Source organism: Acinetobacter sp. ANC 3903, assembly GCF_002135315.1.
Taxonomy (GTDB): Bacteria; Pseudomonadota; Gammaproteobacteria; order Pseudomonadales; family Moraxellaceae; genus Acinetobacter.
The window spans coordinates 57,128-114,798 of sequence record NZ_NEGA01000004.1; the positions used below are offsets into that span (position 1 = coordinate 57,128).

46 protein-coding genes, 3 pseudogenes and 1 riboswitch (2 of these 50 running past the window's edge) are annotated in these 57,671 nt (G+C 42.7%); of the genes and pseudogenes, 20 read left to right on the plus strand and 29 right to left on the minus strand.

Annotation, left to right across the window (positions count from 1 at the left end; all coding sequences use genetic code 11):
- Positions 1–773, minus strand: the 5' portion of a protein-coding gene (locus B9T29_RS03850) for an FAD-dependent oxidoreductase (RefSeq protein WP_213033295.1). Its footprint begins 526 nt before the window's first position; only the first 773 of its 1,299 coding nucleotides appear in the window; its start codon is at positions 771–773; its stop codon lies off the left edge, out of view.
- A gap of 428 nt (positions 774–1,201) precedes the next feature.
- Positions 1,202–2,089, minus strand: coding sequence for a pirin family protein (locus tag B9T29_RS03855; RefSeq protein WP_086174655.1), 888 nt, complete (start codon positions 2,087–2,089; stop codon positions 1,202–1,204).
- A gap of 313 nt (positions 2,090–2,402) precedes the next feature.
- Between B9T29_RS03855 and ycaC the strand changes: the two genes are divergently transcribed.
- Together ycaC and B9T29_RS03865 are read left to right on the plus strand one after the other, a co-directional pair.
- Positions 2,403–3,029 (plus strand): isochorismate family cysteine hydrolase YcaC, encoded by a 627-nt coding sequence (ycaC, locus tag B9T29_RS03860; protein ID WP_086174656.1) that lies wholly within the window; start codon positions 2,403–2,405, stop codon positions 3,027–3,029.
- Positions 3,030–3,153: 124 nt separating this feature from the next.
- Positions 3,154–4,077 carry a LysR substrate-binding domain-containing protein gene (locus B9T29_RS03865; protein WP_086174657.1) on the plus strand — a complete coding sequence of 308 codons (924 nt, stop codon included), beginning with the start codon at positions 3,154–3,156 and terminating at the stop codon, positions 4,075–4,077.
- Between the two features lie 75 nt (positions 4,078–4,152).
- On the opposite strand, the gene ahpC is transcribed toward B9T29_RS03865, so the two are convergent.
- Entirely contained in the window at positions 4,153–4,716 is a 564-nt protein-coding gene (ahpC, locus tag B9T29_RS03870) for an alkyl hydroperoxide reductase subunit C (RefSeq protein ID WP_086174658.1), read from the minus strand.
- Positions 4,717–4,964: 248 nt separating this feature from the next.
- Here ahpC and B9T29_RS03875 point away from each other — a divergent pair.
- Positions 4,965–5,428, plus strand: a pseudogene (locus B9T29_RS03875) (hotdog fold domain-containing protein).
- 78 nt (positions 5,429–5,506) lie between these two features.
- Here the strand turns inward: B9T29_RS03875 and ssb are convergent.
- From ssb to B9T29_RS03890, 3 genes are all read right to left on the minus strand, one after another.
- Positions 5,507–6,100, minus strand: a complete 594-nt coding sequence (ssb, locus tag B9T29_RS03880) for a single-stranded DNA-binding protein (protein ID WP_086174659.1) — start codon at positions 6,098–6,100, stop codon at positions 5,507–5,509.
- Between the two features lie 51 nt (positions 6,101–6,151).
- Positions 6,152–7,516 carry an MFS transporter gene (locus B9T29_RS03885; protein ID WP_086174660.1) on the minus strand — a complete coding sequence of 455 codons (1,365 nt, stop codon included), beginning with the start codon at positions 7,514–7,516 and terminating at the stop codon, positions 6,152–6,154.
- A 151-nt stretch (positions 7,517–7,667) separates the two neighbouring features.
- Entirely contained in the window at positions 7,668–8,753 is a 1,086-nt protein-coding gene (locus B9T29_RS03890; RefSeq protein WP_086174661.1) for a DUF475 domain-containing protein, read from the minus strand.
- 237 nt (positions 8,754–8,990) lie between these two features.
- On the opposite strand from B9T29_RS03890, the gene tenA reads away from it, so the two are divergent.
- The gene (gene tenA / locus B9T29_RS03895; RefSeq protein WP_086174662.1) at positions 8,991–9,665 is read left to right on the plus strand and encodes a thiaminase II; all 675 of its coding nucleotides are present in this window, start codon (positions 8,991–8,993) and stop codon (positions 9,663–9,665) included.
- 148 nt (positions 9,666–9,813) lie between these two features.
- Here the strand turns inward: tenA and B9T29_RS03900 are convergent.
- Both B9T29_RS03900 and B9T29_RS03905 read right to left on the minus strand, forming a co-directional pair.
- Positions 9,814–10,155: pseudogene (locus tag B9T29_RS03900) on the minus strand (GlpM family protein).
- Between the two features lie 60 nt (positions 10,156–10,215).
- A complete protein-coding gene (locus B9T29_RS03905; RefSeq protein ID WP_086174780.1) occupies positions 10,216–10,569 on the minus strand; it encodes a DUF1304 domain-containing protein in 354 nt (117 codons plus the stop codon).
- A gap of 246 nt (positions 10,570–10,815) precedes the next feature.
- Here B9T29_RS03905 and uvrA point away from each other — a divergent pair, with 246 nt between their 5' ends.
- Entirely contained in the window at positions 10,816–13,647 is a 2,832-nt protein-coding gene (gene uvrA, locus B9T29_RS03910) for an excinuclease ABC subunit UvrA (protein WP_086174663.1), read from the plus strand.
- Between the two features lie 111 nt (positions 13,648–13,758).
- Positions 13,759–14,603, plus strand: a pseudogene (locus B9T29_RS03915) (AbiJ-NTD4 domain-containing protein).
- A gap of 18 nt (positions 14,604–14,621) precedes the next feature.
- Here the strand turns inward: B9T29_RS03915 and B9T29_RS03920 are convergent.
- Positions 14,622–16,322, minus strand: a complete 1,701-nt coding sequence (locus B9T29_RS03920; protein ID WP_086174664.1) for a GGDEF domain-containing protein — start codon at positions 16,320–16,322, stop codon at positions 14,622–14,624.
- Between the two features lie 1,372 nt (positions 16,323–17,694).
- Here B9T29_RS03920 and omp33-36 point away from each other — a divergent pair.
- On the plus strand, positions 17,695–18,570 hold the full coding sequence (omp33-36, locus tag B9T29_RS03925; RefSeq protein WP_086174665.1) for a porin Omp33-36: 876 nt from the start codon (positions 17,695–17,697) through the stop codon (positions 18,568–18,570).
- Positions 18,571–18,762: 192 nt separating this feature from the next.
- On the opposite strand, the gene B9T29_RS03930 is transcribed toward omp33-36, so the two are convergent.
- The 3 genes from B9T29_RS03930 to B9T29_RS03940 all read right to left on the minus strand — a co-directional run bounded on the left by B9T29_RS03930 (position 18,763) and on the right by B9T29_RS03940 (position 21,698).
- Positions 18,763–19,455, minus strand: coding sequence for an ion channel (locus B9T29_RS03930; protein ID WP_086174666.1), 693 nt, complete (start codon positions 19,453–19,455; stop codon positions 18,763–18,765).
- A 193-nt stretch (positions 19,456–19,648) separates the two neighbouring features.
- Entirely contained in the window at positions 19,649–21,364 is a 1,716-nt protein-coding gene (locus B9T29_RS03935; RefSeq protein ID WP_086174781.1) for a cation acetate symporter, read from the minus strand.
- Between the two features lie 4 nt (positions 21,365–21,368).
- Positions 21,369–21,698 (minus strand): DUF485 domain-containing protein, encoded by a 330-nt coding sequence (locus tag B9T29_RS03940; RefSeq protein ID WP_086174667.1) that lies wholly within the window; start codon positions 21,696–21,698, stop codon positions 21,369–21,371.
- Positions 21,699–21,882: 184 nt separating this feature from the next.
- On the opposite strand from B9T29_RS03940, the gene B9T29_RS03945 reads away from it, so the two are divergent.
- Both B9T29_RS03945 and B9T29_RS03950 read left to right on the plus strand, forming a co-directional pair.
- A complete protein-coding gene (locus B9T29_RS03945) occupies positions 21,883–25,374 on the plus strand; it encodes a PAS domain-containing hybrid sensor histidine kinase/response regulator (RefSeq protein ID WP_086174668.1) in 3,492 nt (1,163 codons plus the stop codon).
- Positions 25,375–25,790: 416 nt separating this feature from the next.
- Positions 25,791–26,558 (plus strand): hypothetical protein, encoded by a 768-nt coding sequence (locus B9T29_RS03950; RefSeq protein WP_086174669.1) that lies wholly within the window; start codon positions 25,791–25,793, stop codon positions 26,556–26,558.
- 139 nt (positions 26,559–26,697) lie between these two features.
- Here B9T29_RS03950 and B9T29_RS03955 read toward each other — a convergent pair whose 3' ends face one another.
- Positions 26,698–27,348 (minus strand): response regulator, encoded by a 651-nt coding sequence (locus tag B9T29_RS03955; protein ID WP_086174782.1) that lies wholly within the window; start codon positions 27,346–27,348, stop codon positions 26,698–26,700.
- A 378-nt stretch (positions 27,349–27,726) separates the two neighbouring features.
- Here B9T29_RS03955 and msuE point away from each other — a divergent pair, with 378 nt between their 5' ends.
- From msuE to B9T29_RS03985, 6 genes are all read left to right on the plus strand, one after another.
- Positions 27,727–28,461 carry an FMN reductase gene (msuE, locus tag B9T29_RS03960; protein ID WP_086174670.1) on the plus strand — a complete coding sequence of 245 codons (735 nt, stop codon included), beginning with the start codon at positions 27,727–27,729 and terminating at the stop codon, positions 28,459–28,461.
- Positions 28,462–28,496: 35 nt separating this feature from the next.
- Positions 28,497–29,603, plus strand: a complete 1,107-nt coding sequence (gene sfnG, locus B9T29_RS03965; RefSeq protein WP_086174671.1) for a dimethylsulfone monooxygenase SfnG — start codon at positions 28,497–28,499, stop codon at positions 29,601–29,603.
- A 346-nt stretch (positions 29,604–29,949) separates the two neighbouring features.
- Entirely contained in the window at positions 29,950–31,365 is a 1,416-nt protein-coding gene (locus B9T29_RS03970; protein WP_086174672.1) for a PQQ-dependent sugar dehydrogenase, read from the plus strand.
- A 1,093-nt stretch (positions 31,366–32,458) separates the two neighbouring features.
- Complete coding sequence (locus B9T29_RS03975; RefSeq protein ID WP_086174673.1) at positions 32,459–32,674, plus strand: cold-shock protein; 216 nt, start codon at positions 32,459–32,461, stop codon at positions 32,672–32,674.
- A gap of 102 nt (positions 32,675–32,776) precedes the next feature.
- Entirely contained in the window at positions 32,777–33,004 is a 228-nt protein-coding gene (locus tag B9T29_RS03980; protein ID WP_086174674.1) for a hypothetical protein, read from the plus strand.
- 63 nt (positions 33,005–33,067) lie between these two features.
- Entirely contained in the window at positions 33,068–33,265 is a 198-nt protein-coding gene (locus tag B9T29_RS03985; RefSeq protein WP_086174675.1) for a hypothetical protein, read from the plus strand.
- Positions 33,266–33,675: 410 nt separating this feature from the next.
- Here the strand turns inward: B9T29_RS03985 and B9T29_RS03990 are convergent, their stop codons facing one another.
- Together B9T29_RS03990 and acs are read right to left on the minus strand one after the other, a co-directional pair.
- The gene (locus B9T29_RS03990; RefSeq protein WP_086174676.1) at positions 33,676–34,857 is read right to left on the minus strand and encodes an acyl-CoA dehydrogenase family protein; all 1,182 of its coding nucleotides are present in this window, start codon (positions 34,855–34,857) and stop codon (positions 33,676–33,678) included.
- 130 nt (positions 34,858–34,987) lie between these two features.
- Positions 34,988–36,931: an acetate--CoA ligase gene (acs, locus tag B9T29_RS03995; RefSeq protein WP_086174677.1), complete on the minus strand. Its 1,944-nt coding sequence runs from the start codon at positions 36,929–36,931 to the stop codon at positions 34,988–34,990.
- A 294-nt stretch (positions 36,932–37,225) separates the two neighbouring features.
- On the opposite strand from acs, the gene B9T29_RS04000 reads away from it, so the two are divergent.
- On the plus strand, positions 37,226–37,807 hold the full coding sequence (locus tag B9T29_RS04000; RefSeq protein ID WP_086174678.1) for a DUF805 domain-containing protein: 582 nt from the start codon (positions 37,226–37,228) through the stop codon (positions 37,805–37,807).
- Positions 37,808–37,917: 110 nt separating this feature from the next.
- A complete protein-coding gene (locus tag B9T29_RS04005; RefSeq protein ID WP_086174679.1) occupies positions 37,918–38,895 on the plus strand; it encodes a mechanosensitive ion channel family protein in 978 nt (325 codons plus the stop codon).
- Here the strand turns inward: B9T29_RS04005 and B9T29_RS04010 are convergent.
- The 5 genes from B9T29_RS04010 to prfB all read right to left on the minus strand — a co-directional run bounded on the left by B9T29_RS04010 (position 38,878) and on the right by prfB (position 44,006).
- Entirely contained in the window at positions 38,878–39,591 is a 714-nt protein-coding gene (locus B9T29_RS04010) for a 16S rRNA (uracil(1498)-N(3))-methyltransferase (protein ID WP_086174680.1), read from the minus strand. The genes B9T29_RS04005 and B9T29_RS04010 overlap by 18 nt on opposite strands.
- Positions 39,592–39,867: 276 nt before the next feature.
- On the minus strand, positions 39,868–41,148 hold the full coding sequence (locus B9T29_RS04015) for a 3-deoxy-D-manno-octulosonic acid transferase (RefSeq protein ID WP_086174681.1): 1,281 nt from the start codon (positions 41,146–41,148) through the stop codon (positions 39,868–39,870).
- 110 nt (positions 41,149–41,258) lie between these two features.
- A complete protein-coding gene (locus B9T29_RS04020; RefSeq protein ID WP_086174682.1) occupies positions 41,259–42,335 on the minus strand; it encodes an alkene reductase in 1,077 nt (358 codons plus the stop codon).
- Positions 42,336–42,374: 39 nt separating this feature from the next.
- Entirely contained in the window at positions 42,375–42,677 is a 303-nt protein-coding gene (locus B9T29_RS04025) for an ArsR/SmtB family transcription factor (protein ID WP_086174683.1), read from the minus strand.
- 233 nt (positions 42,678–42,910) lie between these two features.
- A protein-coding gene (gene prfB, locus B9T29_RS04030) for a peptide chain release factor 2 (RefSeq protein ID WP_143223860.1) occupies positions 42,911–44,006 on the minus strand; the annotation gives its coding sequence in 2 pieces (ribosomal slippage) (positions 42,911–43,933 and positions 43,935–44,006; 1,095 coding nt in all).
- A 481-nt stretch (positions 44,007–44,487) separates the two neighbouring features.
- Between prfB and B9T29_RS16445 the strand changes: the two genes are divergently transcribed.
- From B9T29_RS16445 to B9T29_RS04045, 3 genes are all read left to right on the plus strand, one after another.
- Positions 44,488–44,751, plus strand: coding sequence for a hypothetical protein (locus B9T29_RS16445; RefSeq protein ID WP_228146557.1), 264 nt, complete (start codon positions 44,488–44,490; stop codon positions 44,749–44,751).
- 323 nt (positions 44,752–45,074) lie between these two features.
- A complete protein-coding gene (locus B9T29_RS04040; RefSeq protein ID WP_086174685.1) occupies positions 45,075–45,863 on the plus strand; it encodes a putative porin in 789 nt (262 codons plus the stop codon).
- A gap of 170 nt (positions 45,864–46,033) precedes the next feature.
- Positions 46,034–46,867, plus strand: coding sequence for a putative porin (locus B9T29_RS04045; protein WP_086174686.1), 834 nt, complete (start codon positions 46,034–46,036; stop codon positions 46,865–46,867).
- A 42-nt stretch (positions 46,868–46,909) separates the two neighbouring features.
- Here the strand turns inward: B9T29_RS04045 and recJ are convergent, their stop codons facing one another.
- The 9 genes from recJ to aceE form a co-directional block, all read right to left on the minus strand.
- A complete protein-coding gene (gene recJ, locus B9T29_RS04050; RefSeq protein WP_086174687.1) occupies positions 46,910–48,613 on the minus strand; it encodes a single-stranded-DNA-specific exonuclease RecJ in 1,704 nt (567 codons plus the stop codon).
- Positions 48,613–49,269 carry a pyridoxamine 5'-phosphate oxidase gene (gene pdxH / locus B9T29_RS04055; protein ID WP_086174688.1) on the minus strand — a complete coding sequence of 219 codons (657 nt, stop codon included), beginning with the start codon at positions 49,267–49,269 and terminating at the stop codon, positions 48,613–48,615. The genes recJ and pdxH overlap by 1 nt, the downstream gene beginning before the upstream one ends.
- A 9-nt stretch (positions 49,270–49,278) precedes the next feature.
- Positions 49,279–50,610: a phosphoglucosamine mutase gene (gene glmM / locus B9T29_RS04060; RefSeq protein WP_086174689.1), complete on the minus strand. Its 1,332-nt coding sequence runs from the start codon at positions 50,608–50,610 to the stop codon at positions 49,279–49,281.
- A gap of 125 nt (positions 50,611–50,735) precedes the next feature.
- On the minus strand, positions 50,736–52,202 hold the full coding sequence (gene guaB, locus B9T29_RS04065) for an IMP dehydrogenase (protein ID WP_086174690.1): 1,467 nt from the start codon (positions 52,200–52,202) through the stop codon (positions 50,736–50,738).
- Between the two features lie 173 nt (positions 52,203–52,375).
- Positions 52,376–52,741 (minus strand): YkgJ family cysteine cluster protein, encoded by a 366-nt coding sequence (locus tag B9T29_RS04070; protein WP_086174691.1) that lies wholly within the window; start codon positions 52,739–52,741, stop codon positions 52,376–52,378.
- Between the two features lie 97 nt (positions 52,742–52,838).
- The gene (locus B9T29_RS04075; protein ID WP_086174783.1) at positions 52,839–53,636 is read right to left on the minus strand and encodes an MBL fold metallo-hydrolase; all 798 of its coding nucleotides are present in this window, start codon (positions 53,634–53,636) and stop codon (positions 52,839–52,841) included.
- Between the two features lie 181 nt (positions 53,637–53,817).
- On the minus strand, positions 53,818–54,396 hold the full coding sequence (locus tag B9T29_RS04080; RefSeq protein ID WP_086174692.1) for a TMEM165/GDT1 family protein: 579 nt from the start codon (positions 54,394–54,396) through the stop codon (positions 53,818–53,820).
- A gap of 74 nt (positions 54,397–54,470) precedes the next feature.
- A riboswitch (yybP-ykoY riboswitch) is annotated at positions 54,471–54,615 on the minus strand.
- Positions 54,616–54,857: 242 nt separating this feature from the next.
- A complete protein-coding gene (locus tag B9T29_RS04090; protein WP_086174693.1) occupies positions 54,858–56,870 on the minus strand; it encodes a 2-oxo acid dehydrogenase subunit E2 in 2,013 nt (670 codons plus the stop codon).
- Between the two features lie 2 nt (positions 56,871–56,872).
- A protein-coding gene (gene aceE, locus B9T29_RS04095; protein ID WP_086174694.1) for a pyruvate dehydrogenase (acetyl-transferring), homodimeric type crosses the window boundary here: on the minus strand, positions 56,873–57,671 show its 3' portion. It continues 1,916 nt past the right edge of the window; 799 of the gene's 2,715 nt are visible here — the last part of the coding sequence; its start codon lies beyond the right edge, outside the window; it ends in the stop codon at positions 56,873–56,875.

A 57,671-nucleotide genomic window follows, 5' to 3' on the forward strand; every position in this document is an offset into this window, starting at 1 on the left:
TTGGTCGGTGTCGCCACAATGACACGATCAAAAATGCGTTGCTCACCCGACGCATTTTCAACTACAACCCCCTGTTCTTGTTCTTTGACCTGGGTAATGGCAGAAGTATTATGAATTTCAATGCCTTCAATCAGCTTGTCGACCAGTGCCGGTGTCCCGCCCTGTAGACGTAACAAAGTATCGCCATCGGTCAATTGACGCAAGAACATCAATAAAGGTTTTGCAGGCCATTCGCCAATGGTTTTCGGATTACAGGTACAAATGGTATAAAGCACTGGCATCACTGCGCCATGCCAGAACACTTCTTCAATATCATTATTATTAATAAATTCAGCCAGAGTAATATCCTGGTTCTTTGATTTGAAGAATCGGGTGATGGCCGCTTTCAGTTGCAGCATGCCTTTTACCAGGCGCCAACCGTATTGTTGCAGTCCTTTCCGGTTATTAATAATCGGGAAATTACCAATGCGACTACGCGAAGTGGTCAGCCAGGTTTCAGTACGGTCTTCAAACAACCAGCTGCATGCCATATAAGTGCGTACAGGAAAGGTTTTGATTCCCAAGTAAGTTGCCAGACTGAGGGTATTTTGCCACAAATGCGGATTCATGACGCGCAAAGGTGCATCAATTAAGCCGCCTTCGAATTCAATGCTATGGCTATCCATACCACGACCCGGTAGAGCTTCAAAAATAGTGATGCTATGCCCTGCATCTTTAAGAATTCTTGCAGTAGCTAGCCCAGCCATGCCACTACCAATAACTGCAATATCCAAAATTATTATCCGTCAGTTACACATATGATTCTTGAAATTATGAACCAAGCGAGATTAAAAGGGGGTATTAAAATATTCCAGAATATGTTTTTTTAACAAAAGTCATCATAATTGGAATTAGAAATTTTTCTTACATTTATTTACACAACAAATAACATAAAATAAATTCAATGTATTATTAAAATTTACAATATTAACAGATAAAACTGTTTAAAAAAGCATATATATATTAACCAATATTATAACGATCATTTTACAAAACCCAAAAATATCACTATGATGCATCACATAATAATTGGACTAGCATATCCACTTTTAACCACCTATAACTATGCAAATGCTGTAAAAACAAGAAAATTTATTTCGCAAAAAGCCCCTAAAAATTTAGGGGCTTCTTTATTTTTCGAGTGACCAATGAATAGCTAAAATTAACTGGCAACCGGAATCTCACCAAACTTGCCGCTATTAAAGTCGTTAAAGGCTTGAACGATCTCATCTTTGCTATTCATCACAAAGGGACCATAGCCCTGAATTGGCTCATTCAAAGGTTGGCCGGTGAGCAGCAAAAATTTGCTGTCTTTAATCGCTTCCAGTTGAATATCGGCTTCACCATCTTGAGCAAACATGACAATAGAACTGTCTTGCACATGCTGCGTTCCGTTCAACTGCATTTCACCTGACAGCACCACCAGCAGCACATTGTGGTCGACCGGCACATGAATATGCTGCACATGCTCTGCCTTGAGTTCGCCATCCCAGACATTCACAGGACTATGGGTTGCAGCGGGACCAACATGCTCTGCCTGATCGTTTATATAGCGGCCGGCAATTACCCGGATATGTCCTGCGCCCTGTTCCAGCTCAATCACAGGAATATCTTTTGCTGCAATGGCCTGATATTTGGGTGCAGTCATTTTGTCCGCTGCCGGCAAATTCACCCAAAGCTGGACCATTTCAAACAGGCCACCATTTTTAGCAAAATCTGGTGAATGAAACTCTTCATGTACCAAACCTGCACCGGCAGTCATCCATTGCACATCGCCACTTTGAATGGTGCCACCACCGCCAGCTGAATCTTTGTGGCTGACTTCGCCTTGATAGGCAATGGTGACTGTTTCAAAACCGCGATGCGGATGCGAACCGACACCGTGCTGCTGCGTCGTTGGGCTAAAATGGTAGGGTGCTGCATAGTCCAAAAGTAAAAATGGACTGATCGCCTGGCCTAAACGGTCGTAGGAAAACAGGTTCTTAACCGGAAAGCCATCACCCACCCAATGCATGTTCTGGTTACGGTAAACGCCAATAACTTTTTTCATCTCAAACTCCTATATTCTCGATAGGATGAACATGAGCTTATATTAGTGCGTTCATTGTTCTGAATATATAGCGACCTCAATACACAGTGTCCCATGAATAAGACAAAATGACTTTATAGAATAATCATCAAGTTTAAATATTTAAAATAAAGGCTCATCTTTATAAATTATCCTGTTTTCATGATTAATCTTCTCGTAATCAACACTTCTATTGTCCCATTTTCACACTTAGCATAAGAAATATCATGACATCACCACACTGTTATTTTCGGTTGATGTCAGTATGCTTTTCATCACAGTGAGGAATAGAAAAATGGGCAAACCCTATGTTCGTTTAGATAAAAATAATGCAGCAGTTTTATTAGTCGATCATCAAACTGGATTGCTTTCACTGGTGCGTGACATCGATCCTGACAAATTTAAAAATAACGTACTGGCACTTGCCGCAGCTGCCAAATATTTCAATCTTCCGACCATTTTAACCACCAGTTTTGAACAGGGCCCCAATGGTCCACTGGTTCCTGAACTGAAGGAGATGTTCCCGGACGCACCGTATATTGCCCGCCCAGGTCAAATTAATGCCTGGGACAATGAAGACTTTGTTAAAGCAGTTAAAGCAACAGGCAAAAAGCAGCTGATTATTGCCGGTGTGGTGACCGAAGTCTGCGTGGCTTTCCCTGCACTTTCAGCGCTTGAAGAAGATTTTGAAGTTTTTGTGATTACCGATGCATCCGGCACCTTTAACCATTTAACCCGTGATTCTGCCTGGGACCGCATGTCCAACGCCGGTGCGCAACTGATGACCTGGTTTGGCGCTGCCTGTGAATTGCACCGTGACTGGCGTAATGACATTGAAGGTTTGGGTACTTTGTTCTCGAATCACATTCCTGATTATCGCAACCTGATCAACAGCTATAACCAGCACAGTGGTCAAAAATAATCATGGTCTTTTAAAATAAGAGGTCTTCGGATCGCTTTCTTGTTTTTGCAGTTTTATCCTATCGTTTATCCGTTTGATTTTCAGATAGAATGATAAGAATCTAACCCTGTTCTGAGCATGATGTATGCATTCATTTGATGATTATTATTACTTTTTCCTGGTGGTCAAACACGGCGGATTTAGTGCAGCAAGTGAAGCCAGCAATATCACCAAATCAAAACTCAGCCGCCGCATTTTAGACCTGGAAAGCCAGTTTAATGTCAGCCTGATTCAACGCTCCACCCGTCATTTCAAGGTGACTGCTCTGGGACAGGAATTTTATCAGGAATGTTGCAAGGTCATTGCTCAGGTCGAATGTGCCAATAATGTCTTGCTGAAACAAAAAAGTGAGCCACAAGGCCTGATTAAAATCAGCTGTCCTGCGCTAATGATGCAGTTTCAGGTACGAACTTTGCTCAATCAATTTTTAAAAGATTATCCCAAAGTCCAGATTGAACTGGAGCTGACCAGCCGCCGTGTCGATCTGCTGCATGATGATATCGACCTAGCGATTCGTACCAATTTTCAGGCCAATGAAGATTCCAGTTTAATTGTCCGTGACGTGATTAAAACCACGCACTGTCTGGTGGCCAGTCCGGAACTGCTACAAGGACGACAAATCCAGCATTTCACCGAATTGCATGAATTTCCGAGTATTGTGCTCGGCACGCAAAAATCACAATATTACTGGCATTTTCACAATCGCGAACATGATGAAGCCATAGATATTCCACTACAGCCCCGCATCAAAAGCAATGATCTGGAAGGAGTCTACTATGCCGTATGTGATGGCTTAGGCATTGCCGACTTGCCCTATTTGGCGGTTGAACAGGATATCAAGCAAGGCAAGCTAATTCATGTGTTACCGGAATGGTGTTCGAATTTAGGTACAGTACAGCTGGTTTATGCTTCGCGTAAAGGACAACGTCTGGTGATGGAAAAGCTGATTGATTACCTGATTGAAGGTTTAAGGGATTTAGCCAAAGATCACCCCGGCTATAGGCCTTAATTTGCAAACCACAGATATAAAAAATCCAGAACCGAAGTCCTAGATTTTTTTGAAGGAAATCATCTCAATATGAGATTAGATTTTACCGATCAGGTCGATTGAAGGAGCAAGGGTTGCATCGCCTTCTTTCCATTTAGCCGGACAAACTTCCCCGGGGTGCGCATGTACATATTGTGCTGCTTTAACCTTGCGTAGAAGTTCTTGCGCATCACGACCAATACCGCCAGCGTTAATTTCGATAATCTGGATCTTGCCTTCCGGGTCAATCACGAAAGTACCACGGTCAGCCAGGCCTTCAGCTTCGATTAACACTTCAAAGTTTTTCGCCAAAGTCCAGGTTGGGTCGCCGACCATTGCATACTGGATTTTTTTGATCTCGTCTGAAGAATCGTGCCAAGCTTTGTGGGTGAAATGGGTATCTGTAGATACTGAATAAATTTCTACGCCCATTTTCTGGAATTCAGCATAGTTATCTGCCAAATCACCGAGTTCTGTTGGACAAACGAAAGTGAAATCTGCAGGATAGAAGAACACCACCGACCATTTCCCGACCATGTCTTGTTCAGACACTTGAATGAATTCGCCATTCTTATAAGCAGTTGCGTTGAATGGTTTCACTGCAGTATTGATTAAACTCATGAGATATTCCTCTAGCTCGTTTCTGGGATTGCTTATCTTGTGAAGCTAGAATACGAAAGATCATCAAATAGGTAAAACCGTACTTTTTTATAAAAATTATCGGATTTTTAGATCAATTAATTCTATCCTGTTTCACTGTTTAATTGCTGTATCCGATTTAAGAATAAGAGCGAAACTGTGCAATGGATTGCCAGGCGGCATCAATCAATGCCTGCTTATATGCGCTTGGAGTGGTAGTGACAATTCTCATGAGCCAAGCCCTAAAAATATGGAAAGCTTTAGAAAATAAACCGGCAGGCAAATGGACATTCTCGAAAATGCTGTGCTTAAAAGCCCCTTATTTCAGCAGTATTTCTCCGCTGTTTGAAAGACTAAAACCGGAATACTGCGAAATCAAGATGAAAAAGCACCGCGCTGTGCTGAATCATCTGGGCACGGTACATGCTATTGCCATGTGCAATATGGCAGAGCTTGCCGGAGGAACCATGACCGATGCCACCGTACCTGCTACTCATCGCTGGATTCCCAAAGGCATGCAGGTGGAATATCTGAAAAAGCCAACACCGATTTAATTGCAGTTGCCACACCGTTGCAAGCCCATTTCCCGTGGAATGCAGGCAGTAACTACCTAGTGCAGGTTGAAGTCAAAGACACGGCTCAGGACGTTGTATTTCGTGCCGTCATCACCATGTGGGTTTCTGCCAAGAAATAAAAATTACTGATCATTTACCCATTAAAAAACCCTCCGCAATGGGAGGGTTTTGAAGACGATTTACCGTTTTAATTGCGATTAGAATGGTAGATCATCATCTAAATCTGCCGGTGCAGCCGCTGCTGGCGCTGGTGCAGGCTGTTGTTTTGGCGCAAAACCACCTGGGTTGTTGTTGCCATAGCCACTACTCTGATTGTTTTGGTTGTTGTAACCACCTTGGTTAGCACCACCATAACCGCCTTGGTTATTGTTATTATTGTTATAGCCGCCACCTTGGTTATTGTTAAAACGAGGTTGGTTAAAACCGCCGTTGTCTGCACCTTGTTCACCTTGCTGACGGTTGCTGTCCAGCATTTGCATTTGTTCACCACGAATTTCCGTAGTGTAACGTTCTTGACCGCTTTGATCTGTCCACTGACGCGTACGCAATGAACCTTCAATATAAACTTTAGAACCCTTACGTAGATATTGCTGTGCAATTTCACCTAGGCGGTTATGTAACACAATACGATGCCACTCAGTTTGCTCTTTACGCTCACCGGTATTTTTGTCAGTCCACGAATCACTCGTTGCAATCGAAAACTGAGTAAGAGAACCACCATTTGGAAAGGTTTTTGTTTCAGGATCTTTACCTAAAGTTCCAACTAAAATAACTTTATTAACACCACGCATCAGACGTACACTTCCTATTTATTTCTGTATTTTACTTTATAAGAGTTATGCTTAAATGGCTACCTCTTTACCCAACAACTGCGTTAAATCTTGTCGCGCAGCTTCATCTATAAGCTGTTTATCAATTTTAACATAAGCAAATTGCTGATCGGGCATTACCACAACCTCTTCAATACCACGAATTGCCAAAAGTTGAGAAGTCCACTCATCCGTTTGTTTCGTCTCTGGTAAAGGCAATACCAATGAGGAAAGATAACGAGGCTGGGCCAAACCAAAGCTGATCAATAACCAGACAATTGCGAGTGCTGCCAAGATACTCCAACCCATTGAAGTATTATTTAGTAACAAGAGTTGACCACCAATCATGCCACCAAAAAATGCACCTAGAAACTGGCTGCTGGCATTGACACCCATCGCAGTTGCCTTGGACTGAATCGGTGCAGATTTGGATAGCCATGAAGGCAATAAAGCTTCCATCACGTTAAAAGCAATAAAGAAGAATCCCAAACCTAGCAGTAAAATATATTTGGACTCATAACCGAAAATCAGTACCAGCAAGCCTAAAATAATCCCGCCAATCGCAGTCAGGAAAATACCGCGCATTTTGCGATATTTTTCCGCCAAAATAATACTCGGGAAGGCAAAAAATAAGCTAATGATCAGTAGTGGCAAATACACCAGACCATGACTGGCCAATGGAATATCGGCAAACTGAATCAGTTGCGATGGCATATAAATAAACATCGCGGTCAGCAATAAATGCAGCGCAAATACCGAAACATGCAGACGGTTTAAATCGCCCATTTTCAATACCTGTTTCAGTTGCGCGAGATAACCTTGCTGGTAATTTTTATGATGACGGGTCACTTTCGGAACCAAAAGCAACATCGAGATTGCTGCCAGTCCCATAATGGTCGTGACCCAAAACAGGCCGGAAATTCCCACCAGACTGGTCAGCCAAGGCCCCAGACTGAAGGCCACCATAAAGGACACACCAATACTCATACCCATCACAGCCATGGCTTTACTACGCTGTTCTTCACGGGTCACATCGGCCAAAAGTGCCATCACCACTGCTGAAACTGCACCACCACCGGCAATGGCACGCCCTACAATTACGCCATAAATGGTTTCAGACATTGCGGCAATTGCACCACCCAGTGCAAACAGCAACAAGCCCAGAATGACCAGAGGCTTACGGCTAAAGCGGTCTGCCAGCAAACTAAATGGAATTTGTAAAATGGCCTGAGTTAAACCATACACCCCAACCGCCAAACCAATCAGCGCAGGTGTAGCCCCTTGATATGACTGTCCTGCTACTGAAAATACAGGAATAATCATGAACAGGCCCAACATACGCAGTGCAAAAATACTGCTTAAGGCAAAGGTTGAACGGCGTTCTAAAGCATTCATCATATCAATTGGCTTGGATCTATAAGTTTCATTTCGATGGATTATCCTACAACATTCATTGTTACAGATGCTGATTTATTCAGGAATGAACCACCATAAAAAAAGGGCACATTTTCATGCGCCCCCTATTGTACTCGGTTTTCTTAAAAAACGATTAACCGATTCGTTCTTGACGTTTGCTATATTGAATGGAGGCAATGACTGCCCACACAATAAAGGCTACACCAATTAAACCGGTGACCACTTCAGGCACATGCACACCAGTACCGCTGGCTAGCATAATCAGGGCCAAGGCACCAATCGCATAATGTGCACCATGCTCAAGGTAAACGTAGGCATCCAATGTACCTTTCTCTACCAGGTAAATAGTCATGGAACGCACGAACATCGCACCAATCGCAAGACCGAGCATAATGATTACAACGTCTGAAGTAATGGCAAAAGCACCGATTACACCATCAAAACTGAACGATGCATCCAGCACTTCCAGATAAATAAAACCGCCAAAACCGGCTTTAATCACGCCTGTTGCAGCGCCACTGGCATCGTGACCGACCGCATTGCCCTGTTCATCAATTTCAGGTTCACCGCCTAACAGGTGGCTCAGTACTTGAACCCCAATGTAGACCACAATCCCCCAGATACCGGCCATCGTTACGGCTAGACGTGTGGCTTGTTCTACATTTGCTGCCATGATCAGCAAGCCAATTAAAGCCAGGAATACTGACATTGCAGGTACGTTGGCCAGATTGGATAAACGCGCTTCCAACCATCTGAACCAGTGGGTATCTTTTTCACTATCCAGGAAGAAATTCAGGAACACCAGTAACAGGAATGAGCCACCAAAGGCTGCAATTTCCGCATGATGAGCCATCAGCTTTTCAGAATAACTAATCGGATCATTCAGCGCCATACTGACCACTTCCATCATGCCCATGTCCGCAGTCACGGCAACAATTACAATTGGGAAGACTAAACGCATACCAAATACGGCAATGATGATCCCAACCGTCAAGAAAATCATTTTCCAGAAATGATTCCAGCCTCTGAGTACAGAGGCATTCACCACGGCATTATCGAAAGAAAGCGATACTTCCATCACGGCCAGGATGGCAGTAATGGTCAGTGCTGTGAGCATGGTCTTGACACCTGCTTCCGGGCCATGCGTAAAGCCCCAATATGCAGATATAGCCAGACACACGATCGTAAAAATGATTGAGAAACCAAAATGTTTCATCATGATAGATCGACCTATAAATAGAGATTTATACCGAGTGAATTCGGTAAAACTTACAAAAAGTACTTAAGATTTTATGCGCATAATTATGACGGCTTTTTGATATTAAGCCAAAGTTCTTCGTATGATTTTTTTTGGGTACAAATACACTATTTTTTTTGCTGCATATCTTGAGCTGAAAACTCTTGTTATAGTCCCGCTTTCTGTAAATTCTTCTTTTAATATCGACAGGATGATGACATGAGCTTTTCTCAAGATGTATGGCAGCGAAATTTAGCTTTATATCAAAAAACTTTAGCCTTGCCATTTAACCAGCAACTTGCACAAGGGACTTTGAGCAAAGACGTTTTTAGTCATTATGTCATTCAGGATGCGCATTATTTACTGACTTATGGTCGTGCACTGGCAGTTTGTGCTGCAAAAGCCTTTACTGCTGAGGATGTGATGCAGTTTGCTGATGCTGCAAAAATTGCCATTGTGGTTGAACGCAGCCTGCATGCTGACTTTATGCAGGAATTTTCCATCAGCGAAGCAGAGTTTAGAACCACGCCACTGACCTTGGCATGCCATCACTACACTTCATTTTTAACGGCCATGGCCTGGTCAGAAAGTTATCCAGTGGTTCTGGCTGCATTACTGCCCTGTTTCTGGATTTATGCGGAAGTAGGTAAAGCCATTGTCCAACATTCCATTCCCAACAATCCCTATCAGGCCTGGATTGACACCTATGCAGGTGAAGAATTTAATCAGGCGGTAGCTCAGGTGATTGCCACCATTGATAAAGTCGCGGCACGTTGTGATGCAGATACTTTAGAGAAAATGCATCATGCCTATACCACAGCGGCCAAACTGGAATGGCTGTTCTGGGATAGTGCCTATGATCAACGACAATGGTTGGGTTTGGATCAGGCATAAGCCCGAAGAAATGAGTTGTTCCCATCTATTTTGAACAGGGAAAACGTATCGCAAAATGATTTTTATCTGCCCTTAGCCTCCTGATCTAAAAGACTAAGCTTTTCAATCTCCTCCCTTTTTTAAAGGGAGGTTGGGAGGGATTTCTTCTTTATTGCTGAAACATCTGCCAGCCATAAATCAGCCCTGCCGCAGCCACAATCCAGCATAGAGTCGCTATACCTAGGCACGACCACATCGATATCTTGGTTGCCAATACATAAACTATCAACAGCTAGAAGGCATAGGGAATCAAAGACCACAAACCGAATAAAGCGGTTTTCTGTAAAGCTGCCGCACCCTGCTGCTGTGACACAATCACATGGGCAATCAGGGCAAAAGTCGGAAATAACGGTACCAAACCTGCAATATAAAACGCTTTACTCTTGGAAAGTATCGAAATCAGCAGCACCACGACAGCACCCAAGATACACTTCAAAAATAAAGACAACATATGCAAATAGATCCAACAAGCAAAGGTTTGATGCCATGAATTCTATGCCAATCTGTCCATTTACAGGACATTTAACACAATCAAGGCAAGCAGTGCCGGCAATGCCTGAATATAAATAATTTTTTTACTTGCAGTAAGACCGCCATAAATCCCAGCAACCAGCACACAGCCCAAAAAGAAATTCGCCAGTGCCGCAGCATAGCTTGCAGGCGCAAGTAGCGACCAGATCAGTCCTGCCACTAAAAAGCCATTATACAGACCCTGATTTTGTGCCAGCACTTTGGTGAGTTTTGCCTTTTCCGCAGTATTGCCAAAAGCTTTCATGCCTGGGGGCTTATCCCACAAAAACATTTCTAAAATTAAAATATAGAGATGCAACACTGCAATCAGGGCAATAAGAATTTGTGCAATCATCATGAGATTTCCATTTTTTATTCTTTAAAGGATATTTTGCATTTTAACGAGGAATCGCTCGAAATACTGAATTTCAATATCTAAATGTATGACTTGCAGGTGCAGAGAAAGACCATTCCCATGCTTTCAGTTTAAATCCTTGAGTAGCCCGACACAGACTGACGTTTTATTTTCATTAAATAAAGCTTGAACATTTTTCATGCGCTATCATATATACGTTTTTGATGAATTTTCTAGGATCATTGCATGAGCCAAAGTCACATCCGTATTCGAGGTGCACGTACCCACAACCTAAAAAATGTGTCTCTCGATATTCCACGCGACAAGTTTGTGGTGATTACGGGGCTTTCGGGTTCAGGTAAATCATCCCTTGCCTTTGATACCTTATATGCCGAAGGTCAACGCCGTTATGTGGAATCACTTTCTGCCTATGCACGCCAGTTCCTTTCGCAAATGGAAAAACCTGAAGTCGACTCGATTGAAGGCCTAAGTCCTGCGATTGCCATCGAGCAGAAATCGACCAGCCACAACCCGCGTTCAACTGTGGGAACAATCACGGAAATTTACGACTATTTACGTCTGTTGTATGCACGCGTCGGTACACCCTATTGTCCTGAGCATGATTTGCCCATGGTGGCACAAACCGTTTCAGAAATGGTGGATGCAGTTAAAACTCTGGAAGAAGGCACAGCCTTGATGCTACTTGCGCCAGTGGTGCGTGAGCGTAAAGGCGAATACAACAACCTGTTTGAACAGCTGCAAAGTCAGGGCTTTGTCCGTGCCCGTGTAGATGGCGAAATTATTGAAATTGATACGCCGCCAGAACTGGACAAAAAGAAAAAGCACACCATTGAAGTGGTGGTCGACCGCTTTAAAGTGCGTGATGACTTGGGCAATCGCATCGCCGAATCATTTGAAACTGCGCTGCGTTTAGGTGGCGATATTGCCATTTTGGCATGGATGAAGGGTGAGCAACCTGAACGGGTCTTCTCTGCCAAGCACTCCTGCCCTGAATGTGACCGTGCAGTTGCAGAACTGGAACCACGCCTGTTCTCATTCAATAATCCCTTTGGCGCCTGCCCGGTCTGTGATGGTTTAGGTACGCGTAGCCATTTCAGTGCAGAAAAGCTGATTCCCAATGCTGAAGTTTCGATTAGCCAAGGTGCGATTCGTGGCTGGGACAGACAGCGTCCCTATTACTACAGCATGATTGAAAAAGTCGCAGCGCATTTTGGCTTTTCTTTGGATACGCCGTGGAATGAGTTAGATGCCGACACCAAAAAGAAATTCCTTTACGGAACCGGTAAAGACAAAGTTGATTTAAGTTATATCGATGAGCGTGGTCGTCAGCATAAACGTGTGCAACCTTTTGAAGGAATTTTGCCACATCTGGAGCGTCGCTACCGTGAAACTGAATCGAATTATGTCCGTGATGATTTAGCACAATATTTATCCAATGCTGCCTGTGATGCCTGTGGCGGTTCACGTCTGAATGAAATTTCACGTAACGTCCGGGTTAAAGACAAAACCATCGCGCAGATTACCAAAATGTCGATTGGTGATGCCGAAAGTTACTATCAGGATTTAAACCTTGAAGGTGCCAAAGGTGAAATTGCCGACAAGATTTTCAAGGAAATCCGTGAACGTCTGCACTTCCTTGTTTCAGTGGGTTTGAATTATCTCAGCCTTTCCCGCTCTGCTGAAACCTTGTCTGGCGGTGAGGCACAGCGTATCCGTCTAGCTTCGCAAATTGGTGCCGGTTTGATGGGGGTGATGTATGTCCTCGATGAACCATCGATTGGCCTGCATCAACGTGATAATGACCGTCTGCTTGAAACTCTGGTTCGCCTGCGTGACTTAGGCAATACAGTTTTAGTGGTCGAGCATGATGAAGATGCGATTCGAGCAGCCGATCATATTATTGATATTGGACCGGGTGCTGGTGTGCATGGCGGTCATATTATTGCCGAAGGCACCTATGAAGAAATTTTGGCAAATCCTGAATCGCTTACAGGCAAATATCTTTCAGGCAAATTAAAAATTAAAGTGCCTGAAGTTCGCACGCAACCGCCAAAACCTGAAGAAAAAATCAAGTTGATGGGCGCTGCAGGTCATAACTTACAGAATGTCGATTTGACCATTCCTTTAGGCATTATGACCTGTGTGACGGGCGTTTCAGGTTCAGGTAAATCCACACTGATTAACCGTACCCTGTTACCGCTTGCCGCGACGCAATTGAATGGTGCAACCACTTTAACTGCTGAAAAGTTTGATTCGATTGATGGCTTGCAATTCCTCGATAAAGTCGTCGATATTGACCAAAGTCCGATTGGACGTACGCCACGTTCTAACCCTGCGACCTATACAGGTTTGTTCACCCCGATTCGTGAATTGTTTGCACAAACGCCTGAAGCCAAAGCTCGTGGTTATGCCGCGGGTCGTTTCTCGTTTAACGTGAAAGGTGGACGTTGTGAAGCCTGTGAAGGCGACGGCATGATTAAGGTTGCCATGCATTTCCTGCCCGATATGTATGTGCCTTGCGATGCCTGTCATGGCGACCGTTATAACCGCGAAACTTTGGAAGTGGGTTATAAAGGTAAAAACATTTCTGATGTTTTAGGCATGACTGTTGAAGATGCCATGCATTTCTTTGATGCCATCCCTGTCATTCACCGCCGTTTAGAAACCTTAACCCAAGTGGGCCTCGGTTATATCCGTTTAGGTCAATCTGCGACTACCCTTTCAGGTGGTGAAGCACAACGTGTGAAACTGGCACGTGAGTTGGCGAAGCGTGATACGGGTAAAACCTTATATATTTTGGATGAACCGACTACAGGTCTGCATTTCCATGACATTGCCAAGCTGCTCGACATTCTGCATCAGCTGCGCGACAAGGGTAATACCATTGTGGTGATTGAGCATAATCTGGATGTGATTAAAACTGCCGACTGGGTGATTGACCTGGGTCCTGAAGGCGGTGCCGGTGGCGGGATGATTATTGCTGAAGGTACGCCGGAAGAAGTGGTGAAATCTAAGGTTTCACATACTGCGAAGTTCTTGAAGCCGTTGTTGAAATAAATAATCTCCCCTAACCCCTCTTTAAAAAGAGGGGAATTCCCTCCTTTGAAAAAGGAGGGTTAGGGAGGATTAAAAAAGCATAAATAGAAAATTAGATTTACTGGGGATAGAATGCGGTTTTCTGAAATAAATGGATATAAGCCAGTTCGTGAAATTATTCAAAAAGAGTCCATGGATGATGCTTTACTTAACAGATTATGGAATATCATAATTTTTTATATTTTTAATAAATATGAAAAAAATTAAAACTTCAAATAAATTCACCTATACGTGATAGCAATCTAAATTCATTTTTTGCACATTTTTATCACTCTCATTTGAAATCTAGAGTTGACCAAATTCCCGACGAACTCATAATTTGTCTGAATGAAATTGAGTCACTATTTTTTGAAGAATACCATTGGTATGAAATTTATGATTTTTTCGAATTTTGCATAGAAAATTATCCTTTTGAAGAGCTTCAAGGGGAATTTATAAAAGATATAAATAAAATTTTAGAGGAAGAAAACTCTGCCTATCGAGTGATAAACAATAAAATTACAGAAATAATATCCGAACAAGAAATCCAGTCTATTGAAGAAGCTTTCAAAAATACAAATCAATATTCAGGTGTTCAGCAACATTTGAATCAAGCTTTAAAACTGATGTCAGATCGTCATAAACCAGACTATCGAAATTCAATTAAAGAATCGATTAGTGCTGTAGAATCTATCTGCAAAATTGTCACTAATGAAGATAAAGCAACACTTGGAAAGGCACTAAAAATCATTGAAGATAAACATGGATTACATGCATCATTAAAAGGTAGCTTAAGTCAACTTTATGGCTATACTTCTGATGCGGATGGTATTCGCCATGCCATGCTAGAAGAACCAAATCTAAGTTATATCGATGCCAAATTTATGTTGGTTGCCTGCACCAATTTTATTAATTATTTAATTGAGAAAACTAAATAAATAGAGGGTGAAACTACATCACCCCGCGACTTTATTCTTGCCATTTTCCTTGGCCTGAAACAAAGACTTATCGGCTTTTTCCAGCAATGCCATCCACGATGCTGCCCCTACCGCAACGCCGGCACTGACAGAAACATGGATATTCTGGTTCAGTTCAGCGATATACAGTTCAGAACTGCTAACTTCTTGAAGAATTTTATTCGCAACAACCCAAGCATCCTCAAAAGTAGTTTGCTCAATTAAAACCAAAAATTCATCACCACCATAACGAACCACTAAATCTGAAATGCGTACATTAAATTGTAATTTTTCTGCAATCAGTTTAATCACTTCATCACCGACAATATGCCCAAAAGTGTCATTCACATGCTTAAAATCATCCACATCGAAGATGATTAAACCGGTTTGCTTAAATTGATTCGGCTTATGCTCCAGATAACGAATATATTCATCCAAAGCTAAACGGTTAGACACCCCGGTCAAAGTATCCGTATTGGCAATATTTCTGAGCTGAAATTCCAGCGCATCCCGCTGCTGTAGCACTCGCTTTAAGTCTTTAAGGGCATCCAATAACGTGACTGGCTCAGCAAATTGTTCCCGCTCAGTCTCTATAACCTGATGCTGTGCCAGATGAATAATGGTATTTCTGGCTTTAATTAAAGGTATAAAAACATGATTCCGCGCATAGATCATGGTAAAAATAACTGTGACCAAACAAATCAGTGCCACCAATAAAATTAAAATTAATTTTTGCTGGGCTTGTTCCTTCTGGGTTTGAGCCACCTGCACACTGTAATCCAAAACATAGTTTTGAAGATTAACCACCGTTACAAATTTATCGACCATTGCCTCTGTGAGTTGTGTACCAGTCAATGAGTACGCCTGATTGTGTATACTTTCATTCATCAGGCGAGCAACAATTGGAATGCCTTGATCTAAAAATTGTGCTTTTACTTGCTGATATAAAGCTGAATATTTTGGAATCTTACCTTGTTCAGGTAGTACCGTATTGACCAGCTCCCATAAATAATTGGCCTGATATTGCGTCTGTAACGACCGGGCCAAATTATCCTCAGGAATTTTTTCATTAAATGTGACCGCGGCCATAACATTCGATGCAGTGCGACCCGCCTGATCACGCAAATCTGCCAGAATTAAAATCAATGTGTAGTAGTCCGAAACCGAAGTTCCTTTAGCTTCAGCATGTTCCACGACTTGATGTAAAATTTCATCACAGCTATCCCAAGCCTTAAACATTTGCTGAATAGCCTGGTCCAGCTGTTTTGCACTACGCGCAGAGCTTGGTAAAGCACCATAAGCATCGACTGCATTACGACCCTGTACCAAAGTCACTTTTAAATGGGAAGATAATGCCTGAGCCTGAACAATAAAACCTGCTGCATTTAAAATTGCACGAGTTTGCTCAATCTGCAAATCGACTTCTTTTCGATAAACCTCTAATTCTTTTATATTTGCTTCAAGTTCGTCGGCATTGCTCGACATCACCTTATTGGCCGGTGCCCGTTCCCGGGAAACCTTATTGGCTAAATCTGCCACCGCACGAAGCGCAGAAATTTCAGTTAAGGCACGATCTGCTTTCTGATAGCTGTGATAGCTACTGACAATTAAAGGAACAGATAAAAACAAAAGAGACAGTGCGATAATGATCATCGACCAAAACAGTCGCCGGCTGATATGTTCCGAGCGTAATTTATACATAAATTAATTACTCACCATACATACCAAATGACCTATGATCATACTCAAATTATATATAAATATATTACACGATTTTGATCTAAAAAGAGTTAAAAATTAATCAACATTTTCAAATATTCCCATCCTATCAACCACTTACAATATTTTTTCAAATACAAGTTAAAAAAATCTAAATTCTTTACTAAAGCTTTAAAGTCCAGTGCATATTTGTAGGGTTTCAACTTCATTTTTATTCTTTCCCCAGATAGTAGCAAACCGCTTTTCATTGAGTGCAGTTAAAAACTTTGAATATCTATAAATTGCAGTTAAGCAAGCCATTTAAATAGAAAATTCTGTTTCACTTAAAGATCTCAACAAAATAATGCAGGACTATTTCTATGAAGGCCCCCAATTTATATTGTTTAAATTACATACTTATATAAATATTGCTACTTGCCTGATAAGAAAATATTTACATATGCCACAAATAGGTGCATAATGCACCACATTAGGGCAAATTAAATATATTCCTCAGCAGATTTTTTAATTTTCCCGAAAATTTTGGCGAAAAACCCCAGTTTTCTTTGAAAATTGGGGTTTTTTATGGGTGAAGCTTAATAAACACCCTAAAAACAATCATATTTTTGCATCATATTTGTGCATTATAATTTCATCTATGATGGAATTTTAAAAATTACGATCTCATGGCTAAAAATAAGCTTTAGCTATCGTTTATTATTTTCCATTACTGGTTCTGTTTGATCTCAAAAGCAACTGAAATATTTTTTTTAAACAAAAAAAACCCAACCTTGGGGAAAGTTGGGCGTATAAAACAAAAACTTGTTTATGGAGAATCAGATCATCATCACATTATTTCAATGTAGTATGAATTGATAGAGATATTATGTTGAAAATATTAAAATAAGTAAAGCCTATTAAAGCACTATGATTTGAAATTCATCACAATAATGGAATATTTATGTTAAATAAATCACAAAATAAAAAGATCCGATGGTTGTTTATTAAACAAAAAATCACTTTTATGTGATTTTTATTGTTGGAATCGGGTGAATATTTAAAATTCAATGAATAGTTCACATAATAAAAATACATTTAAATTGAATTTTACGATAATTAATAGAATATTAATCCAATTTTACATTGTAAAACATCTATTGATTTTGCTTCTTCTTAAAAAGGTAATTTTAAAAAAATTCATATTTATTTGTTCTGAAAACATTTTTTAAAAAAAAATCATTTGTATGTTTTTTGTACCTAAATCATTTAGAGCAATAACTCAACAAAATAATGTCCTTTTAGTTCATTGACTTAATGTTTTGTTACAATACAATGCTTACTGTTTAATCCATTTTTAACAGAACTGGTAATTATTATGAAAAAACTCGGTTTAGCCACTGCTTTATTATTAGCCATGACCGGTGCGCAAGCATATCAAGTAGAAGTACAAGGTCAATCTGAGTACATCGACACCACAGCAAATGACAAAGATTTCACCGGTGGTTTGCAAGGCACTTATTACCTTAAAGATGTTGACTCTTCTAAAGGCCCATTGGCTGAAGCAGCTTTCTTAAACCAAGCATCTAACGTATCTGTTGCTTATAATTACGGCGAGTTAGGTTCAAACGGTATCGACGTTGTCGCTCATAACTATGGCGTTAAAGCTGAAGCTTATGTGCCAACTCAAGTTGTGCCTGTATATGCTAGCGCTTCTTATAGCCACACAATTTTAGACAGCAAAAATAATAACGCCACTGATAATCAGGGCGATCGTTATGCCTTAGAACTTGGTGCATTTGCTGCGCCTAATTTCTTGGTTGCAGTAGGTTATACGAGTGTTGCTGATCAAACGGCTCTTGATGCATTCAATGTCATGGCTAATGGCGTTGCTAAATCAGTTGGTGAAACTGCTACGATCGATCAAGATCAAGATGCAATCACTGCACGTACTAAATACGTAGGCGCAATTGATGGTACGAACATGTCAATCGGTTTTGAGTCTGGTTTAGTGTATGGTGAAGATACTGCTTACAACCTAGGTACAACTCTTTTTGTTACACCTAAGTTAAGCGTTGGCGCATCTTATATGGAATCTAGCTTCACTGGTTCTCCAGACAAAGCTTGGGGTGCGAACGTAAATTACTTCATCACTCCTGCTGTTGCAGTTGGTGCTTCTTATGTAAATGCAAATGCAGAACAAGTTGCACTTGACACTCAAACTGTTGGCGTAAACGCTAAATTCCGCTTCTAATTCAGTTTAGAAAACGAATCAAAAAGGACGCACATTGCGTCCTTTTTGATTTTAGGCATGGATTTAATGTCAAAACCACAATTGCCAGATAGATAAAAAATTACCCCTTAAAATAAATAAAAATCCCAAAGCATACAAATACATGGTCAAAATAAAGCTTTTAGTTTTCTCCAACTTACTTAAAGTTTTATCTTATTTTTTGGATTTGTCCCGATTAGGCAAATGGGCAATGTATTGCAAAGCAATTAAACGTGAAACAATAAGCGCCAAGTACATGACCCCACAGAACATTTGCAGCAATGCCAGTACACGTGCAGGTGCACTCATGGGAATAAGATCAGACAAGCCTGTGGCAGACTGCAAACTAAAACTCAGGAACAATAGATCAAGCCAGCTTTGTAAACCTGCAACATTGGGATTCTGAAAGCTTCCTGGCACCAGCAGCTGGCAAATGTTATATAAAAATGCAAATCCCCAGGCCAGCAGGGTAAATACCGCTCCCGCAGCAAACAGCTCATCCTGGGTGAGATAGCGGTCTTCAAACATATAACGTAACAGACCATAAGTGGCACTAAAATAAGCAGCGGCCTCAAAGCCATGCGCAGTCACTTGTATTAGCGGGTTCTCTACCCCCAATAAAATCAATGAAGAAAAAAACACCGCCCCAACCACAAAACTCAGTCCCAAGAAGGTAAACATTGGGGTTTGTTTAATAACTTTGGCAATCACCAGTAACACTAATACGCCTAATACCCAGCTTATGGTGCGGTAGGTCATGCTGTAATTGACGGCAACCGATACGATTAGAATAATGAATTGTAATGAGAGCAACCAGGCAGAAGGCAATAAGCGGAAAACTTTCCAAACATCAATAATGGCCTGCATTCACAACTCCACAATGTTTCTGTTCTGGTTTATTTAGGGGCTAGCTTTCTTTTTGTGATTTAACTTAGCATAAACTCCGCTCCCTGTAAGTGACAGATGTGTATAAAAATTTCCCATCTTTATACTCACTCTTTGATAAAGTTTTGAGCATAAAAAAAGTCCCTGACGGGACTTTTTTTAAAGTAGTGATCGCTTAGTGGTCTGACGCACCAGAGATACCAATACCTGTTTGTGAACGTACAAACTGTGCATCAAATGCTTTGCGTTCTGCATGCGCACGTGCAGAGCTGTCAGTCACAGAGAACAACCAGCAGCAGAAGAATGATAATGGCATAGCAAAGATTGCCGGACCATTGAATGGGTTGATTGGTGTATCTGAAATTTGCAATGTATCTACCCAAACTGCTTTAGCCAGTACAATCAATACCACCGCAGTTACCAAACCAACTAAACCGCCCATCACTGCACCACGAGTGGTCAAGCCTTTCCAGAACATTGACAATACCAGTACCGGGAAGTTCGCACACGCCGCTACCGAGAATGCCAAACCAACCATGAATGCAACGTTTTGTTTCTCGAACAAGATACCCAAAATCATTGCGAAAATTGCCAAACCTAAAGTTGCAATTTTAGACATGCGTAGTTCAGATTCAGGCGTTGTTTGGCCTTTCTTGAATACGTTTGCATACAAGTCATGCGAAATTGCTGAAGCACCAGACAATGTCAAACCAGCCACAACTGCAAGAATTGTTGCGAATGCTACTGCTGAAATGAAGCCCATGAACAAGTCACCGCCAACAGCATCAGCCAAGTGAACTGCAGCCATGTTGTTACCACCAACAAGCTCTAGCTTGCCAGTAACTGCCATTTTTGCAACATCAAGGAATTGCGGATTATTTGATACGTAAAGGATCGCACCGAAACCAATGATGAAGGTTAATAGGTAGAAATAACCGATGAAACCTGTAGCCACAACCACTGATTTGCGTGCTTCTTTGGCATCTTTAACGGTAAAGAAACGCATCAAGATATGTGGAAGACCTGCAGTACCAAACATCAATGCCAGACCTAAAGAAATCGCATCAATCGGGTTCGCTGCAAGTTTACCAGGTCCCATGATATTGCCTGCTTCTGCAAGGCTGATTTCATGTACTTTAGAGAATACCTGAATCGATTGTTCAAACATGTTGGTAAAGCTGAAGCCCACACCTTTCATCACCATGAAAGCCATGAAGGTTGCGCCTGAAAGTAACATCACCGCTTTGATGATCTGTACCCAAGTGGTTGCCAACATACCGCCAAAGATTACGTAAGCCATCATTAAAAGGCCCACAATCACCACAGCAATGTTGTAGTTCAAACCGAACAGTAATTTGATCAGCTGACCTGCACCCACCATCTGAGCAATCAGATAAAAGGCAACAACCACCAAAGAGCTGAGTGCTGCCAAGGTACGTACTGGTTTTTCCTCTAAGCGGAATGAAACCACGTCAGACAAGTTGAATTTACCCAGGTTACGTAAACGCTCTGCCACCAGGAACAATACGATTGGCCAACCTACCATGAAACCGAGTGAGTAAAGTAAACCGTCAAAACCTGAACCGAACACAAGTGCAGAAATACCGAGGAACGAAGCGGCTGACATATAGTCACCGGCAATCGCTAAACCATTCTGGAAACCTGAAATACCGCCACCGGCAGTATAGAAGTCTGTAGTACTTGTAGTTTGCTTAGCTGCCCATTTGGTAATAACCAAAGTGAAGCCCACGAAAATCGCGAACATAATAATCGCATGCCAGTTGGTGGCTTGCTGTTCAGCAGCGCCCAAATCTGGACTAGCCATTGCCATACCTGACATCAGTAGTGTAGAAGCAGCAACTGCTTGCGCTTTTAATGAATTCCATTTCATCTGATTATTGTCCTTTTTCATGAGTGATTGCTTCAACTTCACGCATTGCTTCTTCATTCAATGCATCAAGTTTATTGTTCGCAATATACGAATAAACGCCACATAGAATAAAAGACAATACAATAATGCCCAAGCCGAGTGGCATTCCCCAAGTTGTAATACCACCACTAAATGAACTCATCAAGAATTCTTTGTTATAACCAACTAAAAGCATAAATCCAACATAAACAATCAACATGATGATTGTTAAAGTCCAACTTAATCTGCTTTTTCTGCTGACCATTTCTTTAAATTTGGGATTCTGTAGAATACGTTCTACTTGTGCCTCATCCATAATCATACTCCTGTGTGCACCCAGCCATAGGTGAATCTTTTTAATTCGAATTATTTCGTTGTCTAACTTAACAATCTTCTTGGGTTATTGTAATTAATACTTTGGTCGTTAAATTTTGATCAATTAAAGCGGCAAGATTATTAGATAGGGTATCATTACGACATAAATTTACGCTGTAGGCAATATGAACAGTTGGCTCATTATTGGGGTTCTCGCCCTTTATATCGCAATACTTTTTATCTGTGCTTTTTTTGGTGAAAAACACGCGAGTCGATTAAGTACCCGCGGCCGCATGTTACTCTTTAGTCTAACCTTAGGGGTGTATTGCTCCTCCTGGACATTCTACGGTGCAACCGGGGCTGCTGTTCGTGAAGGAATTATCTTTCTTCCCATATACTTGGGCCCCTTAATTTTTGTCTGGGTCGGTTATGATATCTGGCGACGCTTAGGCCGCGTGCGTCAGCATCATGCCATTTCTTCGATTGCAGATTTTGTTGCCGCACGTTATGGCAAAAGTGGTCCTTTGGCATCTTTAGTTACAATTCTTGCAGTCATTGCCATTATTCCCTATCTGGCCTTGCAGCTTAGAGCCATTGCCTTGAGTGCTGCAGTGGTTTTGCAACAAAATACCGGCATACAGGGCACCACCAATAGCGTACTTTTCCTGACCGGAGTTTTAGCCATTTTAGCCATGATTTTCGGTACCCGGCAAATTGCCAATACCGAACAGCATGGCGGCTTAATGCTGGCGGTGGCATTTGAGTCTTTTGTTAAACTGTTTGCCTTGCTGTGTGTGGCATTATTTTTTGTCTTTGATGCACCCGAAAACTTGGGACAGATTTCCAGTGATGTGGTCGATACCTTTAAACAGGTTCAGCTTTTTGGTGTGCCTGAAACCTTTTGGGTACAGACCTTATTAGCCGCACTGGCCGTAATTTGCTTGCCGCGACAATTCCATGTGGCTGTAGTGGAACTACGGGATGAAAAACATATTCGCGGCGCACGTCGCTGGTTTGCCACTTATCTGATTCTGACTACGGTTGCGATTATTCCGATTGCCAGCTGGGCATTGCATGCGGCACCGCACTTTTTAGCGATCCCTGATGTAGCAGTGCTGTCACTGCCGCTGAGTTATGACCAGGAATGGTTGACGCTTTTGGCTTTCTTGGGTGGCTTTTCTGCTTCCACAGGTATGCTGCTGGTCTCTTCCGTGGCCCTGTCGATTATGCTCAGTAATGACCTGATTATGCCCGCCTTATGGCGTAGCGGCTTACTTTCACGTCATGACAAACGTCTGCCTCTGGTGCTGAAATTTACCCGTCGGGTGTGTATTTTAGCCGTCATGCTGCTCGGTTTCTTGTTCTTCCATTTCTTTAATGACATCGACCAGCTATCCGTATTTGGTCTACTGGCTTTCAGTGCCGTGGCACAATTTGCTCCAGCCTTGATTGGTGGCCTGTATTGGCGCGGTGGCAGTAAACAAGGTGTGTATGCCGGTCTGATTGCCGGCTTTGTCATGTGGGCCTATACCTTGTTATTGCCTACCGTACTGCGCAGTCTGCCGGCTGAATACAGTCATTTTAGCCAGCATTTCCTGCTTGCGGGACCTTTTGGTATTAACTGGTTACGTCCAGAAGCCCTGTTTGGTTTTCAATCTTTTGCTCCCCTCACCCATGGCGTGACCTGGGCATTGGGTCTGAATATCCTGCTCTATGTCTGGGTGTCTCGGATTTTCCGGCCCAGCATTGCCGAGCAGATTCAGGCGGAAAGTTTTTTCTATTATGAAACCAAACCTTTGCCGACTCAAAGTAGCTCAAGTGAAATCAATTATTCCCATCAGGATGTTGCCCGTCTGAAAGTTGGCGATTTAATTACCCTGGCCAAACGGATTACCGGTGAAGGACCGGCGACTCAGGCCTTTCGTCAGTTCTGTGCTCAAAACAACGTGGTGCTGAATGAAAATAGCAGTGCCAATGGCATGTGGTGGCGCTTCACTGAACAATATCTTGCCGGAACTATTGGTGCCGCTTCCGCGCGTACCCTGCTTACCACTGCAATGGTAAATAATGGTCTGGCGTTGGGTCAGGTCGCGAATATTCTGGACCAGGCCTCGCAATGGCAGCGTTTTAACCAGAACCTGATCATGACCATGATTGACCATATGACCCAAGGGGTGAGCGTGGTCGATGAAAATATGTGTCTGGTGGCCTGGAACAATCAATATCTCAAGCTGTTCGATTATCCCAAAGATATTGTCTATGTCGGCTGTCCGATTGCCGACCTGATCCGTTATAACGCCGAGCGTGGTGAATGCGGGCCGGGTTCGGTCGAAGAACACGTGCGCAAACGTATTCACTGGATGGCCATGGGCAGTGCGCATGAATTTGAACGGATCCGTAAAGATGGCCGCGTGATCCAGATGCGCGGTAATCCGATTGAAGGCGGCGGCTTCGTCACCACGTTTGCCGACATTACCGCTTTCCGTGAAAATGAAGCCGTACTTGAAGCACGGGTACAAGACCGTACCCAGCAGCTGGCCGATGCACTTTCTGAACAGCAACTGGCACGCGAACAGGCCGACCGTGCCAATATGTCCAAGAGCCGCTTTATTGCCGCTGCCAGTCATGATTTGTTGCAACCGATGCATGCGGCACGTTTGTTTAGTACAGCTTTAGAACAAAGCGTACAGTCGGAGGAAGACCGCAAGACCCTGCAACAGCTTGATCGTGCCTTGCATGGTGCAGAAAGCATGTTGTCTGCCCTGCTGGATATTGCCCGTCTGGAAGGTGGTACCATCCAGCCGAAACGTCAGCCTTACCCATTGCATGATTTATTAAGCGATTTGGAACTGCAATTTAAATCCATTGCCGCACAACGTGGCATTAAATTCAGCGTGCATGATGCCCAGTTCTGGATCGATACCGATCCACAGTGGATTCGCCGTATCATTCAAAACTTTGTCAGTAATGCTTTACGTTATACCGCCAAAGGACGTGTCATTGTCGGTGTGCTGCGTTGTGCCGAAAAACCGCGACATATCCGGATTGGGGTATGGGATACTGGCCCGGGCATTGCCGAAGAACAGCGCATTAAGCTGTTTCAGGAATTTGAGCGCTGCGGCCATACTTCGCCTTGGGGCGAGCAAGGTCTGGGACTCGGCCTGGCCATTGTGCAACGTATGACCAGCCTGCTGGACTATCCGGTACATGTCTATTCCGAATATGGCAAGGGTTCTTGCTTCATGATTGAAGTCCCAATTGTGAATGCGCCGAAAGTGGTGACAACTCCTGTCCAGGCGACTCCGCTGAAAAGCAAGGCCTATAAAATTCTATGTCTGGACAATGATGAAACCATTTTGGAAGGGATGTCTACCTTACTGACCAAATGGGGCTATCAAGTGTTTAAGGCGACTGAACCGGAACAGGCTTTAGAGTTGATTCAGCAAGAGAATATTCAGGTGTGGCTGGTCGATCAGCATCTGAATAACAATAAAATTGGACTGGATTTCATTCTGGAAAATCGTCAGGAACAGGTGCCTGTGGCCTTAATTACCGCAGATTCCGATCCTGAACTGCCGCAACATTTGAAAGAACTGAATATTGTGTTGCTGAAAAAACCGTTAAAACCAGCATCGCTGCGTTCATGGTTATCGGGCCTCAAAATTTCCGGTTCTTAATCCCTTAGCCTCAAATCAGCCGTCCATTGCCTAGCCTGGCAATGGACGTTTTTTCCTCCAAAAATCCAGCTTTTTTCCTTTGATTAACAATTTATTTTTCGCTCTAGGCAAAACTGTTCAATTTCTTTATTTTGACTGCCATTTTATTGACTAAAAATTACACATTTTTATTTACTATGGCATAGAACATCAAAATTTAAATATACACTTGTATACTTGGTTACAATTTTTCAAGCCATTATTTTTTAAAATATTTTTCACTAAAAATCACCTTCATATAACTTTAGTCGTATACCGTTTCCGTTGCTGCCCGCGCATATATAAGAGCAAGAAAAGATCAGTTTTTAGATTTCGATCCAAGTTATAAAAACGCAGCCTAAGAAACTGATCATCCTACACATTACAGGAGTTCCAAGATGAGCATTTCTGAAACCGGCATTTATGATCTGGATCAATCGCAACAGTTTTACCGACAATACGGTGTCAATGCGCTATTACCTGAAATTCAGTGGAATGAACTATTTAAGTACAGCAGATTGGACGACACTCATATCCAGGCTTTGGACACTTTGTATCAAAGTGCAGTTCCCCTCGCCTTACAAGTCTTTGCCGATTTGAATTTCGATGTCTTTAGCCCTGCCGCCTATAAACCGCAAGGCCTAGGCTTATTTGAACGACTGGCAGAACAGGAAGATAAACTGGTTCAATCCCTGCAAACCGAGTCTCGGGACTTAAGCGATAGCGTGCGCCATCAAATCTGGAGCATGCTGTTACGCGGCGGTGCAGTACTGGTGTTTAAGGCCTGGCTGGGTAAAGTCAAAACCGATGCCAATGTCTTAGATACCACCCAATTTGATGAATTATCCGATCTGCTGTTTATTAAAACCCCACCCTTGGATCTGGCCAGCCATCTGGGTGTTAATCCGCAGGCCAATGAAGATCATATTTTCCTGCTGTATGGCAATGATGTTTATCTGGACCGTTTTAACAGTCTGGAAACCGCAGCCTTATTTGTCGACCTCGGTGTCTATGATGCTGCATTTTTAAGTTTGCGCGATGACAGCGTGGCTGAATATCTGAAAGAAAAAGCATACGTGTCGCAGGAACAGATTGATGATCTGCAATGTGCGTTAAATCCATTATTTTGCACCGACCACATCCCTAAACAAAGTTGTGTGGCCTAATTTTAAAGCTGAAAACTCATTTCAAAAGCAGTTTCAAAAGCAGTTTCAAAAGCAGTTTCAAAAGCACATAGCATAAAAAAGGCACCTGAATGAGGTGCCTTTTTTATGCAATTTTTATGTCATGCTGCATTCAACAACATTACATTTTCTTTTCTTCAATATTCAAGGCACTAATCGCCAATACTGCCTGAGTACGGTTTTGCACCCCAAGCTTACGGAAAATGGCGGTGACATGCGCTTTAATGGTTGCTTCAGAAACATCCAGCTCATAAGCAATCTGTTTATTCAGCAAACCTTCCGCCACCATCATCAATACGCGGAACTGTTGCGGGGTAAGCGACTGGATACGTTCTGCCAGTGCAGTTTCATCTGCCGCACGCGGGTCAAAGTTCATGTTGGCAGGCAAGTTTGGCGGCAACCAGATTTCCCCTTCCAGTACCTGACGGATCGCCTCACCAATATGGCTAGGATGCGCAGATTTCGGAATATAGCCCATCGCACCATGGGCTATGGCACGTTGAATAATGGACACTTCTTCATGCGCAGACACCACAATAATCGGAATGGACGGATATTGTGCACGAACATGCACCAAAGCCGAAAAGCCCGAAGCTCCCGGTAAATTGAGATCCAGCAAAACCAAATCTGGTTCCGGCCCATTATCTAAGCGTTCATAAAACTCATTTACTGCAGCTGTTTCCTGAATTTGCGCTTGCGGCAAGCTATAACGAACGGCTTGAATCAAGGCATGACGAAACAGTGGATGATCATCAACGATTAAAATATTCATAAGCAACAACATGAAGGATCTTGTGCACATTAAGCTTATTCTAACCACACAAGGACTATTAAGGATATGCAATCAATAACTTTTTTCATCTAATATGAGATTATTTTCTCAAAAAACTCCTTTTTTTAAGGTTTTTCGAAAAATCATCAAACCTAATCATATTTTGATATAAATTTTATCGATCAGCTCAAAATGCTTATTACTAATGAATATAAATATAAAAATCAAAATATTAAGAGATGTAAAAGTCCATTTCAATGAGTTTATTCTTCATATCTTAAAATCAGATAACTTTTCTTGATTTGCTTATTTTACAGAATATGCCTGCTGTTGATTAATAAACCTATTCCGAGATTTTATGTTTTAGGTTATTCGAAAATGTCTATTTTAAATGCGCAAAAACCATTGAATATTGTGGCTGTATCAGGTGGATTAAACAATCCTTCTAAAACCGAAGCGTTGGTACAAGCGATTATTGATGAATTAGGTGAAGCCACTCCAATTCATGTTCATTTTATCAAATTTAGCGAAATCGGTTCTTTACTTGGCGGTGCAATTTACCGTAACCAGTTGCCACAACGTGTACAAGATGACCTGGCAGCAGTTGAAGCAGCAGATGCCTTAATTGTAGGTACGCCGGTTTACCGTGCCTCATTTACCGGTCTGTTCAAACACTTCTTTGACTTTGTAGAACAAACTGCACTGGTCGATGTACCGGTACTTCTTGCAGCATCGGGTGGCAGTGAACGTCATGCTTTGGTGCTTGAACATCAATTGCGTCCATTATTCAGCTTTTTCCAGGCACAAACTTTACCCATCGGCGTCTATGCAACCGACAGAGACTTTACCCCTGAATACACCATTCACAGCGAGCTGCTGCGCGACCGCATTACCCTCGCGGTAGCACGTGCATTGCCAATTCTTGAATGGGCACCGGCGAAAGGTCAACGTGCTGAAGTGGTCAAAGAGAAATCTCAACAAGCCAACCAGAACCTGGGTATCAACAAGCAAATTGAACAGGAAGAAGTTCTTCCTTCTGCTGCAGTACCAAGCCTTGATGCTGCTGAAGCGCGCCTGCACAGCAAAAAAGCACCCAAGTCACAAGTGGCTTAAGGCAGCTAAAGAATTACATCCTGAGGGTTTGCAAAATGTCGCGACAAGATAAAAACATTACATTTGCTTATTGGGTGCCAAACGTCAGCGGTGGTTTGGTGGTCAGTGATATTGAACAGCGTACGGACTGGAGTTATGACTATAACGTACGTCTAGCGCAAGCCGCGGAAAAAAGTGGTTTTGAATATGCCTTAACCCAGATTCGTTTTACTGCCGGTTATAACGCAGAAAATCAGCACGAATCTGTCAGCTTCAGTCATGGCATCTTGGCCAAAACTGAAAAACTTAAAGTGATTGCTGCAATTTTGCCAGGTCCGTGGAAACCGGCACTGGCTGCCAAACAATTAGCAACTATCGATCACCTTACCAATGGCCGTATTGCCATTAACGTGGTCAGTGGCTGGTTCCGCGGTGAGTTTGATGCCATTGGTGAAGAATGGCCGGAACATGACCAGCGTTATGCACGTTCTGAAGAATTCATTCGCAGCTTAAAAGGCGTATGGACGCAGGATCATTTCAGTTTTGATGGCAAGTTCTATCAGTTCAAGGACTATACCCTGTCGCCAAAACCGGTACAAAAACCGCATATTGAAATCTTTCAGGGCGGTAGCTCACGTGCAGCGCGTGATATGGCATCTCGTGTATCGGACTGGTACTTTACCAACGGAAATACCCCGGAAGAGCTGAAAAAGCAGATTGATGATATCCGTGAAAAAGCCAAAGCCAATAACCATACCGTAAAAATTGGCGTGAATGCATTTGTGATTGCCCGAGATACGGAAGAAGAAGCGCAAGCCGTGCTGCAGGAAATTGTGACCAAGGCCAATGTTCAGGCAGTGAAATCTTTTGGTGAGGCCACCCGTGAAGCGGGTGCTGCAACAGCAGAGGGTGAAGGTAACTGGGCAAAATCGACCTTTGAAGATTTGGTGCAGTACAACGATGGCTTTAAGACCAATTTAATTGGTACACCGCAGCAAATTGCAGAACGTATAGTTGAACTTAAAGCAGTCGGTGTGGATCTGGTTTTGTCCGGCTTCTTACATTTTATTGAAGAAGTGGAATATTTTGGACAAAAAGTGTTGCCATTGGTTCGTGAACTGGAAGCGCAACAGCTGGCTGTTGTCACGCCTAAGTCTGCTTAATCTCGGTAATCAAACAGACGGTACATGAACTCAAACTATAATAATCAAATGGCATTTCCAACTTTCCCTCAAGGCTCGGCTTGAGGGATTTTTTTTGCTTGTATAGCAGAAATTTTAAGCTTAATAGAAGCAATTAGTTCTTGCCATCCTTTCTACTCCATCAAGTGTATTAGCCAGTCTTGTTAAATTTTTTAGCGCTTTCTTTCAGATGAGCATTGGAATTGATACCTTGAAGCCAAAAAGCAATAACCAATCGGCAACCAGAAAAAACAAGAACAGCATGGTGGCTGCTTCAACTAACTTTTAAAGTAAGGCGATAGCGGCAAAAAATAAGCTGGAAATAAAGATGTCTGCTCAACTTTTACTGCCTCTTGCGGGCTCTGCCATTGTATTGGCACTCACCGGATGTGCATCACCATCCAAGTCTCCCATTACCGACAGTTATGGTCCTCAACCGCATCTGCCTGAACCCAAGTCAAGTTTGTTTCCTACGGTCAATATCGCCCCTGCCACAGGCTGGCCTGCGGGTACCATGCCCACCCCCGCTGCAGGCTTAAAAGTACAGGCCTTTGCCAAAGAACTTGAGCATCCGCGTTGGCTATATGTGTTGCCGAATGGTGATGTGCTGGTGGCCGAAACCGATGCACCGCCCAAGCCGGATGACAGCAAGGGTTTTAGAGGCAAAATCATGAAACTGCTGATGAAGCGTGCCGGTTCATCACATCCGAGTGCCAACCGCATTAGCCTGCTGCGTGACAGCAATGGCGATGGCGTGGCTGACCAAAAAACCGTATTTCTACAAAATCTGAACTCACCCTTTGGCATAGCGCTGGTTGGTAATATGCTGTACGTGGCCAATACCGACTCGCTCATGCGCTTTCCTTACCAACAAGGTGCAACCCGAATTACAGCAAGCGGCAGCAAAGTACTGGATTTACCGGGCGGCACCTTAAACCACCATTGGACCAAAAACGTGATTGCCAATCCTGCGGGCAGCAAACTCTATATTACTGTGGGATCAAACAGTAACGTGGCGGAAAATGGATTAGACCAGGAAGCTGGCCGGGCCCTGATTATGGAATTTGATATTGCCAGTGGCAAAGCACGACCCTTTGCCACAGGGCTACGCAACCCCAACGGGATGGACTGGCAACCTCAGAGCGGCACGCTTTGGACAGTCGTGAATGAGCGGGATGAAATTGGCAATGACCTGGTGCCTGATTACCTGACTTCGGTCAAAGACGGTGCTTTTTATGGCTGGCCCTATAGCTATTATGGCCAACATGTAGACACGCGGGTAAAACCACAAAATCCTGAGCTGGTCGCACGTGCGACTAAGCCTGATTATGCACTCGGTAGCCATACCGCCTCCTTAGGCCTGACATTTTATACTGCCGAATTAATGCCTCAATACCACGGTGGTGCGCTGATTGGTCAGCATGGCTCATGGAACCGTAAGCCGCATAGTGGCTATAAAGTTATTTTTGTGCCATTTCGAAATGGCCAACCGTCAGGTCTTCCACAAGATGTACTGTCGGGATTTTTAAGCGATCAGGGTGATGCACTTGGCCGCCCTGTTGGCGTAGCGGTTGATCGTTCCGGGGCTATTTTAGTGGCTGATGATGTCGGCAATGTGATTTGGCGTGTATCACCCATCGGGACAATGATGGATCACCGTCCAATCAATAAAACGATTAGCCCTGCTTCTGCGAGTCAACAGCCTGTAAGTTCACAATCTGATTCAGAAAAAGCAGCCCAGTAATCATGGCTGAATAAAATGACATAAAAAAAAGCCCGACATCCTATCGGGCTTTTTCGTATGGGTGAGTTAAGCATGACTCCTGTCTTGCTTCACGATCCTGGTGTATGAACGTTTTATTGTTGTTTTCTGTTCCGGAACTTCCTGTTCCTGTATGACTTCATCATAGGAAAAAAATCTGGCTGTGCCCATCCGCAAAATCCTTAAATTGATGTGCGCCAGAGCGTACAGAGCCGAGTAATTTTTATTCCGATAGTAGTCCGTAGAATTTGTGGATTTTTCTGGCACAGCAACTATTAAGAAATCAGCAAAACTGACTATTTTTTAATAAAATTATTGGCAAGAGATTTTATGTTAAATAAAACCTAAAACATTAGATCTCTTTCATAAATCAAAAAATGTTTAATATTTGATTTTTTTAAATCAGCACGGCCTCATTTGATTGATTTAATTTTTTTGCCTTTTCGTAGGCAATCTCTCTACTTTTGAAAGGTCAAAAGTAGACAAAAACCTTTTATTTCCCATACACGACATCCTTGTCGTGATGGGAAATGTGTGGCATCCATGCCACACTCATGAATCTAATATTGACTAAAATCTATTTTCAATTTTGGCTTTACGAACAATTTTTAGTTTCTAAAATGATTTATGAAAGAAGTCTATTACAAAAGCTGTTTGCATATGGGAAAAAACATCATTCCTAAAATTAGAACACCCAATATTATTACTATGAAACTATACAATCGCATTGATTGACTGGGTTAAAAAAAATGTCATTCGAGCAGATTAAACCTATTTAATAGCAATCACAATTAAAGAACAATAATATGTTATTGAATTAATTTATTTTTTATAAAGTATGGATTTTTTATAAAAAAAACAAATATATATATAAAAAAACTTGATTATTTCTGTTTTTAGTGTATATTTAACTTAACTAGAAAAAAGTCTTGTTTCGGTAAATCTTCTTTAAGTATCGCAGTTTTAGTCATAATCCTTCGTTTTTTTCAGATTTTAAGTCTCATTCTTTATTATTTCAAAGTTATAATCAGTCAACAAAATGACTAAAAAATTATTAAAATTAGTAGGATATATTATGTCAAACTCAAATGTTGTTAAAGGTACTGTTAAGTGGTTTAACGAAACTAAAGGTTTTGGTTTCATTCAACAAGAATCGGGTCCAGACGTTTTTGCTCATTTCAGCGAAATCGCGAGTTCAGGTTTCAAAACCTTACTTGAAGGCCAGCAAGTTGAATTCAGTATAGCTCAAGGTCAAAAAGGACCGAATGCTGTAAATATTGTTGCTATCTAAGTAATAATAGGCAGCAATAAAAAGCACTCATGAGTGCTTTTTTTATACTTTAAAATTTGTTTTCAAAATTGAAAAAAAAATCTCTAAAAAATAGGATATAAGTTGTTAAAAATAAATGATTTAATTGCAAAATCTAAAAATGGTACTGAAATTATTGTTTCATTAATTCCTCTCAATAAAATGCAGAATACACGTCAAGGTTTTAAACAAATTGAAGTCGGTAAAAGAGTTCTGCTGGAATCTGGAATCGAGGTTGATTTAAATTTGGATGGCCGTACATTTTACACTTCTCCAAATCAGTTATTTAAATTAAACCATAAAGTTCCTTAGAGATAAAATTAATAAACATCAATAAATTAGGTTTTTCCCACTAAAATTTTATTAAGGGTATATATGTTTAAACAGAGTCTCAGCGTGAAAGATCAGTTTGGTGTTAAACACGCTATTCAAGCAACAGTGGATCATCAGTTTGCCAACACGCAATCTCATTCGAATATAAAATATATCACCGTTGATGGTGAAGATATTCGACCTGGTTTTGAAATGTTTTTCCAAAGTACTTTGAGTGGAAAAATTTTTAAAATCTTATAGATAATAATAATTTGTATTAGATCATTACGTGTTAGCTAAAGATAATCTAGATTCAATTTTAGAAAGTAAAAAAAACTAGCATCTAATTGGAACTAAACCTTTATTTGTATATACCAAAGTACCTGCTGGAAAGCCTGTACTTATCTTATGATGTAAGGTGATTAACTTCTCTTTTATCTGTTTATATTTTTAATTGATAATTAATCAGTTTTTCTAAAATTAACATCATACACTTTATACGAAATTAAAATTTATTTTTATAAATCATTGATTTAAGCATAATGAAAAAACCTAATCTTTACAAATTAGGCTTTTTAAATGATTTTTCACGTTCCACGATCTTAATTCATTTTTAAATCTAAAAATAAAAGAAAAGCCTCCTATATTGGGAGGCTTTTTTGAATATCAGATTACGAATAAAAACTCGGATCAGGCACTTTAGCCGTTAACACCCACTCCCCAATTTCCTGATACTTATAATCAATCGGATCATGCAGCGTCTGGGTACGGACATTACGCCAGAAACGGTCCAGGTTTAATTTGGCTGTGGTGGCACGAGCACCCATCACCTGGAAAATATTTTGTGTCACAAATAGCGAAGTATTGGTTGCTGCAATTTTAGCAGTCGCAATGGCAATACTCACTTCACCGCGTTGCTCGGCTGTTAAATCTTCGCCAATCTCCCAGGCTTTCTGTAGTGTCTCTACTGCTTTATTTGCCAGTAAACGCACACCTTCAAGCTGCACATAAAACTCGGCAAAATGCTTTTGCGTAAACGGATCATTTATGGCATTTTCAGCCAAAGATTTGGACCAGGCTTTTTGACTTTGCACGGTTTGTCTGGCGGTTTCAAAAGCCCCTTCTGCCACACCTAAAAACAGATGCACAAAAATCAGTTGCGCAATCAGCGGACGTAGGCTCGAATACGGCGTACTGAGTGGTCCCGGATTGAGCAGTAATTCATGATGTTGAATTTTAACCTGCTCAAAGTGACTGGTACCACTATCGGTCTGGCGTTGTCCCATATTGTTCCAGTCACCTAAAAAACTCACCCCTTCACGTGCGGTCGGAATCACAGCTATCAGCAATTTGCCTTCATCGTTATAGCCCGAGCATAGCAATACATCTGAATCGATCGAACCTGAGCAAAAGCTTTTATCACCATGAAACACGTATTCGTTTTCCGAAATTTTTTCTGCTGTAGTCCGACGATCTAGCGGATTTAAGGTATTGCCCCAAAACAGGTTTTCTTTGGCTGTTTGTTCAAACCATTTGCCATACTGTTTAGGCTGTGAAAACAGTTGCACCGTCGCAATCAGCAAATGATGAAAGCCATAAACATGCGCCAGTGAACTGTCGACCTGGGCAATGACCTGAATGGTCTGAAATACCGTTTTCCAGTCCGCGCCCTGCCCCCCATATTGCGATGGAATGGCAAGTCCCAGTAAACCACTTTGACGGATTAAATCACGTTCAAATTTAGGATTTCCACCTTGCTTGTCGCGTTCCGCAGCGGTGATTGCAAATTGTTCCGCAAGTTGTTGAGCGATGTGTAATGGATTTGAAGTTAAAAGTGGAGATGAAGCATTCATAATATGATCTGATTATTGCTATATTTTTAGCTTAGCAGATGATGTTTTGCTGCATTATCTGAATGCCTGAAGTCTTTATACATAAAATAAAAATACCGCCTGAAAATAAGGCGGTATTTTGATCAACTCCTTACTTGTCGGGATAGACCGTTGCAATCAGATTGTCCACCACTTGTGGATCGGCCAGGGTTGAAGTATCTCCCAAAGTATCCAGTTCATTGGCGGCAATTTTTCTTAATATACGGCGCATGATTTTACCGGAACGGGTTTTCGGTAAAGCCGGTGCCCAATGCAAAGCATCCGGTGTAGCCACAGGTCCCAACACCTTACGTACCCAGTTGATCAGTTCATGACGCAGTTCTTCGGATTCTTCAAAATTTGCCTGTAAGGTGACGAATGCACAGATGCCCTGACCCTTAATGTCATGCGGCATACCGACCACTGCCGCTTCAGCCACATGTTCATGTGCCACCAAGGCACTTTCCACTTCTGCCGTACCCAAACGGTGGCCGGAAACATTCAGTACGTCATCGACCCGTCCGGTAATCCAGTAATAGCCATCCTTGTCACGGCGGGCCCCATCTCCGGTGAAATAAGTCCCCGGATAAGTCGAGAAATAGGCTTCGATAAAACGTTCAGGATCACCCCAGATGGTACGCATCTGACCCGGCCAGGAATCCTTGATGATCAGATTACCTTCGGCTTCACCTTCAATCTCCTTGCCTTCAGCATCGACGATGGCCGGTTGTATGCCAAACAATGGTCGGGTGGCAGAACCCGGTTTTAAATCGGTTGCACCCGGCAGAGGTGAAATCAGGATTCCGCCGGTTTCGGTTTGCCACCAGGTATCGACAATTGGACAGCGACTTTCACCGACCACGGTGTAATACCAGTTCCAGGCTTCCGGATTGATGGGTTCACCCACGGAACCGATCAGGCGCAAGCTACTGCGGTCGCTTTCACGAACAAAAGTATCTCCTTCTCGCATCATGGCACGAATCGCCGTGGGTGCGGTATAGAGAATGGAAACATTATGCTTATCGACAATATGACCGGTACGCGCCCAGGTTGGATATTGCGGTACACCTTCAAACATCACCGTGGTGGTGCCATTGGAAAGTGGGCCATAGATCACATAGGAATGCCCGGTAATCCAGCCCACGTCCGCAGTACACCAGAACACATCATCCTGCTTAATATCGAAGACTTCACGGAAAGTAGAGTTCACGTAAGTTAGATAGCCACCAGTCGTATGCAACACTCCTTTAGGCTTGCCTGTTGAACCCGAGGTATACAGAATGAATAGCGGATCTTCAGCATTCATCGGTTCAGGCGGGCAGATTTCATTCACCGACATGATTTCCATGTGATACCACAGGTCACGTCCTTCCTTCAGCTCAATCGGATTACCGGTACGGTGTACCACAATCACATGTTCAACCGATTCAGTTCCGGCAATTTTCAAGGCTTCATCAACATTAGCTTTGAGCAGAATCGGCTTACCGCCGCGCATGCCTGAATCGGCGGTAATCACCATTTTGGCCTGACTGTCTTCAATCCGGCTGGCCAGAGAATCGGGAGAAAAGCCGCCAAATACCACACAATGCACTGCGCCAATCCGGGCGCAGGCCAGCATCGCAATTGCGGCTTCAGAAACCATCGGCATATATAGCACCACCCGGTCGCCTTTTTTAATCCCATTCTTTTTCAGGACATTGGCAAAACGGCAGGTTTCATCATGCAGTTCTTTAAAGGAAATGATTTTATGCCGTGAAGGATGGTCCCCTTCCCAGATAATGGCCGGCTTGTGTGGATGTTCTTTTAAATGGCGGTCTAGACAGTTGGCACTCAAATTTAGCTGTCCATCGGCGAACCATTCGATCTTGAAATTGTTCTTGTCGAAACTGGTATTTTTGACCTGGGTAAAAGGTTTAATCCAGTCCAGTTTTTTAGCCTGTTCAGCCCAATATTCATCAGGCTGCTCGATGGATTTCTGATAACGCTCGAAATATTCAGATTCATTGGTGCGAGCGGTTTTTTTAAATTCTTCTGGTACAGGATAGATTTCATTCATTGCTTACTTCCTTGATCTTATTCATCTCATCACGAGATGTTATGCCGCGTTATTGCTTTATTTATTAACTGCGTATTTACAGTATGGCGATTATTTTTCAACCGCTTCAATCATGCTTTGGTCGTAGTTTATTTATACAATTTAAAACACATACCCCTTATCATATTCAATCAAAAATATGGTTTTATTCGTATCTGACCTGTTCTTTTAATCTTATAATTTAAGCATAGAACGTACTGTTAACTTTACAAAATACAATATTTTTCTTCTCTGAATTTTATTTGGAAAACGCGTATGAAACCGCAAGACTCCTCCCCCTTTTTTTCCCGATCTCAACCGGCCAAGGCAGATAATCCGCTTTCTCCAGAAGGGCGTTTCGGTCGTCTGAGTTCAATTGGCTGGTATGGGTTTGTGCATTTAATTGCTTTTTTTGCCACGATTGCCTTCAGTCTGGCGCTGGGTATTTTTAATGTGCATACCCTGTCTATGAGCAATCAGTTCGTCAATACCCTGACCGGAATAGCGGGACTAGGCTTTGTCGTGATACTGGTGCTGTATGTTTATTTCTTGATGGTGATTACGGTACGCCGCCTGCATGACCTGAACCGTAGTGGCTGGCTGATCTTGCTGTTTTTGCTGCCACTGGTCAATATTTTTATGGGACTGTATCTGCTTTTGGGTTCGGGCAGCAAAGGCATCAACAACTATGGCTTGCCGCGTGAAACACCGGTCTTGGAGAAAATATTGGCCTGGTTGATCATTATCATCACTGTGTTAAGTTTCTTGGCTTCAGGCAGCATCGTGTCTTATAGGTTTGGTGCCGGTGAACTGGAAATGCCACAAAAAGTGATTCAAAAAGGTACTGCATACTTTTAAACAGGCTGACAGTTTTCTCACAAAACTATAGTGAATGCCGCATATTGCTGGTTAAATTATTGCTGAGTTTCAGGCAAAATACCGGCCAATGATCATAATCCGGAATATCTGTGGCTGAACAAAACAATGCCTTGAATGATGTGACTCAAGGCACATCTCAACTCTTGCAAGAAGCAACCGAAAAAACCGCACAAACCGTGCTCGAACATACGGCAAAGTATAACGATGCCTACTCGACCATCGATAAATTTGTCGAGGCATTCTGGGAACGTTTACCTTATATCTGTATTGCACTGGTGGTATTTACCATCTTCTATTTACTGTCAAAATTGTTTAAATTTTTTGTCCGTAAAGCCTTGGCCGACCGCAGCTATACCAAACAGAATCTGGTCCTTGTTCTCAACCGGGTCGGTAGTTCAGCTATTATTTTCTTTGGTTTCCTGATTGCGATGGTGATTTCCATCCCGGGCTTTACTCCAGGTCAGCTGATGAGTGCCTTGGGGATTGGTTCGGTTGCGATCGGTTTCGCATTCAAGGACATCTTCCAGAACCTGCTATCCGGTATTTTGATTTTACTAGGCGAACCGTTCCAGATTGGTGATGACATCATTGTCTCTGGCATGGAAGGTACGGTTGAAGATATCCAGATTCGTGCAACATTTTTACGCTCACCGGATGGCCGCCGCATCGTGATTCCAAACGCCACGGTTTATACCAGTGCAGTCACAGTAAATACCGCTTATCAGCGCCGTCGTTGTGAATTTGTAGTGGGTATTGGCTATGAAGATGATATCCAGAAAGCCAAAAGCATTATCATGAGTATTCTGGACAAAGATCCAACCATTTTGAGCCAACCAGGTTTTGCAGTGAACGTGAATGCCCTGGCAGATTTCTCGATTAACCTGAATGTGCGCTGGTGGGTCGATACCACTGAAACGACTACTGCTGCTTCCATCAGTGAAGTTCAGGAACATGTGATTCAAGGTTTTGCTGAACACGACATTTCTATTCCTTATCCGGTACAGGAAGTGAAAATGTATCGTGGTAGTAGCGATGCTGAAGCGCCTGAATCAGCTCGCGCTAAATAAGCGCCCGAGTACGTAGGGAATTACGGTTTCGGTTCGAATAATACGGTTGCCTAAGCTCACCGCTTGGCAGCCGTTTTTTATCAGTAAATCCACTTCATAGGGAATAAAGCCGCCTTCTGGCCCAATCACAATGCTACACGGATGATCAATCGCAAACGGCATTTTGATGTCTGCATAAGGATGGGCTACATAAGCCGGACATTCCGCAGTAATTAAACTGGGTAAGACATCTTCTACAAAAGGCTTAAAGCGTTTATAGATTTCAATTTTTGGCGCAATGGTATCGCCAGCCTGTTCCAGACCCAGTGTTATATATTGATCCAGCTGCTGTAAAAATGGGGTTTGCCAATAGCTTTTATCTACCCGATAGCTATGCAGCAAAATAATTTTTTCCACTCCCAAGGTGACGCTATCCATAATCAGGCGGCGCAGCACTTTTGGACGCGGCATGGCGACAATTAAAGTGACCGGTAATTTTGCCGGAACCATTTCTTCTTTAATGGGTTTTAATTTTATGGCGTGTTCGGTCACTTCGACAATTTCTGTGAGATAGCGTTGCCCTTCCCGAATCCCGACTTTTAGAGTATCTCCGACTTGGATATCAACATGCGTGCGTAAATGTTCAAGCTGACGTTTGGCGCTAATCGTCCAGATTTCAGATTCAGTTTGGCGCGGGTCAAGGAGGACGATGTTCATAGAATCCAGTACTTAAAAAATATGTAATCATGCGATACGCGTAAAAGTCATCCACAACTGTTCGAGGCAGGACTGCTTCTGCTCAAAAAAGTTTCTGCGAAATTTCTGTAAGATGATGGTATCTGACGAGTTTTGTGGATGACAAATGGTTTTGTTACTTTTGCCAAAACAAAAGTAAAAGAAGAGCTCCTGACCATGAATAAATAATGACAAGACTCCGCCTCAAAAAAATGCACAAAATAATTCAACAATAGCCAGCTGAATATCTCAAAGAGATTAAAGATACCGGTCAATCACCGTAATATGCTTTGCTAAAGAACCTGCATTTTTAAGCATGATCTGCTGTGCTTGCTGATTCAGCTGTTCTGCAGCACTGTGATTATTTAACAACTCCATCAAAACTTTCGTTGCCTGCTCGGCATCCTCCACAACTTTAACGCCGTCTACAGTTACAAATTCATCGACAATGGTCTGGAAGTTAAAGTAATTTTTGCCCAAAACCGTCGGTACATTTAAAGCAATCGGTTCTAAAATATTATGCCCACCACCCGGTTCATTCAACGATCCCCCTACAAAACAGACATGGCTGAGTGCATACCATAGCCACATCTCGCCCATCGAATCGGCCAAATAGACTTGGGTATCAGGCTGAATAGATTCACCTAAACTGCGACGTTGAGTCTCTAGATTCAATGCTTGTGCAATCTGAAAAACTTCATCGAAGCGTTCCGGATGACGTGACACCACAATCACTACAATCTCTGGATGTTGCGTAAGATAAGGCTTTAACGCGTTAAGTATTTTTTGTTCTTCTGGCGCATGCGTACTGGCAATAGTAATAATTTTACGTGCTGCTAAATTCCAGTCTTGCTTGAGTTGCTGAGCCTGTTGAATAAAGCTTTCAGGTGCATGAATATCAAATTTGATACTACCCAATACCTGACTTTTATTTTCAGGCATGCCTAAATTCAGGAATCGCTGCAAGGTGGCCTGGTCTTGTGCCAATAGCTGGTCTAAACCACTCAGCATGCCTCGGCTAAGCCCTTGAACTTTGCTGTAGCCTTTGGCGGATTTTTCCGAAAGACGGGCATTAATCAATAAGCATGGCACTTTAAATTGCTGCGCCTGATCAATTAAATTCGGCCAAATTTCAGTTTCCACCAAAGCCAGTAATTTCGGCTGATATTTTTGATAAAACGCCTGAACTAATTTTTTCTGATCGGCAGGTAAATACACCGCCTGAAACAAATGCTCATAGGGTGCTTTTAAAAATAGTGATTTGGCACGTGCCTGTCCGGTCTTGGTGGTATTGGTCACTAAGACAGCATGACCCAATTTTAAATAGTGTTCGATTAAGGGTTGTGCCGCATTGGTTTCCCCCACCGACACCACATGAAACCAGATGGCGTGCAAATTTTTGGGCGCTTGAAATGGGCCAAAACGCTCAAGACATTCTTGTTGCAATTGCTCCACATTCAACGCACGTTTTTTGATCCGCCATTGATACAATGGTTTAATGATTGATAATGCTGCGTTGTACCAAAAAGGAGTAGCCAAACAAGTTGCCTCAAAGAATGTTCAATCGGCAAAATATAACAGAGCAGCCTCCACATGTTAATGAATTCTGCTCTGTGACATCATTTATTCTGTTTTATGGAAGTAGCTGCTTAACTTTCAGCAAGCTGTTTATTCAGGAATGGATAGTCAATATAGCCTTCTGCCACATCGGTTCCAATCATGTTTTCCAGCTTCAATTCATTCAGCGGTTCATCTTCCACCAAACGTTCAAACAGGTCAGGATTGGCAATATAAGCCTTACCGAAAGACACCGCTTCGGCTTTACCCGATGCCAATAATTCAAGCGCATCTTCACGGCTTAAACGCATATTGGCAATATACGGCACACCATTTGAACGTGCTTTCATATCCAGACTGATGCTGTCTTCCGCCAGATATTCACGGGTAAAGAAGAAGGCAATTTTACGCTGACCCAATTGTTCCAGTACATAGCCAAAGGTTTCTTGAGGATTGGCATCGCCCATATCATGTTCATCGCCACGCGGTGCCAGATGCACACCGACACGACCTGCGCCCCACACTTCAATCAGTGCATCCACCACTTCAAGCAAGAAACGCGCACGGTTTTCAACCGAGCCACCATAGAGATCGATACGTTTATTGGTTGAAGTTTGCAAGAACTGGTCAATCAGATAACCATTCGCCGCATGCAGTTCAACGCCATCAAAACCGGCAGCTTTGGCACGAATGGCAGACTGTTTATATTGCTCAGTAATCGCTTGAATTTCTGAAATTTCCAGTGGACGAGGCACCACATATTCACGTTTTGGACGCAATAGACTGACATAACCGGCTTGCTGCACATTACTGGCTGAAACTGGTGTTGCACCATTTAACAGATCCGGGTGCGATACACGACCGACATGCCACAATTGCGCCACGATCAAACCGTCTTTGGCATGCACAGCACTAGTGACCAGTTTCCAGCCTTCAACTTGCGCATCAGTAAATAAGCCCGGCGTTTTTTCATAACCATTGGCTTCTTCCGAAATCACGGTTGCTTCTGAAATGATTAAACCTGCACTTGCACGTTGCGCATAGTATTCAGCCATCATTGGTGTAGGTACACGGTCAACGGTGGCACGGCTACGTGTTAATGGTGCCATCACCACGCGGTTTTTAAGTTTAAGTTCACCAAATTGAATCGGTGTTGAAAAATCTGTCATCCAGCAATCCTCTTACAGCTTGCACGGACTGATTAAAGTCTAAAGCGCATGCTGTAAATGTTGTAAAAACTCTTCGATCAGTGCTTCATTACGCGAGAAATAAGACCATTGCCCATATTTAGTGACATGAATCAGTCCTGCCTGTTGCAGTACCGATAAATGATTGGACATGGTTGATTGAGAGATATCGGCAATTTTTTCCATCTGCCCTGCGCACACGCCACGACTAAAATCAGTTCCACATTCTTCAGCGGAAATATAGCGTTCAGGTTCTTTTAAACATTGCAGAATCTGACGTCTAATCGGGTTGGCTAAGGCTTTATAAATTGCTTCTGTGTCCATCTCATTTCACTCATGTTCATGATCAGCACCTTACCTAGAATCATTATATCGAATTTATACGATATTAATATCGAAATTTGTCGATATTGTATATTCATTTTGTAAATTGCTGCAATCTTGTACAAATTCACTCTATTCTAACATTGTCTGATCAACGGGTTGGAGGAACTCAACTCACCCAATTTTAAAGCTAAAAAAACAGAGGACTGGCCTCTGTTTTTTTGGCAATAAACTTATAAACCCTGTTTTAAACTGGCTTCAATAAATTTATCCAGATCACCATCAAGGACTGCGCCGGTGTTCGAGCTTTCTACACTAGTACGCAAGTCTTTAATTCGTGAGTCATCCAGTACGTATGAACGAATCTGGCTGCCCCAACCGATATCAGATTTGGTATCTTCCAGTGCCTGCGCAGCATCAGTACGTTTTTTCATCTCTAATTCATAGAGTTTTGCACGTAACTGTTTCCAGGCATGATCACGGTTAGCATGTTGTGAACGCTGGTTCTGACATGCCACTACAATACCTGTTGGTGCATGGGTTAAACGCACCGCAGAATCGGTTTTGTTAATATGCTGACCACCGGCACCCGATGCACGATAAGTATCGGTACGGACATCTGCAGGATTGATATCAATTTCAATGTTGTCATCAATTTCAGGTGAAACAAACACAGCCGAGAATGAAGTATGACGACGGTTACCCGAGTCAAATGGCGATTTACGCACTAAACGGTGGACACCGGATTCGGTACGTAACCAGCCATAGGCATACTCACCTTCAACGCGGATTGTTGCCGATTTAATCCCCGCAACATCACCGTCAGACTCTTCCATCAATTCTGCTTTAAAGCCGTGACGTTCAATCCAGCGCATATACATACGAAGTAGCATTGAAGCCCAGTCTTGTGCTTCTGTACCACCAGAACCGGCCTGAATTTCCACATAACATGGGTTCGGATCCATCGGATTACTGAACATACGACGGAATTCAAGTTTTGCCAGTTCAGCTTCAGACACATCTAATTCTGCTTGTACATCTTCAAGCAAGCTTTCGTCATCTGCTTCAACCGCTAAATCAAGCAACGCTTGCGCATCTTCAAGCTGTGTTGATAAACCTTCAAGCACATTTAATACGTTTTCAAGCTCGCCTTTTTCTTTGGCCATCGCTTGCGCACGACTTTGATCATTCCAGATTGCTGGATCTTCTAACTCGCGGAGAACCTCTTCTAAACGCTCTTTTTTCAGATCGTAGTCAAAGATACCCCCGTAGTGTTTGACCACGGTCGTTTAAGTCTTTTAATTGGTTTAGATAAGGATTAATTTCCACGTGAATTACTCTCAATCAGAATATTAGGCTTAAATAGCCGTCGATTATAACACAGAGCGTCGATGCAATTTTAGAGGGCTTATGCGTACTAACAGTTAAACAAAATGTCTTTTTTATTAAAAATATGCATGTTTTTTAAGCATTATTACAATTTTTTAACAACAATAACCTTTGGGGTTTTTACGCACCGCACACTATTAGCGCTCGGTCTTGCTGCAATTGCTTGTTCAAATTTTGCTTATAATGCTCAATTAAATGGTGGGTTCACTTACACTGATCATGATGATAATTTTACCGATATAGACAATCAATTTGAGCTAAAAGGCATTTTTTACTTCAATCCTGTTTCTACTAAAATGCACCTCTTTCGGTTATATGCTTTGATCTGATGTGCTATTCGCTGCAGGTATTGACGGCTATCAAGGCGATACTGACTGGGACGACAATCGCTTCGCCGTACGTGCCAAATATGTAGTACCCCATGAGCCAGAGTCAATTTTTGAATCTGGAGGCTGACAGTGCATTTGACGATACAGATAGTTTGACACTTGGCGCAGACTACTATTTCGACCAAGCTTTCAGCTTGGGTACGGCTAATAATATTCAAGATGATGGCGAAGATGACGTGGATTTCTTCTCCATTCGTTCTAAATATTTCATTAATTCTAACTTTGCAGTGGGTGGCGAAGTGGGTTTTGGTGATGATGTTCAAGCATTCAATATCAATGCAACTTATCGTTTTTAATTGAAAAACAAGCACTAAAATAAATGCTTTAAAGCACTTTCCATCGCGAGTGTTTTTTATTATTTACGGATTATTATGTTACAAAATACTTAAAATCTTATTAAAAATTCACATAAATCCATTAACTCTCCACAATTTTAATAAAACAAAACATTTTAATAATTATATATTTTTCAAATATTTAATACTATTAAATTACATAAGATTACGTTAGAAACATTTGAGTAACCTTGCAAGGATTGACCTGCCTTCATTTTACTCTAGACTAAAAGTTGTAACAAAAAATGTATTAATTTTAACCACAAATTTGAGGGGTAGTATCCATGAAAAAATTAGCCATTGCTTCAGCACTTCTTTCTGCTCTAGCAATTACAGGTACAGCAAATGCATACCAAGCCGAAGTAGGTGCAGCAGCCGCTTACGTAGATCCAGATAATGGTAGCTCAGGTAGTGCTTTTGGTGTAGATGGTACTTATTACTTCAACCCCGTTCAAACTCGTAATGCGCCACTTGCAGAAGCGGCTTTCCTTGACCGTGCAAGCAATGTAAATGCCCAAGCAACATTTGCTGACCGTGGTGACCTAGATAACAATACCTATGGTGTTGGTGCTGAAGTTTTCGTACCAAATTCTGACTTTTATTTAAGCGGTAACATCAGTAAAAATGAAGCAGAACGTTTCAACATACTGGGTCAAAAATATGATTTTGATACCACTTATTATTCAGCTGAAGTCGGTTACCTTCCCGCTCCTGGCCTATTGATTGCCGCTGGTGTGAAAGGTTATGACAACGACAATGATGATGGTGTAGATCCTACAGTTCGTGCCAAATACGTGACTACACTCAGTAATGGTAAAGACATCAACCTAGAAGCGGGTGCTGCATTTGGTGATCTAGACGAATACAACCTTGCTGCAGATTACTTCATTGATAAATCACTCAGTGTTGGTGCTGACTACCACAACAATGACTTAACTGATCAAAATGAATTTGGCATTAATGCCCGTAAATTCTTTACTGAGCAAGTAAGTCTTGAAGGTCGCGTTGGTTTCGGTGAAGTGGGTAATAACGACTACAATTCATTCGGTGTAGCTGCTAAATACCGCTTCTAAGCATTTCTTCACCAGTTTTCATAAATGGCCCATCTTCGGATGGGCTATTTTTTTGCCCTCAAATTAAGCATTTAGGTAGAAAATGCAGATTGACTGTGCGATTATTTAATATACAATTCGTTACAATTGTAATATAAAAATCATATTTTATAACAAAGAGAGAAATCTAAATGCTTAAAAAACTTGCTCTTGCTACAGCACTTTTGGCTAGCCTAGGAACTGCACATGCTTATCAAGCTGAAATCAATGCTGCATATGAAAATACCGACATTGATGACAGTAACGACATTGATACTTATGCAATTGGCGGGAAATATTATTTAAATGGTGTTCAAGTTAGAAATACTCCTCTCGCTGAAGCAGCTTTTTTAAGCAAAGCAAGCAATATCGGTCTTGGCTATGCCAATGCCAGTACTGATGATGATTTGGCAGACTTAGAAATCGATACTGTTGGGGTAAACGGTGAATTTTTTATTCCTAACTCACAGTTTTATGTTTCTGGAAGCTTAAATCGTGCTGAAGTGACTGTTGAAACAGCTTTTGGCAAAGCTTCAGATGATAACGTAGGCTATGCATTAGAAGCTGGCTATCTTCCTGTAGATGGATTACTTATTGCTGCGGGTATTTCTAAAGAAAACATTGATCCGGTATATGTTTCAAAAAATGGCTTCATAGACACTTTTACCAATATAGCCTCTGTAGCAGATGAGACTGCTGTGACTTTACGCGCAAAATACGTCACTCAAATTGGCAATCATTTTACCAATTTTGAGGGAGCAACATATTTTGGAGATGAAACTGCATATCGTCTAGGTGCAGACCTTTACCTCGATCCTACACTTAGTGTTGGTATTTCCTTGGCTGATTCAACTATTGAAGATTCAGATACCATTTTCAGTATTCGTGGTCAGAAATTCTTTACTCCAGCCATTGCTGCTGGTGTGAACTACACGACTACTGATGGTGCGGACTCTTTTGGAATCAACGGTACTTTTCGCTTCTAAGCTTTAAGATTAAAAACAAAAACCGCTCAAGTGAGCGGTTTTTTATTGTTCCAAATGGATCACGCGTAGTTGTAAGCTGACGTTGCCATTGAATTCATTTTTATCAATTTCATAGACCAGTCGTACACTGCCCTGCATGGCATCAAATTCAAATTTGTCTCGCGCATTAAATGCGATTGCTTCTACAATTTGACCATTTTGCAAAGCCAGACGCAACTTTAAATGCATTTCTTTCAGCCAACGATAATCCAGAATTTTAAACACCCCTTCAAAAATCGGTGATGGGAATTTTTGTCCCCAAGGGCTTAAGTTTTGCAAAAAATCGACTGTTTCAATGTGAAAATATTCTGTTGGCAATTCACCATCGGTCCATAAAGTGGCATGAAAAAGCGACTCATCCATATTGGAGATCAACGCTTCAAACACCTGCTTAAATTCATCAAAATGCTGTTTTTCAAGGGTCAAACCCGCCGCAGCGGCATGTCCGCCAAAATGACTGACCAAATGCGGATGCTGTTCGGCAATCATTTCAATAGCATCGCGTATATGCACACCTTCTATGGAGCGGGCCGAGCCTTTAATATGAATGCCATCTTCATCTGCCGCAAAAACGATACTGGGACGGTGAAACTGTTCTTTCAGGCGACCAGCCACAATACCAATTACACCCTGATGCCAATGCGGTTCAAATAAAATTAACGCAGCAGGCAAATGCTCTTGATCCAACTCAAGCTGGGTAAGTTCAGACAGCGCCTCCTGCTTCATCTGAGTCTCGACCTGGCGACGCTCAGTGTTCAATTGATTTAATTGCTGAGCTAAGGGATAGGCTGTTTGCAAATCGGCAGCCAGCAGACACTCAATACCGATATCCATGGTTTCCATGCGTCCAGCCGCATTAATACGCGGGCCAAGCACAAAACCCAAATCTTGAGCTTTTAAGGATGCTGGATCACGTCCGGCAATATCCAGTAATGCACTAATCCCTGCACGACACTGATTTTGCTGAATACGCTTTACCCCAGCATCGACCAAAATGCGATTGTTATAATCCAGGCTTGCGACATCGGCATAAGTCCCAAGTGCAACCAGATCTAGATACTGGGCGACCTTTGCAGTGGACTTGCCTAATTGACTGCGATAACTGGATAAATTGGCAAGCAGGTAAAATGCCACCCCTACCCCAGCCAGAGCTTTGCTGGGAAATTCACAGCCTAACTGGTTCGGATTGACCACGGCTTCTGCTTTAGGGGTTTCTTTGGTGGTTAAGTGATGATCGGTAATAATCACCTGCATGCCATGTGCTTGTGCCTGTTCAACTCCGGCATGGCTGGAAATGCCATTATCTACCGTAACCAGTAAATCTGGCTGGAAAGTGGTAAAAGCCAAATCGGCAATAGCCGGTGTTAAACCATAGCCATATTTAAAACGATCCGGCACTAGATACACGACATTCGCACCCATATCCCGCAAGGCTAAAATCATCAATGCCGTGCTGGTAGCACCATCAGCATCATAATCGCCTACAATCACGATTTTCTTTTGCTGATCAATGGCTAAGTCAATCAGCTGAATCGCTTGCTCTAAACCTTTCATGGTCGGTGCTAAAAGATGCTTCAGTTTCAGTTCAAGTTCTTGTTCCGATTGCACACCACGGCGCGCTAAAATTTGCGCAATAAACGGCGACACGCCCTGAAAATTTTCAGGGCGTGTAATAAACGGTCTTTGCTGAATCAGTGTTTTTGGCATTAAGGCATGAGTCGTTGTAATGTCCACTTAGCATCGATTCTTTCATAACACAAGCGGTCATGTAAACGGTTTGGACGACCTTGCCAGAACTCATAATAATCTGGCGTCAAGCGATAGCCGCCCCAGAATACCGGTTTAGCCAGAACAGCTTTGTCATTGACCTGATTTTGCAAAATTTGAAAACGTGACTGTAATTCTTCCCGGCTGGCAATCACTCCGCTTTGTGGCGTACTGATATGCGCTGCAATCTGGCTATCGCGTGGGCGTTTATGGTAGTAATCGGTCGATTCTTCTAAAGAGATTTTCTCAACTCGACCACCCACACGGATTTGGCGTTCTTGCTCAGGCCAATAGAACAGCAATTCGGCATAAGGATTTTCTGCCAAATCCTGGCCTTTTTGGCTGTCGTAATTGGTATAAAAATCATAACCCGCTTCAGTCGCACCACGTAATAATAGGGTACGCACATGCGGACGGCCTTGTGCATTCGCAGTTGCCAATGACATGGCATAGGGTTCATGCAGTTTCGCTTCTAAAGCATGGTTAAACCAATTCAAGAATTGCTCATGCGGGTTTTCAGCCGCATGAGTTTCGTGTAATTCCCCTTTTTGGTAACTTAAGCGCAGTTCGCTTAAGTCTTTAATCAGATCATTCATATTATTCCCTTATGCTGCGTTAGAGCGTACACAATCTGCAAGCTGATTGGCCAAATCGGTTACTTCCTGAAGATTGTCACCTTCTACCATCACCCGAATAACCGGCTCTGTTCCTGATTTACGGATCAGTAAACGACCACGGCCCTTCAATTGTTCTGCTGCCTGATCAAATTCAGCCACCAATGCCGGCACAGAGTACGGGTCAAACATTTCCGCCAGACGCACATTCACCAATACATTCGGTAATAGGGTAAAACCTTCAACCAATTCATGCAGGGCTTTTTGTTGCTCGACCATCACGGTTAATACCTGTAATGCGGCAATAATGGCATCACCTGTCGTACTCTTGTCTAAAGTCAGAATATGACCTGATGGTTCACCACCAATCACCCAGCCATTTTCGTCCAAAGCTTGCAAGACATAACGGTCACCTACTTTGGCACGCACAAATGGAACCTGGGCTTTTTCCAAAGCCAGTTCAAGCGCCATATTGCTCATGACCGTACCCACAATACCTGCAGGTTTGTGCTTGCCCTGAGTAGCCAAAATGTACAGGATATGGTCGCCAGTGATCTGCTCACCGTTTTTATCCACCATAATCACGCGGTCTGCATCACCATCAAAGGCAATACCCAAATCTGCCTGATGTTCAAGCACGGCCTTTTGCAGGTTTTCCGGATGGGTTGAACCGCAGTCCTGATTGATGTTTAAGCCATCTGGTTCGTTATACAGTGCCACAACTTTGGCACCCAGTTCTTTAAATACCGATGGTCCCACGTTATAGGCAGCACCATTGGCACAGTCCACCACAATTTTTAAATTACTGAGGTCAAAATGGTATGGAAAGGTAGATTTACAGAATTCAATGTAACGGCCATTGGCATCTTTAACACGCACACTTTTACCCAGGTTTGCGGTATCTTCAATCTTTAACTCGTTTTCCAGTTCCTGGTTAATCGCATCTTGAATCTCATCGGGCAGTTTCCTGCCTTCACTGGAGAAAAACTTGATTCCATTATCAAAATAAGGATTATGCGAAGCTGAAATCACGATTCCCAAGCTGGCATGTAAAGCACGGGTTAAATGTGCAATTGCAGGAGTGGGTAACGGGCCAAGCAAATGCACATACACGCCCGCCGCATTTAAACCTGCCTGTAATGCAGATTCTAGAATATAGCCCGATAAACGGGTATCTTTGCCTAGAACGACGATGGGTTTATTTTTATTGCTATATTGTTTTAATACTTTGCCCGCAGCAAACCCAAGCTTGAGTGCAAATTCAGGTGTAATTGGAAGTTCCCCGAACTTTCCGCGGATGCCATCTGTACCAAAATAACTCATTCTTTACTCACTTCTTATACATGTAGATGGGATTTATCATCCAATTTTAGTCTTAATTACTTTACACCAAAATCAAAAAAGCCGTCATATAAATGACGGCTTTTCCTGAATTTGATTACTAAAAATCAACCAACACGGTAGTTAGGTGCTTCTTTGGTAATAGTCACGTCATGCACATGCGATTCAGACATACCTGCCGCTGTGATTTTCACAAACTTGGCATTTTGACGAAGATCGTTCACGGTAGCAGAACCGGTATAACCCATAGAAGAACGCAGGCCACCCATCATCTGGTGCACAATGTTACCCATAGGGCCTTTGTAAGGTACGCGACCTTCAATACCCTCTGGAACCAGTTTTTCAGCGCCAGCTTTCGAGTCCTGGAAATAACGGTCAGCAGAACCTGTTGCACCCGCCATTGCACCCAATGAACCCATACCACGGTAAGCTTTGTAATAACGACCCTGGAAGAATTCCACTTCACCTGGTGCTTCTTCAGTACCAGCCATCAATGAACCGACCATGATTGTACTTGCACCCGCACCAATTGCTTTGGCCATATCACCAGAGAAACGAATGCCACCATCTGCGATCAATGGAATTTGTTCTTTTAATGCATTGGCAACGCTGTCGATCGCAGAGATTTGCGGCATACCAATACCGGCAACAATACGAGTCGTACAGATTGAACCAGGACCGATACCCACTTTCACCGCATCCGCGCCTGCATCAAGAAGTGCAAGAGCAGCATCACCAGTGGCAATGTTACCGCCAATCACCTGAACTTGCGGATAGTTGGCTTTGACCCAACGTACGCGCTCAATCACGCCTGCAGAGTGACCATGTGCTGTATCTACAACAATGGCATCTACACCGGCTTCAACCAGTGCTTCAACACGGCTTGGCGTTTCTACACCCGTACCGACTGCGGCACCGACACGTAAACGACCAAGATCATCTTTACAGCTGTTTGGATAAAGTTCCGCTTTACGGAAATCAGTGACTGTAATCAAACCTTTCAGTTCGTTGTTGTCACCCACTACCAATACTTTCTCAATACGATTTTTTTGAAGAAGTGCCTGGATATTTTCTTTTGATTCGTTTTCGCGAACAGTCACGAGACGATCTTGACCTGTCATGATGTTGCTAACAGGTTGTTCCAGATTGGTTTCGAAACGTGTATCACGACCTGTCACAATGCCGACTACTTTGCCATCTTTAACAACAGGTACACCGCTGATATTGTTGGCTTGAGTGATTGCAATCAGTTCACGAACAGTGGTTTCTGGCGTTACGGTGATAGGATCTTTCACCATACCTGCTTCAAATTTTTTCACACGGCGTACTTCTGCAGCTTGTGCAGCAATATCCATGTTTTTGTGCAAGATACCAATACCACCATTTTGTGCCATTGCAATTGCCATACGGGATTCAGTCACCGTATCCATAGCTGCTGACACAAGAGGAATATTCAGGTTAATGCCACGAGTAAGGCGTGTCTTTAAGGAGACATCTTTTGGGAGAACAGTTGAGTAGGCAGGGAGTAATAAGACATCATCGAAGGTTAGAGCTTCTTGAACGATGGTCAACATAACAGTCTCACTGGTAATTTCCGTGCGCTATTATAAACAAAAAAAACAGTTTTATTCATGCTAATTTCAAACAGCAATGCAAAATAAATTTACATTACTGAATATCGGCCAACTTTTTTATTAAAAAACAGTCATTTTAATGCATGAGCATGTAAATTTGAGCGGGTACTCAATTAGCAGACCTGATCAAAATCCTCATCATTGGTCGACTCTAAAGATTCAAGCGGCACAAAAGGGATCATGCTATGCGCCCGTCTGGCCTTGTTGCATTGCTCATCGGCAATTTGCACTTCTTTGCATGAAGAGCTGCGTGCCTCATACATGCCACAACTGACCTGCTTGCCTATTTCACCGGTCAGGGCAATACAGCGCGGTGACTTTTGATTGGTTCCCGCCATACACGAATAAACTGCTGTTACAGGTTCCGTATAGTGTTCGGGCATGGCAAGCCCTTCTGCCCAATAAAATGAAACTCGAAAATAGGCGCAGCACGCGCCACAGCTTAAACAGGCATCCTGAGTGGGTACTTGAGACAACATTCTTATAAGTTCTCGTCATCTAACATATTTTTTAGTGCAAAAAATCTTAAAAAATGTTGCGCTTTAACTCAAGCTTTTTTCATCTATTTAAGATTTATTATTCGGGATAAGTAAATACGGTTTCATCCATTAAATCGACACCGCATTCCAGAGTTTCAATCCAGTCCAGAAATTGATTCACCTGCTCTGTGCCAATGAATGGCGTACCATGCTGCGGCACAATCATTTCCACGTCCATGGTACGAACCATTTGTACCCAAAGACGGATCACTTTATTGCAACACATATAACGTTGATGGAAACCTTTCATCTTCGGAATATGTGCAGCAAAATTTTCCAGCGGTTTAGAGGCATCATCTACCATGGATGCGCCCATATCACCAGAAAACAGAATTTTGGCAATCGGATCATAAAACTGGAAATTACCGACCGAGTGCAGGAAATGTGCCGGAACGGCAACAATGCTCGATTCACCCAACGGAATCACCTGACCATGGTCAGGCAGCTCAACCAGACGATCCAGCCAGTTCCCTTTCATCCGGTCGCTCATGAAAGCCGAGTTCAAATGCGGCAAGAAACGCGCCCATAATTTGGATGCCACCACTTTGGCCTCGGTATAGACCAGCCAGCGTGGCATAGAAGTAATAATGTCAGGGTCCTGATGGGATGCCATGACATAATCAAGATTGGTTAGACGGGTATATTTGTTCAGCTCCATGGTCAATGGAACGTAGGTCAAGTCGCCCCCTGGATCAAGCACTGCAGCACGTTCATGATCTAGGATTAGAAACTGGTTTGCCTGTACACCTTCACCTTTCACTAAACTGGTAAAACTAATACATTTATGCGTACCATTATCAAATAGTACTTGTGATGTGGTGCGATCAAACGCCATACCCATTCCCCAAAATATCGTTTTTAGACTAAATTTTTAATTCCTCTCAACATATAGGGATTCATGGAAATTTACAACAAAATAACATCTGAATATTGGTAGATTCATCAGTAAATTGTGCGGTATTTCACAATAAAAAATCCCGACAAAAATGCCAGGATTTTTTTAACGCTATTCAAATTTAAAAGAAATAATGTTGCACCAGTGCCACCACACCAATCACCAAAAACACAACTGCACCAATTTTATGAATCAGTGAAATCGGTAGTTTTTCTGCCAGTTTGTTACCAATAAAGACTGCAGGTGCATTGACCAGCATAATCCCGAGAGTGGTACCCAATGTCACCCAGCCTATACTGTCAAAGCGCGCGGCAAGTGCCACGGTAGCAATCTGGGTTTTATCGCCAATTTCGGCCAGAAAGAACAACACAAAAGTGGCACCAAAGACGCCATATTTTTGCCATTTATTAATGCTTTCAGTTTCATCATCCAGTTCATCAGGAATCAGCATCCACGCAGCCATCCCAATAAATCCTAGGGAAACAATCCATAACAATACGGTAGGGCTCAGCACAGTGGTAATCCATTGACCCAGGACAGCGGAAACACCATGGTTAACCACAGTCGCCAGGAAAATTGCGATCAGAATTGGAACAGGCTTTCGGAAACGCGCAGCCAGCAGCAAAGCCAGCAATTGAGTTTTGTCACCCATTTCGGACAAGGCAACAACAGCTAAAGAAATCAGGAAGGCTGAAAGCATGATGTATTTCTCTGGCTAGCATAATAAAACCTATGACTCACCCCTCCTGCTAGCCAAATTGTGCAGAGTGGTAAATCAAAGGTCTTGCCAACAAAAAGAAAATCATGATCAAAAGATCATTTGGTTCTTTGCTATGATGACCATGTTCTGTGGAACAATTATGTTGACCATCACCTTTTTACATTGCGTAAAAAGCGGCTACTCCCCAATGAAGTGCATACATTTTAAGCTGAAAGATAAAAATTTTCAAATGACTTTAAAAATATCATTTCAGGATCACGATAAACATTGCTATCCATGGCTAAAATTGAATTAAAAATCATTTTAAGCCAAGCAATATTTTACAGGCTGCACTCACCTTCTTATTCATGCCATATGGATGAGCATGTTCATTTCTCAACACCAAAATCTTTTACAAAAAACCCTGCCGAAGCAGGGTTTCCTCTTCCCATAAACTCAAATTAGAGTAATAAGCTACGAATATCTGCCAATAATTTGGTCAGCTTATGTGTAAAACGTGCTGCATCTGCGCCATTAATTACACGGTGGTCATAAGACAATGACAACGGCAACATCAGCTTAGGATCAAAGCCTGTACCATTCCAAACCGGTTGCATGGTGGCAGGTGAAATACCCAAAATCGCCACCTGAGGCCAGTTCACCAATGGAGTGAATGCGGTACCGCCAATAGAGCCCAAGCTGGTAATGGTGAAGTTCGCGCCTTGCAAGTCTTTCGGTGACAATTTTTTGTCACGTGCTTTCTTGCTCAGCTCACCCAATTCCACAGCAATTTGCTTAATGGATTTTTGATCTGGATTGCGAAGTACCGGAACGGTTAAGCCATCCGGTGTTGCCACGGCAATCCCCATATGGATTTCATTACGCAGCAATACCGATTTTTGATCGTCCGCCAAATGGCCGGCAAAATACGGCTCTTCCTTCAACAGATAAGCGACTGCTTTGGCAATGAAAGCCAAAATCGTCAGGCTAATACCGTCTTGTTTAAACTTGGCTTTGAGCTCGCCGCGCCATGCTTCAAGTTCGGTAATATCTGCCAGGTCAAACTGTGTGACTTGAGGAATGAAGTTATTCAATGACAATTGAGGTACAGATACCTGCTGTAAGCGTGTCATTGCTTTTTCTTCAGTACCGCCAAAAGCACTAAAATCAGGCAATTTAGGCAAACCGGGAACTTGGGCCACAGCCTGTGCAACAGGAGCTGCTCGCGGAGCTGTCAGACGTGTTTTCACATAGGCAAATACATCTTCTTTCATCAAGCGGTCATGAGCACCCGAAGCTTTGACTTCAGCCAACACCACACCCAACTCACGAGCCAGCTTACGTACCGCAGGCCCCGCGTAGACTTTGGCATTGGCAGCATTCTGCTCTTTACTCAGCTTATCAGCCGATTGAACCGGTGCTTGTTCTACAGATGTCGCTACTTGTGGCACTGCTGCTGCTTTGGCTGCGGGAGCAGCTTCAACTTTGGCTGGCTGAGCTACAGCAGCTGCTGCCTGTCCTTTCGCTTCAATGGTCACCAAAGCCACACCTTGTGAGACATTTTGCCCCACTTGTACGTGAATGGCTTTAATCACCCCTGCCGATGAGCTTGGCACTTCTACAGTGGCTTTATCGGACTCAACCACAATAATGCTTTGATCCGCTTCGACCGTGTCCCCGACTTGAACTAAAATTTCCGCCACTACAGCTTTATCTACACCCAGATCGGGCACAGCAATTTCAACGTCTCCACTTGGTGCAGAGGCTACAGGTGCTTCAACTGCCGTTTCTGCTTTTGCCGCAGTCACAGGTACAGTTTCTGTACTAGGTGCTGTGCTTTGTACTGCTTCAGCACCAGAAGATACCGTTTTCACTTTTAACAGGACCACACCCTCTTTGACTGTGTCGCCTGCCCGAATTTCAACGCTCTCAACCGTACCTGAAACGGTACTTGGCACTTCGACAGTGGCTTTATCTGATTCCACCACCACAATGCTTTGATCGACAGCGATTTCATCACCCACCTGGACCAAAATTTCGCCGACCAGGGCTTTTTCTACCCCAATGTCAGGGACTTGCACCTCAACCACTGAAGAACTACCAGTCGGAGTCTTCGGTGCTGAAGCTACTGGTTGATGGGATGCCAGTTCTCGCATAATTTCTTGATCAGGCAAAGAAGTCGGAGTATTTTCCGAAGTTTTCTGTGAAGCATCTGCTTCCTGGACTTCAGTCGCGCCAATTGAACCGTCTTCAGCTTCCAGTTCAATCAGTACCGAACCTTCAGACACCACATCGCCTGCTGCAACCGTAATACTTTTCACGATCCCTGCTGAAGTGCTTGGCACTTCAACAGAGGCTTTATCTGACTCAAGCAACACCAGGCTGTCATCTACAGCAACGCTATCGCCCACTTTCACTAAAATTTCAGCAACGGTGGCTTTGTCTACCCCAATATCAGGTGTTTTGATTTGCATGCTTAGTTCTCCTCACCTGATTGTTCTTTATAGTCAGCCACTGCCTGAACTTCAGGGTGTGCTTGAGGTGCCCAAGCGACTGGACGATCAGTATCAAGTTCGAAGCTTGAGATGGCATCTTTCACCAAACGCGCATCAACTTCGCCTTCATCAGCCAGTTTCTTCAAGGTTGCCACGACAATGTGCGCAGCATCTACACCGAAGTAACTACGCAAATTGCCACGGGTATCTGAACGGCCGTAACCATCGGTACCCAAGGCTACGAATGGACGGTTGTCTGGAAGATAGGCACGGATCTGTTCGCTGTATGCACGCATATGATCAGTTGCAGAAACCACAATACCGTCAGTTTCACGCAATTGTTGTGATACCCAAGATTCCTTCGCTTCTTCAGTCAATGGATGCAGGCGATTGTATTCTTCACATGCCATACCATCACGTGCCAATTCGTTGAAGCTTGTTACACTCCACACGTTTGAGTGAATCTGGTATTCATCACGCAAGATTTTCGCCGCTTTAATCACTTCACGAAGAATTACACCTGAACCCATCAGCTGGACAGTGGCTTTGTCATCTTGCTCAAGCAGATACATACCACGCTTGATGCCTTCTTCAACGCCTTGCGGCATTTCAGGATGCTCATAGTTTTCGTTCATGACGGTCAGGTAATAGAACACGCGTTCCTGATTGACATACATGCGTTGCAAGCCATCATGTACGATAACCGCAAGTTCATAACCGAAACATGGATCATAAGACACACAGTTCGGAATGGTGTTGGCCAGAATGTGTGAATGACCA

What these genes read in the sequence shown, in the direction of transcription:
- B9T29_RS03855 (WP_086174655.1), bottom strand. Translation starts at nt 2,089, where the DNA reads ATGAAAAAAGTTATTGGCGTTTACCGTAACCAGAACATGCATTGGGTG.
- ycaC (WP_086174656.1), top strand. Translation starts at nt 2,403, where the DNA reads ATGGGCAAACCCTATGTTCGTTTAGATAAAAATAATGCAGCAGTTTTA.
- B9T29_RS03865 (WP_086174657.1), top strand. Translation starts at nt 3,154, where the DNA reads ATGCATTCATTTGATGATTATTATTACTTTTTCCTGGTGGTCAAACAC.
- ahpC (WP_086174658.1), bottom strand. Translation starts at nt 4,716, where the DNA reads ATGAGTTTAATCAATACTGCAGTGAAACCATTCAACGCAACTGCTTAT.
- ssb (WP_086174659.1), bottom strand. Translation starts at nt 6,100, where the DNA reads ATGCGTGGTGTTAATAAAGTTATTTTAGTTGGAACTTTAGGTAAAGAT.
- B9T29_RS03885 (WP_086174660.1), bottom strand. Translation starts at nt 7,516, where the DNA reads ATGATGAATGCTTTAGAACGCCGTTCAACCTTTGCCTTAAGCAGTATT.
- B9T29_RS03890 (WP_086174661.1), bottom strand. Translation starts at nt 8,753, where the DNA reads ATGATGAAACATTTTGGTTTCTCAATCATTTTTACGATCGTGTGTCTG.
- tenA (WP_086174662.1), top strand. Translation starts at nt 8,991, where the DNA reads ATGAGCTTTTCTCAAGATGTATGGCAGCGAAATTTAGCTTTATATCAA.
- B9T29_RS03905 (WP_086174780.1), bottom strand. Translation starts at nt 10,569, where the DNA reads ATGATTGCACAAATTCTTATTGCCCTGATTGCAGTGTTGCATCTCTAT.
- uvrA (WP_086174663.1), top strand. Translation starts at nt 10,816, where the DNA reads ATGAGCCAAAGTCACATCCGTATTCGAGGTGCACGTACCCACAACCTA.
- B9T29_RS03920 (WP_086174664.1), bottom strand. Translation starts at nt 16,322, where the DNA reads ATGTATAAATTACGCTCGGAACATATCAGCCGGCGACTGTTTTGGTCG.
- omp33-36 (WP_086174665.1), top strand. Translation starts at nt 17,695, where the DNA reads ATGAAAAAACTCGGTTTAGCCACTGCTTTATTATTAGCCATGACCGGT.
- B9T29_RS03930 (WP_086174666.1), bottom strand. Translation starts at nt 19,455, where the DNA reads ATGCAGGCCATTATTGATGTTTGGAAAGTTTTCCGCTTATTGCCTTCT.
- B9T29_RS03935 (WP_086174781.1), bottom strand. Translation starts at nt 21,364, where the DNA reads ATGAAATGGAATTCATTAAAAGCGCAAGCAGTTGCTGCTTCTACACTA.
- B9T29_RS03940 (WP_086174667.1), bottom strand. Translation starts at nt 21,698, where the DNA reads ATGGATGAGGCACAAGTAGAACGTATTCTACAGAATCCCAAATTTAAA.
- B9T29_RS03945 (WP_086174668.1), top strand. Translation starts at nt 21,883, where the DNA reads ATGAACAGTTGGCTCATTATTGGGGTTCTCGCCCTTTATATCGCAATA.
- B9T29_RS03950 (WP_086174669.1), top strand. Translation starts at nt 25,791, where the DNA reads ATGAGCATTTCTGAAACCGGCATTTATGATCTGGATCAATCGCAACAG.
- B9T29_RS03955 (WP_086174782.1), bottom strand. Translation starts at nt 27,348, where the DNA reads ATGAATATTTTAATCGTTGATGATCATCCACTGTTTCGTCATGCCTTG.
- msuE (WP_086174670.1), top strand. Translation starts at nt 27,727, where the DNA reads ATGTCTATTTTAAATGCGCAAAAACCATTGAATATTGTGGCTGTATCA.
- sfnG (WP_086174671.1), top strand. Translation starts at nt 28,497, where the DNA reads ATGTCGCGACAAGATAAAAACATTACATTTGCTTATTGGGTGCCAAAC.
- B9T29_RS03970 (WP_086174672.1), top strand. Translation starts at nt 29,950, where the DNA reads ATGTCTGCTCAACTTTTACTGCCTCTTGCGGGCTCTGCCATTGTATTG.
- B9T29_RS03975 (WP_086174673.1), top strand. Translation starts at nt 32,459, where the DNA reads ATGTCAAACTCAAATGTTGTTAAAGGTACTGTTAAGTGGTTTAACGAA.
- B9T29_RS03985 (WP_086174675.1), top strand. Translation starts at nt 33,068, where the DNA reads ATGTTTAAACAGAGTCTCAGCGTGAAAGATCAGTTTGGTGTTAAACAC.
- B9T29_RS03990 (WP_086174676.1), bottom strand. Translation starts at nt 34,857, where the DNA reads ATGAATGCTTCATCTCCACTTTTAACTTCAAATCCATTACACATCGCT.
- acs (WP_086174677.1), bottom strand. Translation starts at nt 36,931, where the DNA reads ATGAATGAAATCTATCCTGTACCAGAAGAATTTAAAAAAACCGCTCGC.
- B9T29_RS04000 (WP_086174678.1), top strand. Translation starts at nt 37,226, where the DNA reads ATGAAACCGCAAGACTCCTCCCCCTTTTTTTCCCGATCTCAACCGGCC.
- B9T29_RS04010 (WP_086174680.1), bottom strand. Translation starts at nt 39,591, where the DNA reads ATGAACATCGTCCTCCTTGACCCGCGCCAAACTGAATCTGAAATCTGG.
- B9T29_RS04020 (WP_086174682.1), bottom strand. Translation starts at nt 42,335, where the DNA reads ATGACAGATTTTTCAACACCGATTCAATTTGGTGAACTTAAACTTAAA.
- B9T29_RS04025 (WP_086174683.1), bottom strand. Translation starts at nt 42,677, where the DNA reads ATGGACACAGAAGCAATTTATAAAGCCTTAGCCAACCCGATTAGACGT.
- B9T29_RS16445 (WP_228146557.1), top strand. Translation starts at nt 44,488, where the DNA reads ATGAGCCAGAGTCAATTTTTGAATCTGGAGGCTGACAGTGCATTTGAC.
- B9T29_RS04040 (WP_086174685.1), top strand. Translation starts at nt 45,075, where the DNA reads ATGAAAAAATTAGCCATTGCTTCAGCACTTCTTTCTGCTCTAGCAATT.
- B9T29_RS04045 (WP_086174686.1), top strand. Translation starts at nt 46,034, where the DNA reads ATGCTTAAAAAACTTGCTCTTGCTACAGCACTTTTGGCTAGCCTAGGA.
- recJ (WP_086174687.1), bottom strand. Translation starts at nt 48,613, where the DNA reads ATGCCAAAAACACTGATTCAGCAAAGACCGTTTATTACACGCCCTGAA.
- pdxH (WP_086174688.1), bottom strand. Translation starts at nt 49,269, where the DNA reads ATGAATGATCTGATTAAAGACTTAAGCGAACTGCGCTTAAGTTACCAA.
- glmM (WP_086174689.1), bottom strand. Translation starts at nt 50,610, where the DNA reads ATGAGTTATTTTGGTACAGATGGCATCCGCGGAAAGTTCGGGGAACTT.
- guaB (WP_086174690.1), bottom strand. Translation starts at nt 52,202, where the DNA reads ATGTTGACCATCGTTCAAGAAGCTCTAACCTTCGATGATGTCTTATTA.
- B9T29_RS04070 (WP_086174691.1), bottom strand. Translation starts at nt 52,741, where the DNA reads ATGTTGTCTCAAGTACCCACTCAGGATGCCTGTTTAAGCTGTGGCGCG.
- B9T29_RS04075 (WP_086174783.1), bottom strand. Translation starts at nt 53,636, where the DNA reads ATGGCGTTTGATCGCACCACATCACAAGTACTATTTGATAATGGTACG.
- B9T29_RS04080 (WP_086174692.1), bottom strand. Translation starts at nt 54,396, where the DNA reads ATGCTTTCAGCCTTCCTGATTTCTTTAGCTGTTGTTGCCTTGTCCGAA.
- B9T29_RS04090 (WP_086174693.1), bottom strand. Translation starts at nt 56,870, where the DNA reads ATGCAAATCAAAACACCTGATATTGGGGTAGACAAAGCCACCGTTGCT.